Origin of the sequence: Microvirga vignae (assembly GCF_001017175.1) — a bacterium.
GTDB lineage: Bacteria > Pseudomonadota > Alphaproteobacteria > Rhizobiales > Beijerinckiaceae > Microvirga > Microvirga vignae.
On sequence record NZ_LCYG01000057.1, the window covers coordinates 1 to 55195 of the forward strand.

A 55195-nucleotide genomic window follows, 5' to 3' on the forward strand; every position below is an offset into this window, starting at 1 on the left:
CTGTCATGCCCCTTCAGATGGGCCCAACCGATTTTCCAGACACCCTCTAGCGCATCGTGTGGAAAAGTGGACGCGGTTTTCCTCTTTCAACGATGCTCTGTTTGAAAGAGGAAGCATCGGACCCAAAAGTGGACTCCACTTTTCACGTCCGATGCTTTAGGCCTCTCTCACGTTCGTGCCCCACCGGCGATGCAAAAATCCCTCCCAGGGTGAGAACATGAGCCGATCCACCAGGAGCCCGATGATCACGATCACCAGCATGATGCCGATCACCTGTTCCATGGCATTGAGCTCGCGCCCGTAATGGAGCAGGTGGCCGAGGCCGAAGCCGGTGAGGATCGTGACATAGATCTCCGCTGCCATCAGCGAACGCCAGGCAAAAGCCCAGCCCTGCTTCATGCCGGTGACCAGGAACGGCAGGGAGGCGGGCAGGATCACCCGCGTCCATTTGTGAAAGCCGACCGAACCCATGGTGCGGGCCGCGCGGGCATAGATCGGGGGGATGTTGCGCGCGCCGTGATCGGTGGCGATGATCACGGACCATACGGTGCCCATGATCACGACGAAAAGCATCGCACTTTCCGTCTGTCCGAACCACACGAGCGCCAGCGGCACCCAGCAGACGCTCGGCAGCGTCTGCAGCCCCAACGCGAGCGAGCCGACGGTGTCCTCGAGAAACCGTGTCGTGCTGGTGAGAAGCCCGAGCGGAAGGCCGATGAGAACGCCGGCCGCATAGCCGACCAGCAGCCGCTTGAGTGTCACCCAGGTGGATTCCAGAAGCGTGCCGTCAAGGAGAGCGCTCCAGACGTATTCCGCCACATAGATGGGCGAAGGCAGAAGCACGGCGGACCAGCGTCCGCTGCGCACTGCCAGCTCCCACAGACCGATGAGAACTGCGAAAAAGATAAAGGCGAGAGCCGCGCGTTTCATTCAGAAGCCGCTCCTTTCATGGTGCCTTTCAGTGCCGACGCGATCCTCGATGCGTAAGCGGCAAGCTCCGGGCTGTTGATGTCGCGCGGACGGGGCAGGGGAATGTCGAAAATCTGCGCAATCCGACCCGGAGAGGGTGACATCAGCACAATGCGATCGCCAAGACACACGGCCTCGCGCACATTGTGCGTGACGAACACGATGGTCTTGCGGCTTTCCATCCAGATGCGCTGAATGTCCTCATAAAGCTGGTCGCGCGTGAGCGCATCCAGAGCCGCGAAAGGCTCGTCCATCAGCAGCACCTGCGGATCGGGAGCGAGCGCGCGGGCCAGGGCCACGCGCTGTTTCATGCCGCCTGATAGCTGATGGGCCTGCGCATGCTTGAACTTCGTGAGGCCCACGAGTTCGAGATATTCATTGGCGATCTCGCGCCGTTCCTTGTTGGTGAGGTCCGGTCGCAGCTTGAGACCGAACATCACATTCCCGAACGCATCGAGCCATGGAAACAATGCCGATTCCTGGAACATCACCAGGCGCTGCCGCCCGGGTCCATCGACAACCTTGCCGTCGGCCAGCACCTGCCCCGCATCGGGCCTGGTGAGGCCTGCAATGATGTCCAGCAATGTGGATTTTCCGCATCCGCTGGGGCCGAGCAGGCAGATGAACTCACCCTCTGCTACGGTGAGGGAGACATTGTCCAGCGCCTGCACCTTGCTGCTGCGGGAGGGCGTAAACCATTTGGAGACGCCCTCGATGACGAGCTTCGCGCGTCGGGCTTCTGAGGAATGGAAAGGAGCCACTTGCATTATGGTGCCTCGATCAAGCGGCCGAGATCGGGCGTGCCGCGCAGGAAGCCGACCTGCTGAGCGCTCGTGACGAAGGATTGGAATGCCGCAAGCGTCACTTCCGGCGTGATGCTCATGCGAGCCCAGGCGCGGGCCAGGAGTTCGGCATTCATGTCGATCTTGAAGGACGCCTGCAGTTCCTCGCGGGCGAGGCGCTGCGCTTCATCCGGATTCTGCTTGATCCACTCGGTCAGCTCGCGATGCGCGGTTACGAAGCGCTTGGCCATATCGCGGTTCTTTGCCAGGAACTCGGCGCTCGAGACGAGCACGGTGGTGATCGCGTCCTTCTCTTCCACCAGAACCTTGCCGCCGACCTCCGCTTCGAGGCGCGACACCCATGGCTCAACGGTCCACACGGCGTCGAGCTGCTTGTTCTGGAACAAGGAGAGCTGGTCGGGATTGCTGGTGGGAACCACCTGTGCGTCGCCGCCTGTCTGGGTGATGCGTAAGCCCCCGGCGACAAGCCAGGCGCGGGCCGCCACATCCTGCGTGTTGCCGAATTGCGGCGTAGCGATGCGCTTGCCTTTGAAGTCGGCAGGCTTGGCGAGGCCGGAATCCGGCTGCACGACGAGAGCGGAGCCGCCGTTCACGGCACCCGCGATCACGCGCACTTCGTCGCCGCGCGAGCGCGCATAGGCATTGAGGGCGGGATTGGGACCCACATAGGTCAGGTCGAGGGATCGCGCAAAGAGCGCCTCCATGGCGCTCGGGCCTGCATTATAGACGTACCACTCGATCTTCACGTCCGGTCCGAGCCGGTCCTTGAACCAGCCCTTTCCCTGCCGCTCCATGGCGCGGGCTACGAGAGCCTGGACGTGTGTGATGTTGGGGAAATGCCCGACCCGCAGGGTCGTGCCTTGCGCCAGGGCGGGCGCCTGCCCAGCCAACCAGAACGCCGACAGCACAAGAAGAAGCCGCCAAATTCGTTGCATTGTGTAGGTCCTCCAGCAACCGAAAGAGGCTAAGCTGTATGACCCGCGGGTCAATCAGCTCATATGGATCTGGTTATACCCCCTTTGAGCACTGGATTGCTATCGAATTAATCACACGACGATTACCGTATAATCAGTTCTGCTTCCTCTATCCTTGGCCTTATTCTAGTCATCGAAAGAAAAGGCGTTGCAAGCCTGCTGCATCGCACGAGAAAGAACACTCAAGTTCTTGCACTGCGACGGGAATTGTGAGGAAATCGAAAACGGGGGCGCCCTGTCGAAAAGGGAGGCCGTCATGAGAACCTATTATGTGTTCCAGGCCAAGGACACGCCTGGACTGCGCGGATTCACCGATGAGCCGCGTGCATCTCAGCTACCAGCCGAATATGGGCCATGGACCCGGGTCCAGGAGATCGGACCGGATGAGGAATGGACTCTCGATGTCAGCCGGGCCGTCGTTGCCTCCGGCATCCTGGAGAACGGCTATTACCTCTTAGGTCCCCTGAAGCAAGCCGCACCAAGACCCATCATCGAAAGCGACCGCGTCGAGGGAACAGCCGTCTATGACCGCAACAACGCGCAGATCGGCACCATCAAGCGTCTTATCATCGAGAAGGTGAGTGGGCGCGTCCTCTATGTGGATGTGACGTTCGGCGGTCTCTTCGGCGTGGGCGTTCACCATCACACCATTCCCTGGGACAAGCTCACCTACGACACGGAGCTCGAGGGCTACCATACCGACATCACGGAAGAGCAGCTGCGCGCCGCTCCAGTCTTCACGGACGAGCGCAGAGGCAAACTCAATGAAATCCATGAACGGGAGATGCAGAAGTACTGGCTTAATCTGACGTAAAAGCTGAATAGCCAACGCTATAACCTGATTTTTGTTTGCCACTTATCTGCCATATCGCAGGAATACCAAGGGCTTGCCTTCGTTGCTCACGAGTGAAACAGCGTGCGAGTCTCAACATGCAGATAGGCCCTCTCTCTCGATCGTCCCGCAGGTCACATGGCGTCGCCGGATTTCAGCTGCTGCGCGTCGTCACCGTACTTGGGCTTGCGGCAGCAGGCGCTTTTGCCGTTTCCCTGTCGGTGGAAGACCAAAGCCCTTCACTGGAGGCCGTTGCCGCCGCCGACCGGCAGCCTGACGGCACAAGCGCACCGCATTCCGCCGACGATCCTCAGCGGACCGCATCCCTGCAGGTTGCGACTGCGGACCCAAGCGCGCCTGGTCTGACCTCCGCCAGCGCCATGCCTTCCGTGGCTCCAGACGAGCCTGCTCAGGAAGACGCTCATGCCAGCACGCCGGCGGCTGACACGAGCCGCAATCAGGCCACCACTGAGCCTGTCGGCCCCAGCGGCGACACGCGACGGCCTGAGACGGAGCAGGCCGGCGCCAATGAAGCCTCGCGTCCCGCTGCTCCGGAAATGACAGGCGCCGTGAACGTCGCGAGCATCGCAAACAATCCGGCTCAAGGAACCGGGCTCGTCGACCTCAACACCGCATCCGTCGCGCAGCTCAATTCCTTACGCAACGTAGGCCCGCTCGGACGCGCCATCATCAAGGGCCGTCCCTATGCTTCGGTGGAGGATCTGGTGAAGCGCAAGGTGCTCCGCCGCTCGGTCTACGAGAAGATCAAGGATCAGATCACCGTTCGGTGAGATCTTCGCTCCAGCGATGCGCGCTGCCGGGACAATGTCCGGCCGAAGAAATATCTTTCCCCTTGCATGGGAGTGAGCGTGGGTGCTAAATCCCTCTCATTCCACAGGGGTGCTCCGTATGGCCGGGGCTGAGATGATGGCGACATGCCGTCGGACCCTTCAGCTGATCTGGATAATACCAGCGGAGCGAGGCGGCAATGTTTTCAGGAGCACAGGTCTCCCTCTATCCGATGTCCGACGATTTCGTCGGCATCATTCTCGAGGCGATCAAAGCGCTCGATCCCTACAGGCCCACATTCAGAATCGAGACGGACGACATCTCGACCCTTCTCGTCGGTCCGCCCGATCAGCTCTTCCCTGCCATGCGCGATCTCTTCGTGTCGGCTTCCCGTCATGGACCGCACTGCGTTCTCGCCGCAACCGTTTCCCGCGGGTGCCCCGGCGAGCCTGACGATCCAATCTGCACGCCGATTGCCGACGTGAATTTCGACAAGCCGCTCCCGGAGCGGATTGCTGCGGCTCTTGGCGCCGTGGAGGCCGCGCCGCGCATGGGGCAAAGCGTTGCCGCGCAATTCTCGCTCTATCCGCTCGGCAGCGGGCATCACATGGACGAGATCTACGGCTGCATCGAATTCCTCAAGCATTCCGGTGTTTTCGACAAATCGAAAAATTTCTGCACCAAGCTGCGCGGGGATGCGGGCCCCGTCTTCGCGACATTGAGCGAAGCCTTTCTGCGTTTCGGTGCGCCGCAGGGGCATGTGGCCCTCGACCTCAAGGTCTCGGCCAACAGCCCGACGGCAGTCTGAAGTCCCCTCGTTCTTTCCTCCCGTCACAAGAGGCTAACATGCCCAATTCACGTATCTGGACATTGAGGGAAACCCTCATTGTCGCCGTTCTCGGCGCGGTCTTTGCCGTGCTCTATCTCGGGTGGGTTCAGGTCTGGCTGATCGCGCAGGCCCTCTTCGGCTCTCTAACGATGGATGTGGTGATGGGCTTCTGGTTCGTCGCCTCCATGGTCGCAGCCGCAATCATCCGCAAGCCGGGTGTCGCCTTCGCGGCGGAAGTGCTGTCCGCAGGCGTGCAGATCCTGCTCGGCAGCCCGGCCGGGCTGATGCTCCTGGTCACGGGGGCCGTGCAGGGCGCAGGGGCAGAGCTGGTGTTCGCAGCGACACGCTGGCGCAATTATTCGCTGCCGGTCATGATGGCCGCCGGCGTCGGCGCTGCGATCTTTTCCTTCGCCTATACCTGGGTCCGCTTCGACTATGGGGCGCTGCAGCCTGGAATCCTGATCGCCATGTTCACGTTGCGCTGCGTGAGCGGCGCGCTGCTCGGCGGCTGGATGGGGCATGTCATCGTGCAGGCGCTCTACAAGACCGGCGCGCTCGCAGGTCTGGCGATCGATCATGACAAGCGAGCCGCAGCAGCCTGATCCTGCACTTGTGGCGCAGTGGAGGGAGGTGAGTGTCCACTATCCCTTCACGACGACAAGCGCTGTCGGAAGTGTTGATCTGTCGATCAACAGAGGTGAACGCGTGCTGCTGCTCGGGCCCTCCGGTTCGGGCAAGTCCACGCTTCTGCTCACTCTGACGGGCCTCGTCCCGGAGAGCATTCCGGCGAAGGTGGATGGCGAGATTCTCCTCTTCGGCGAGCGTGTCGCGGCACGCAAGCCATGGGCCTGGGCTGCGCGGGTCGCGCAATATTTCCAGGATGCCGATCAGACGCTGACCGGCATGCGCGTGGAAGACGAGATCGCGTTTGCGCTCGAAAACCGCGCCATCCCGCCCGCCGTCATTGCGGAGAAAGTCGCTCGGGCCATGCGCCGCGTCGGACTGCCCGACGCATGGCGAAAGCGCCGCTCCTCCACGCTCTCCGGTGGGGAAAAGCAGCTTGTCGCGCTGGCCGCAACGCTCGTCCAGGAGGCTGAATTCTTCATCGCCGACGAGCCGACGGCGCATCTGGCTCCGGAGGCGGCCCATCGTCTTCATGCGCTGCTCACGCACGGCGACCCTGAGCGCAGCATTCTCATTGTCGATCACAGGCTGGAAGGCCTGATCGAGTTCATCGACCGGCTGATCGTGCTGGGGCGGGACGGCACCATCGTCGCTGAAGGGCATCCGCGCATTGTCTTTCGCGAGAGGCGCGATCTTCTGATGGCGCAGGGCATCTGGTGCCCGGTCGCCTCTGCTCTCGACGGACGGCTTGAAGAGGCCGATATCGCACCGCCGACAGCGCCCCTGTCGATTGCGGAAGCGCTGGCGCACCTGGAGCCCGGCGTTGCATCTCCGTCGCAGATCGCGCAAGCACGCCCCGCCGTGCAGGCCTTCGTTGAAGCCTATGCACCGCGTGTCGCGGCTCCATCCCGGCAATCGCCCATGCTGACGCAATTGATCGAGGCCGATTGCGCTCCCTCTCTCGGCCCTGTCGTGTTGCGGCATGTGAATCTGAGCATTTGGGAAGGCGAGATCCTCGGCATCCTCGGCGCGAACGGCGCCGGAAAATCCACGCTCGGTCTTTGCCTCTCCGGTCTCCTGCCGTTGAAGGCAGGAAAGCGCAAAGGCGCCCCCGCCGGATATGCATTCCAGCGACCGGAGAACCAGTTCACCGCGGGCACGGTGCAGGAGGAGCTTCTGACGGCGCTGCCCGACGATATGCCGGCCGCTCTTAAAAGTAATCGCGTGGCAGAGATGCTGGCCCGGTGGGAATTGGCGAGCCTTGAGAGCCGGCATCCCTTCGAGCTGTCACAGGGGCAGAAGCGGCGTCTGGCGCTGGCCGCGCTCACGGTCTCCGATCGCTGGCCCCTGCTCGTGCTCGACGAGCCGACGGCGGGGCTCGATGCCTGGGGTGTTGCCAGATTGATCGAGCAAATCGAGTCGTTGCATGACACGGGGCGCGCCATTGCGGTTATTACGCATGATCTGGATTTCGCGTCGCGCCTGTGTCCTCGCTCCATTGTGGTGGGGGAGGGTGGAATCCTGGCCGATGGCCCCACGCAGGATCTGATGGACGATGCAGCCCTTCTGCGTCGCGCCGGATTGGTGGAGTCCGCACATCGGCAGGCCGTCCGATGGCTGCGACGGAGCGCGCCATGCTGAAAGCGCGTCACCCACTTGCCATCCTTTTCGTCTGCATCGTCGCGCTTGTTGCATCGATCCTCGCCTTCAATGCGCTGTTTCAGATCGCACTCATCGCTCTGGTCTGCGTGGCCCTCGTTGCCTTCAACCGCACATCGCCGCTCGTGCTGGGCGCTCTCATGCTGCCGTTCGCCCTGTTCGGCTTCGGTTTTCTCACGACGAGCGTTTTCTTCCGGCAGGAAAGCGATTTTGCCGTGAAGATGGCAGGCGAGGCTCTGCTGCAATCGTCCGGCTTCTCGGCCGGTCTCGTGCTTTTCTTTCGCGCGATCGCCTGCGGGATGGTTTCCGCCTTCTTCGCACTCACGACCGATCCCGGCGCTTTCGTGCGCGCGCTGATGGTCAGCGCGAAGCTGCCGCCACGGATCGGCTATTCGCTGTTTGCCGCCATGCAGCTCGTACCCGACCTTGCCGCGGAGGCGCAGCAGATGCGCATCGCCCACGCGATGAAAGCAGGTCGCCCGCCCCGCCGGATTCCCGGCCCCGTGCAGGTTTTCCGCCTCGTCATCCCGCTTCTCGCCTACGCCGTCCGCCGCGCCGGACGCACCGCCATTGCGCTTGAAGCCCGCGGCCTCTCGCCTAAGGGGCCGCGCACGGTCTTGAACGCTCCACGCTTCAGGCGCGGCGATGGCGTGTTCGTCATCATAGGACTGGCGGCAATCGGATTGTGTGGTGTGACGCTGCTGTGAGTTGGAATGGGCCAAGTGCGTCGTCACCAGCTGCGTCGTCACCAGCTGCGTTGTCATGGCCATCCCCGGACTTGATCCGGGGATCCACGTCTCATTGCAGCGGTGTTTCCAGGACGTGGATGCCCGCAACAAGCGCGGGCATGACGAGGAGGGGCAGCTCTCATACCTCCGGCCGCCTGAACACGCCATCGATCATCTGTCCGCGTCCGATCAGCTCCGGTGGCGCGTTCTCCCAGTCGATCTCCTGCGGCTGGCGGTTGTGCCGGTAGACCATCCAGCGGCCTTGGGCGTCCTGGTACACGCCGTAGATCAGGCGGCCCTCGTCATGACGCGCGGGGCCGATGAGGTCGCGCAGGCCGCGCATCACGAGCCATGTGAGGCCGAGCAGGGTCAGCGGCACGGCGACGAGCCACAGGGCCTGGATGGCTTCGGCCCAAGTGTGGAACTTGGAGAGCCAGTCGGCCCACGGAGAATAGGGCTGGTCCATCGCAACAACTCCCTTACGTGAAGCGACCACCAGCGCCGCTGGTGGTCGGGGAGTTGAGAAGCCGCCCATGGACGACCGCGATGACCTTTAGGCTCTCGCCCTGGACATGCGTCACCGCCTCCCCGGCCGTAAGGCTGGGAAGGCATCGTCACGGCCGATACCGGCCGCCATGGGTTGAGGTTCTCACGCCCCAGAACCGGGTGCGCCCGGCTCCGGTGATGAGATAACACGTAACAGTGGCAAGGGGTCAATGGAGTTGCCGCAATCGAGCCGCATCCTCCACCGTCATGGCCGCGCTCCCTCGTCATCCCCGCGCAGGCGGGAATCCAGAACTGCGAGGTTTCAAAAGAAGACGCAAGGCTGGCCGCTCTGTCTTGGAAGTCGTGATTATGGATCCCGGGCTCCGCTGCGCGGCCCCGGGACGACGAAGGAGGGCCATGGCCAGCGGGGCAACTGGAGTCCCAGACCACTGCGATTTGGTCTGTTCTTCGAGAGCGAGGCTGCGGGGCTATCAGGATCGGTGAAGATGGAGGATAATGAGCCAGTTCGCCTACAGAAGGAGGGATCAATGCCCGAATTCAAGCGGCTGGCCGAGGGGGAGAGACCCGCAGACCAGGACAAATATCTGCTCATCGAGGAACTCTGGGAGCCCTTCATCGGGCTGCAGTACAGGTTCGTCGGGTCGGGCTGTCACCTGGAGAGCGAGTATACGGACACTACTTGGGAGGATACGCGGCAACGGGCCTTGGCTCTGGCCGAGAAGTGGGGTCTCCAGGTGGTCTACCTGAGCAGGGACTGCAGCCCGGACTGCGACTGTGATGGGGCTTAGAATGGCAAGGGACGAGCCAAGGTTTCGCTATCTTCCGTCGGTATGCTCGGGAGCTTGCGGATCAAATCCTGGTGGCTGCGCAAGTCCTTGAGATCGTCCCGCATGGCCTGAAGCAACTCTTGGGCAGCCATCGTCTCTTGGCCCGTCTGGGCGAGTTCCTCGATGAGGCGAGCCTGTGCTGCGACTCGCCGCTCGCCTTCGGCTATGTCGAGATCAAGCTGGGCCAATTTTGCCTGATCGAGTTCCAATCCGACCAATTCGTCTTGGTCGATCGACATGGAAAACCTCCACATTTGCGAAATAATTAGGCCCTCCAGGATCTTCTACAATCTCTTGGATCAATCAGTCGCACATTTCACGATGGAAAAGGCGTGAATGCCCGCAATACGTGCGGGAATGACGGGGGAGGCCGCGGCCGACCAAGCACGCTGCGCCTCAAATCCCCGCCCCATCCTCGAACCACCATTCCCGCACCTCCCAGCCATAGCCTTCCTCCTCCATGATGCGGTCGAGATGGGCCTGAAGCTCGTCGCGCAGCTCGTGCAGGGTGCGGCCCTCGGGCTTGCTGAGGTCGGGGGCATCGTCGTCGGGCCCGGAGGGCGGGCGGATGCGCTTGTCCATCTCTCCCAGCGTCCGAGTGAGGCGGGCGAGCGGCTGGAGGGCGCGTTCCGCGCGCTCGATGGGCTGCGTCTCCAGAACCTCGGCATGACGCTCCGCGAGAGTCCAGAGCCGGTCGACGATCTGCCCGCGCCGGTCGCCCGCCCGCGGGTGTGCGGAATTGCGCCGGCGCGAGGGCTCCGGGTTGCGTCTGGCGATGGCGGGCGGCGGGGCAGCCCCGGCCGGGCGCTTCCAGTGGCCCTCGGCCGCATAGCGCGAGACGGTGGAGACCGAGACGCCGAGCTCCTGTCCGATGCGCCTGTAGGAACGGGTGGTGCACTCCACCCAGTCGCGCATCAGGGCAATCCGGTCAGGCGGAAGCTTCTCCCGGATCCCTGAGGGAGCGGGGCCGTCGGGATCTGATGGGGCGGGGGAGGAGGGTAACGACGTCATGACCACGGGCTCTTCATCGATGAGAACAAACCATGAACAATGTAGCGTATGGTGGGAAACGGTCAAGGTTGGAGGGCTCAGGCAGCTTCCGTCATTCTGCGGGGCAGCCGATGGGATCGCGTGCAGAATGGAGCAATCCTTTTGTCGTCATCCCCGGCCCTGTGCTGGTGATCCCGATCCGAATAGCGCCGCGCCCTTCTTGTCGGGATGGCCGGGACATGCCCGGCCATGACGAGGAAGGTTCGGTGAACGATCCCGGATCGGTGCTCCGCTACGTCCGGGACTGTCTTCCCTTGGGGATGTCAGCCCTGGAACGACCCGGTTCAGGCGTTCCAGCCGTTCCAGGACCGTTCCAGGGGGCGTTCCAGGGGAGGGCTCTGGAACGTTTCATCACCGTTCCAGCGGCAATCGATGACTTTTCATCATTTGTGCTGATGGTCCGATCGGCGTAATCGGAGCGTCTTCAGACAATCGGGACGCACCCATGACCCAGGCCACCGCCATGATGTCCGCGCCGGACGCCAAGCGCTTCGACGGAACCACCTTCGGGCTCTATGCCGCCACCGTGTTCCTGTGGGGCGTGAGCTGGATCGGCATCCGCGCGCAGCTCGGGGTCGTGGCTCCGGAGATGTCGGTGCTGTGGCGCTTCCTGCTTTCGGCCGCGCTCATGTGGGGATGGGTGCTCGTCACCGGCCACCAAGTGCGCTTTGCGCTTGCCGATCACCTGCGCTTCGCGGCGGTGGGGTGCTGCCTGTTCTCCTTCAACTTCATCTCGTTCTATTACGGCGGATTGAGCGTGCCGTCGGGCCTGCTCTCCGTGGTGTTCTCGCTCGCTTCCGTGTTCAACCTGATCCTGAGCTTCGTCATCTTCCGGCAGAAGGTGGAGCCGCGCGTGGCATTGGGCGGCGTGATCGGCGTCGCCGGCATCGGGCTTCTGTTCTGGCCGGAGATCACGGGCGCGGGCTTCAATGCGGCGGCGCTGAAAGGTCTCGGGCTTTGCGTGATGGGCACGCTGTTCTTCTGCTCCGGCAACATGATCTCGACATTGGTGCAGCGTCGCGGCGCGCCGCTTCTCTCCGCAACCGCCTGGGGCATGACCTATGGCTGCGTGGTGCTGCTGGCGTTGAACGGCTTACGCGGCAATGCCTTCGTCATCGAGCCGACCGCGAAATACATCGGCTCGCTGCTCTATCTCGCCATCGGCGCGTCGGTGCTGGCCTTCATGTCTTATCTCACGCTGCTGCGACGCTTAGGCGCCGCGCGCGCGGGCTATGCGACGGTGCTGTTCCCCATCGTGGCGCTCACGGTCTCGACGCTGATCGAGGGCTATGTGTGGACGCCGCTCGCAGGTTTAGGCGTCGTGCTGGCGCTCTGCGGCAACGTGCTGGTGCTGCGCAAACCGGCTGCGAAGTAAGGCCTGCTCCGCAGCGGCCTTACTCGGCGGCTTTACTCGGCAGCGACCTCACTCGGCAGCGACCTGGAACACCGGGCGCGTGGAGCCCAGATTGTCGAGCGACTGCTTGATGTGGAAGCCCAGAGCATCGGCAAGCGGGTTCTCCTCGCCGCGTGCGCGGATGAGGCCGATCTTGCACGAGGGCAGGGCGGGAAAGCCGTCGGAGGGCCCGAGGATCCGCATGCCGGGACGCACGGCGCTTTCCGGCAGAACCGACACGGCGAGACCTGCGAGAACCGCCGCGCCCACGGCGGTCGAATGATAGCTCACATAAGCGACCCGGAAGGCGCGGTCCGCGCTCTCCAGGGCCTCCGTCGCCGAGTGGCGCCAGTCGCAGTTCGGGCGGCCGAGGGCCAGCGGGATCGGGCTCTCCTCGTGTACGCCATGGCGCGCGGACGTGACCCACAGGAGCTGCTCGATGCGCACGATCTCGGAGGGGCCGCGCCGGTCCACATGGGTGATGATGGCCAGATCCAGATCGCCGTGCTGCACGCGCTCGATCAGGTTGTGCGTCGGCTCGCACATCACCGTCACCTCGGCTTTCGGGTTCGAGCGCGAGAAGCGCGCCAGGATCTCCGGCAGGTAACGGTCGGCGTAATCATCGGGCAGTCCCAGGCGCACGCGTCCCGTCAGCTCGTTCTCGTTGAAGGCGGCTATGCATTCCGCATTCAGCCGCACGATCCGGCGTGCGTAATCGAGAAGCCGCTCGCCCTCGTCCGTGAGCTTGGAGAGGCGTCCGTCACGCTCGAAGATAGGCCTGCCGACCCGGTCCTCCAGCCGCTTCATCTGCATGGATACCGCACTCTGCGTCTTGTGCACGATCTCCGCCGCACGGGTGAACGACCCCGTATCCGCGATCGCCACGAAGGTCCGGAGCTGGTCGATGTCGAGCAAATGCATGGCGTGAGTCCTCCCCATCAATTTAGATGATGATACATATCTCAAATAATCGTTTCAAGTGATGAAACATCCCATGCTATACATTCCAGTAGGATCAAAAATTAGCCTTTTACATCAAAAGGTTACGCAATTTATTTCCTGTGGGGCGTTCCATAGCATTTCCTGGAACGCCCCTGGAACGGCTGGAACGCCCTGGAACGGAGCGTTCCAAGTCGTTCCTGAAAAATCTTGAAGGCCACTTACAAGCGAAAGGAGACCTCACATGACCCGGTCTGCAGCACCTGTCTCGACCTTCCCCGGCTCGCAGATCCTGGCTCAGTTCGCGCGTTCGCTCATCTCCCTCGCCAAAGCTTTCAAGGATCGCCGAGAGGTCAAGAACCTCGCCGAGTTCGATGAACGCATGCTCAAGGATATCGGCCTAACGCGCAGCGATGTGGTGAGCGCTCTGGCGGAGCCCATCCATCACCATCCGTCATGGGTGTTGGTTCGATGTGTCGGGCGTCCCGCAGAGGTTCTCAGGTCGACTGCCGCACGCAAGCCGCGGCCCGTGGTTCCGCTTGTGAGCCGCGTTTAAGACTTCTTGGAGCCTGTTCCCCAGGCATCTTCGAGGATCGATTGAAGGGACGTGAGATATTGCATCTGCATCTCGCGTCCCTTTTCCATCATCTCTCCCCATGAGGATGAAGACGAGGGTGCTGGTTCCTGCGGCTTTTCGGGAGCCGGCATCTGCATAAAACCTGCCATCATGTCCAGGAATGGATTGGCGGCCGGCTTCTTCTCGGGCTCCGGAGCCTTCATCCATGCGGCCCATAGCTCCGCCCAGGGATTGGTCGCTTCCTGCTTGGGCTTCTCTGCCGTACCAGGTGACGTGAAGGTTTGGACAGCCTGAGACTGTGCCGTCATCCATTGAGCCAATCCGCCCGCGAGAATACCCGCATAGATGGGCAGGATCTGCTGCATCGTCTCGACGCCGATGCCGGCGAAATCCGCAGCCTGATGCGCAACGCGACGGCTTGCCTCATCCGAGCCGAAGAGCTGGTCGAGCAGCTTTCGACCCTCCTGCTGGGCCTGCGCAGAGAAGGTCCGCCCTGCCATCTGCCAGAAATTCTGATAGCCGCTGCTCATCAGGGACTGAAGGAAGCGGTTGGGGTCATTGCTGGCCATGGCATGCTGCAGCCCCATGACGAAGGCCGGCATGAGGGCAGCCATGGCTCGTTGCTGCTGATCGCCCGAGAGCTGGAACTGCCGCCCCAAGGCCTCGATGCCCGCTTGGGTCTGCGCCTGTCGCATCAGATCGAACCAGTTGAACATGGCAGACTCCTCGAACGCTTTGCGCCTATGGTGTTGGAACAGCTTGCCTCTCCAAACGCCGGATTGTCCAGAAGGCAGTGATGATGGCTGCAATCCCGAACACGATCGATCCGGCCCCAATGCCGATCAGCGCGCCCTTGGGGCCTCCGATCTGCGCCCCGAAATAGGCGAACGGGATCATGCCCAGCGTCGCCCGTCCCCAGTTGAAGAAAGTGGAGAGCAGAGGGTAACCGAGATTGTTGAACGAGGCATTGGCCACGAAGACGAGGCTGATGAAGAACCAGATGAAGCCGCTGAGCTGGCAGAAGAACTGCACCAGCTCGGCCGTGAGCGGCGGCGCATTGAAGGCGATGACGATGGGCACCTGCAGCAGGAAAAGCAGGAGCCACACGCTCAATATATAAACGACCATGAAGGTGAGAGAGTCCTTCAACGTCTGCCTCATGCGGTCATAACGCCCGGCGCCCCAGTTCTGTCCAAGAACGGGGCCGATGGCGCCGGCCAGGGCAAAGACGCCGGCAAAGGAGACGGGCGTCACGCGGTCGATGATGGCAGAGGCTGCGATCGCCTGATCGCCAAACTGAGCCATGATGCCGGTGAAGAAGGCGTTCGCTGCGGGAGCAGCGAGGTTGGTGAGGATCGCGGGAATGGCAATGGCGAAGAACGGCCTCGCATCGCGGATGACCGATTGCAGGCTGGGTTGTGTGAGCAATCGGTGAGTGCGCGTGAGATAAAGATAGCCGACGACGAGATAGGCGACACGCGCAAGATTGATCGTCCAAGCGGCGCCGTCAGCTTTCAAGTCCATGACGAAGATCGTGATGGGATCAAGGACGACCGTGACGATAGCAACCGAGAGCGTTGCATACATGCTGCGCTTAGCATCGCCAGCAGCACGTAAGATCGTGGAGAATGCCATACCGAGCGCCATCAGAGCATTCGTCGGCAAGGCAATCCAAAGGAAGCCCTGCGCCACCTGGAACGCTTGGCCGCTCGCGCCCATCGCTCCCAGGATTTGAGGCAGGAACGGCAGCACGATCAAGCTGACGACTGCGCCGATCATGGTCATGAGAATACTGCCGGAGGTCGCAAGCCGCCTTGCATCCTCAGGCTGACGCGCCCCGAGTGCGCGCGAGACCAATGCGCCAATGGGGATCATCAGGCCGACATTGATGGAGACCGTGAAGAACATCACGACGGTCGCCAAGCCGACACCCGCCGTCATGCTCGGATCGTTCAGCCAGGAGATGTAGAGCAGCGAAACCAGGTCGACGATGAAGATGGCGATCAGGCCTGCGGCTCCCGTTCCTGTCATCACGAGAACATGGCGCATGGTCGAGCCTTGCACGAAGACCGGAGTGTCAGTGCGAGTCTCTGCTGTGCGTTCCGCAGAGGTCGCATCCATCAGAGGGCTCCCTCGCCGAGGATGTCGCGCGTTTCAGGGCTCAACGCCTTGGCCTTGCCGGTCGGGGAGGTGAGGGGCTCAGGCGCAATCCTGGCCCCCACCACGAGCTCCGCGCCGCCCATCGCGCCAATCTCTTTCTGGAGGAACAAGCGCGCGATGTCGCGCTTGCGCACATCCTGCGCCGCACTGGCAGCGACTTCGGCTTCGACCCCGAGTTCTTCGAGCGCCGAGCGACCGAAGACGATGGCGGATTCGAACGTTTCGCGAAGCTGGTAATCGACGCCAATCTGCAGCAGCTTCACCGCATGGATCCGGTCGAACGCACGCACGAAGCTCCGGGCACTCGGAAAGTTTTCGTGAAGGATCTCGGCGATCCTCTCGATCGTGTCAGGCTCGTCCGTGCAGACGCAGATCATCTCTGCCTTCTCAGCGCCGGCCGCGCGCAGCACGTCGAGGCGCGTTCCGTCGCCGTAGTAGATCTTGAGGCCGAAGCGAGCCGCATCGCGGACACGCTCCACGTTCTTGTCGATCACGGTGGCGTTGATGTTCCGCGACAACAGAACCTGATTCACGATTTGCCCGAAACGTCCGAAGCCAATCACCAGAACCCGGCTCGAACGCTCGCTCTCATGGCCCAGCAGTTCATTCATGTCGGCATGGTCCGCAATGTCCGGGCGGGATTGCAGAGCCTTTTCGACCAGGCTCGAAAAGATCGGGCCGAGCAGCATCGTGATCGCCGCCAGAGCCGTGACCAGTTGCGCCTCGTTCTGCGGCATCAATCCGGCGCTCGTGGCGACGGGCAAGAGCACGAAAGCGAACTCACCGGCGGTGCAGAGCAGCGTGCCCGACCGCAAGCCCTCGCGCCATCTCGCGCCGAATAGACGCGAGAGAATGGTGATGAGCGCAGTCTTTCCAAGGATCACGACCGGAGCCGCAAGAGCCAGCAATACCCATTGCTCCCGTACCAGGGCGAGATCGATGGACATGCCCACGCTCATGAAGAACAGGCCGAGGAGAATGCCGCGGAACGGCTCGATGTCGGCTTCGAGCTGGTGACGGAAATTCGATTCGGCCAGTAGCAGGCCGGCGAGGAACGCACCCATGGCCATGGAGAGGCCGACTTCCTGCATGAGCAGGGCCGCACCCAGCACCACCAGAAGCGCCGATGCGGTCATGACCTCGCGGGAGCCGGTGCGCGCCAGTATGCGGAAAAAGGGATTCAGTCCATAGCGGCCGACCAGAATCACCGCGGCGATGGCGGCGATGGTCTCTCCCGCGGCAAACAGTCGGTCGAGGACTGAGTCCTGCTCCACGGCCACGCCGGAGGCCAGGAGAGGCAGGATGGCGAGAATGGGAACGACCGAAAGATCCTGGAAGAGTAGGATCGCGAAGGAGCGCTGCCCATAAGGAGTTTGCAGGTCGTTGCGCTCTCCGAGCATCTGAAGGGCGATGGCTGTCGCTGAGAGCGCCACCGAGATGCCTGTCACAAAGGCGGCCTTGGGTCCAAAGCCGATGGCAAGCGCTGCCCCGCCGAGGCAAAGCGCGGTTACGCCCAATTGGGTGAACCCCAAGCCGAAGATGTCCCGCTTCATGGACCAGAGGTGGGACAGCTTGAGCTCCAGCCCGATAATGAAGAGCAGCAGCACCACGCCGAGTTCCGCCACAGTCGTAATGGTCTGCGGATCGCCGACGAGTCCGAGAACCGAGGGACCTATGATGATGCCGGCCGCCAGATAGCCGAGCACGGCGCTCAAGCCGATGAGCCGGAAGACGGGCACGGCAATCACGGCCGCCCCGCAGAAGGTCAGGACAGGTGGGAGAAAACTGACGTGAGAGGCTGTGCTGGCCATCGGGCAATCGGAATCCGGTGAGGGGGTGTATCCTTTCTAGGGAGTCTTTTTCCCGAGGGCGAGCCTTTCTTGTCAGAAGCTTGGCCGCGAATAAGCGTCGCTCCCGCTTGACAGGAGCGGCCTCGTCTCGCCACATCGCGGGATCATGACGAAGCCACCCCTCGACATCCTGCTTTGCGCCCCGCGCGGCTTCTGCGCCGGGGTCGTCCGCGCCATCGACGCCGTGGAAAAGGCGCTGGCGATCCATGGAGCGCCGGTCTATGTGCGCCACGAGATCGTGCACAACAAATACGTGGTGGAAAACCTGAAGCGCAAAGGGGCGGTCTTCGTGCGGGAGCTCGACGAGATCCCGGACACCACGGCTCCTGTCATCTTCTCGGCCCACGGAGTGCCGAAATCGGTTCCCGAGGCTGCCCAGGCCCGCAACTTCTTCGCCATCGACGCCACGTGCCCCCTGGTGACCAAGGTTCACCGGGAGGCGCAGGTGCACCACAAGAAGGGCCGCCACATCATCCTGATCGGCCATGGGGGCCATCCGGAGGTGATCGGCACCATGGGCCAGCTGCCGGAAGGGGCGGCGACCCTGGTCGAGACCGTGGACGACATTGCCCGGCTTCAGCCGGCCGACCCGGAGAACCTAGCCTTCGTGACGCAGACGACCCTGTCGGTCGACGATACCCAGGACATGGTGGATGCCCTGAAGGAGCGCTTCCCTTCCATCGTCGGTCCGCACAAGGAAGACATCTGCTACGCCACCACGAACCGCCAGGGCGCGGTCAAGCGCGTGGCGCCGCAGGTCGATGCCATGATCGTGGTGGGCTCGCCCAATTCCTCCAATTCCCAGCGCCTGCGCGAAGTGGCCGAGCGGGAAGGGTGCCCCGTGGTCCGCCTGATCCTGCGCGCCGAGGATATCGACTGGTCGGTGTTCGGGAATGTCCGGCGGCTCGGTATCACGGCCGGTGCCTCCGCCCCGGAAATCCTGGTGGAGGAAATCATCGATGCCTTCGCCGAGCGCTACGAGGTGTCGGTGGAAAGCGTATCGACGGCGGACGAGAGCGTGTTCTTTCCTTTGCCGCGCGAGTTGCGTGAGCAGGCGGCGGAGTAAACGGTGGCAGTCTATACGGAAGTCGGCGACGAGGAACTCGCAAGCTTTCTCGATACCTACGATATCGGCACGGTTCTTTCCTACAAGGGAATCGCCGAGGGTGTGGAGAACACGAACTATTTCCTCCATACCACCAAGGGCTCCTACATCCTGACGCTTTACGAGAAGCGGGTGAGGGAGGCGGATCTGCCCTTCTTCCTCGGGCTGATGCAGCATCTGGCCAACAAGGGCCTGACCTGCCCTCTTCCCGTCAACAACCGCCAGGGTCGGGCTCTCAGCCGGGTTGCCGGGCGGCCTGCCGTGATCATCACCTTCCTGGACGGCATTGCCGTGCGCCGTCCCACCGCCAAGCATTGTGAGTCTCTGGGCGGGGCGCTCGCGAAGCTCCATCTGGCTGGCCAGGATTTTGCGATGAACCGGCCCAATGCCTTGTCGCTCGATGCCTGGGCGCCGCTCTTCGCTCAGGCCGAGGCGCAGGCCGATACGGTTTCAGGCGGTCTGGCGGAGCGCACGAGGCGCGAACTCGCCTATCTGCAGGAGGCCTGGCCCAAGGGCCTGCCCACCGGCATCATCCACGCCGATCTCTTCACGGACAACGTGTTCTTCATCGGTTCCGAGGTGTCGGGGCTGATCGACTTCTACTTCGCCTGCACGGATGCCTTCGCCTATGACGTGGCTATCTGCCTGAATGCCTGGTGCTTCGAGCCGGACGGGTCGTTCAATCTCACCAAGGGTCAGGCCATGCTGGCCGGCTATCAGGCCGTTCGCGCGCTGACGTCGCAGGAGATCGAGGCCCTGCCGGTTCTTTGCCGGGGATCAGCCATGCGCTTCATGCTCACCCGCCTCGTGGACTGGCTCAACGTACCGCCGGGCGCGCTCGTGAAGCCGAAGGATCCGCTGGAATACGACCGCAAGCTCCATTTCCACACCCATGTGAAGCACGCCCGCGAATATGGGCTCGGGGCATGAGCGGCCCTGAGCGTGTCATGATCTACACGGACGGCGCCTGCTCGGGGAATCCCGGACCAGGCGGCTGGGCCGCAATCCTGTTCTTCAAAGGCAGCGAGAAAGAGATTTCCGGCGGGGAGGCTCACACCACCAACAACCGCATGGAGATCAGGGCTGCCATCGAGGGACTGAATGCCCTCAAGCGCTCCTGCGCGGTCGATCTCTTCACGGATTCTCAATATGTGCGCCAGGGCATCACGCAGTGGATGCACAACTGGAAGCGTCGCGGCTGGCGGACTGCCGACAACAAGCCCGTGAAGAACGAGGACCTGTGGCGGGAGCTCGATGACGCAGCATCCCGGCACGATGTGGCCTGGCACTGGGTGAAGGGCCACGCGGACGATCCCACCAACATTCGCGTCGACGAACTGGCGGTGGCCGCCATGCAGCCCTTCAAGAAGGGTGCAAGGTCATAGCCCAATGAAAAAGCCCTTGGCGCCTTCAAGCGAACAAGGGCTTCATTGCGACAGATCGAAAGGATCAAAGATCCTTCAGGATGTTCTCCGCGCCCGAGACCTGGGCCTTGGACGGTGTGTCTTCCACATTGATCGCCTTCACCACGCCGTCCTCAACCACCATCGAGTAGCGCTGGGAGCGCAGGCCGAGGCCGAAGCCTGAGCCGTCCATGGTCAGCTTGATCGCCTTGGCGAAATCGCCATTGCCGTCCGACAGGAACTCGATGCCGTCGGCTCCAGCCGCCTTGCTCCAGGCGTCCATGACGAAGACGTCGTTGACGGCGGTCACCAGGATGGAATCCACACCCTTCGATTTGATCTCCTCGGCGCGCTGCACATAGCCGGGCAGGTGGTTGCGGTGGCAGGTGGGGGTGAAAGCGCCCGGAACCGCCACGAGCACAACTTTACGCCCCTTGAAGAGGTCATCCGTGGTCTTCGCCACCGGCCCGTCCGGGGTCATGACGCGGAAGGTGACCTGGGGAAGGCGTTCTCCAACCTGAATGGCCATGCACAATGCTCCAAAGCTGTTGTTTGAGGATTGCTCTTCACTAGCGCGGCTGTCCGCTGACGTCGAGGCTCACCTGCGTCTCGATGGCCTTGTCCCCTGCAACCAGCGTCAGGGTCAAAGGAATCGGGCCGGATGCATCCTTCGGCCTTTCGTCGACCGACACGGTAAAGCGGTTATCTGCGTCTGGTGTCGATGTTGAGACATACCAGCCGTCCGGTACCTCCGCGAAGAGGACAGGTTTCGTGCCTGATGGCACGCGAACGGCGACATTCAGGGTGGGCCCATCACCGCCAGCCGATTGGACAGACAGCACCGCGAGATCACCCTTGGCTCCTAGGGGTTGCCGAGGAGGCACCTTGGCCATGGCCTCTTCGATGACCTTGCGGTCAGAGCCGCCGTCCGAGAGCGGTACGTTCAGCTCTGCATGAGCCGGGATGCAGATATCCTTGCAGATGCCGTAATCGATGGTCAGCGCCAGCCTGACCGGCTTGTCCGCCGCTGCGGGCTTGACCACAACCGGCAGGACGACCTTGTGGCTGTAGACATAGGAGACGCCAGCCGCATCTTCATAGCGCTTGGGGGCGGGCCATCGGACTTCGACGCTGGCCACGTTCTCCGAGGCCGACCAGTCGAAGCTCGGCGGCAAGCCGGATTCACCAGGATTGCGCCAGTAGGTCTTGAAGCCCTGGTCAAGGCCGATCTCGATGCCAGCGAGCCATGTCTCCCCCTGCTTGCCCCCGGACAACAGGCGGACCTGCGAGTGGAAGCCCTGCGATGATGACGTGGAGGGGAAGGGCTGTCCAAACGCGGGGAAAAAGGACAGAATCACAAAAAAGGCTGATGCGGCGATGCGGAATGTGGTTGTCATGGAACTGACGCCTCCCTGAGGCGCTTCCTTTATGCGTTTTTTCTTCGGGGCTGCCATCCACGATCCCGTGATCGGGTTGTCGGCCCAGCAAGGCAGATTTCGAGACATGAGCTTTCAGCAAACCTCATATGGCGCCGACTCCCCGTATCTCGACGGGCAGGTGCTCGTGGCGATGCCCGGCATGGTGGACGAGCGCTTCGCCCGCGCGGTGATTTATATCTGCGCGCATTCGTCAGAGGGCGCGATGGGTATCATTCTCAATCGTCCTGCTGCAAACGTCACCATGCCGGATCTCCTGGTCCAGCTCGAGATCGTGCCGGAACTGGAGCGGATCCGTCTGCCGGAGCAGGTGGGGCGCATGCAGGTTCTGATGGGCGGGCCCGTGGAGACGAGCCGTGGCTTCGTGCTGCATTCGCCCGATTTCCACATCGCCCAGTCCACGCTGCCCATCGACGACAGCGTGTGCCTGACCGCCACCATCGATATCCTGCGTGCGATCGCTCAGGGACGCGGCCCAAAGAATGCGATTCTCGCCCTCGGCTATGCGGGCTGGGGCGCTGGCCAGCTCGAACTCGAGATGCAGGCCAACGGTTGGCTGAACTGTCCCGCCGATGCCGAGCTCATCTTCACCACGCCTGCCGACATTCGCTATGAAATGGCCCTGCGCCGGATCGGCATCGAGCCTGCCATGCTCTCGATGGAAGCTGGGCACGCCTAATGCTTCAAGCGGCTTCGGTGGTTGCTGCGCCCACCAGTTGGCGGGCCTGCGCGACCGACATCGGCTCGCCGAAAACAGGGCCCTGCGCATATTCGCAGCCGAGCTGATAGAGCTCGATGGCTTCCGACTCGCTCTCCGCACCTTCCGCGACGATCTCCATGCCAAGCTCATGCGCCATCTTGATGATGGAGCGCAGGATGACCGGGTTACCGGATGCCATCTGGCGTACGAAGGACTCATCGACCTTGATCGTGTCGAACGGGAAACGCAGCAGATAGGAGAGGGCGGAATAGCCCGTTCCGAAATCGTCAAGCGAGAGGCCGGCACCGAGATCCCGCAGGCGCGCGAGCATTTGCGCCGAGTATTCCGGGTTCTCCATGACGAGACTTTCCGTCATCTCGATCTTGAGAGAGCCGGGGAGCACCCGCGTGCGGGCGATCACGGTCTTCACTTCCTGCAGCAGATCGTGGCGCAGGAGGTGATGGCTCGACATGTTGACGCTGGCGAATATCGGCGGCTCGACTTCGAGAGCGCTCTGCCAGATGGCGAGTTCCCGCGCCGTGTGTTCCAGCAGGAAAACGCTGAGCTTGACGATGAGGCCCGTCTCCTCCGCAATCGACATGAAATCGTCGGGAGAGATGCGGCCCAGACGCGGGTGATCCCAGCGCAGCATGGACTCGAAGCCTGCAATGGTTCGATCCTCGAGCCGCACGATGGGCTTGAACAGCACCTTCATCTCGTTGCGGTCGAGCGCGTGGCGAAGGTCGCTTTCCATGGTGAAATGGTCGCTGCGATCCGAGCGCATGGTGGGGCGGAACACCTCGATGCGGTCGCCGCCGTGACGCCGGGCATGAGCCATGGCGATCTCTGCGTTGCGCAGAACTTCTTCGCGACGCGCAGCGATCTGCGGATCGTACAGGGCGATACCGATAGAGGCGGTGAGGAAGATCTCGCGATCGGCATAAGTCACCGGCGTGGTGACGATGCGCCGGACCATGTCGGCAAAAGCGATGATGCGGTCGGGCTCCCGCTCCGAGAGCAGGATGATCGCAAACTCGTCGCCCGCAATACGCGCCAGCGTATCCTGTGGCTTGAGCAGGCGGCTCAGGCGACGTGAGAGCGTGAGCAGGATCGAGTCACCGGCCGTGTAGCCCGACTGATCGTTCGTATCCTTGAACTTGTCGATGTCGATGACGAGCACGGTCGGACGTAGGGAATCGTCCTGGCTCGCAAACGTCAGAGCAGCCTCAAGCCGATCATAAAAGAGCTGGCGGTTCGGCAGGCTCGTCAGATTGTCGTGCACGGCATCGAGGAGCAGCCGTTCCTCGGCAGTCTTGCTGCTGGTCACGTCCGACAGCGTTCCGACGATGCGGATCACCTCGCCATCGGAGCCGATCACCGGACGCGCCTTGAGGCGGAACCAGTGATGCGCATTCGAGGAGGAGCGCAGGCGGAAATCCTGCACGAGGCGTCCACGACGCTGCTCGATCACCGTGTCGAGCGCGAGACGGTAGCGGTCCTTGTCGAAGGGGTGGATCAGGTCGAGCCACGCTGAAGCAGGACCTTCGAGAGCGCCGCGCTTCAGGCCCAGCTGGTGCTCGATCTCGGGGCTGACGAAGATGTTGTCGGACACGACGTCCCAATCGAACACGATGTCGCCGGCTCCCGCCAGCGCCAGCGCACGGCGCTCCATGTCGTTGACGAAGCCGCGTGCGAATCCGCCGCCGGCAAAGGCATGCTGCATCACGGTAAAGCCGATGAGCATGACGATCAGCACCAGGCCGCCGATCAGGGCAGGCGGCACGAGATCGGAAGTGAGCTGACCCAGAACCGTGAAGCTCGCGGCTACCGTCCAAGCGATCAGCAGAAGCCAGGTGGGCACAAGCATGATGGCGCGGTCATAACCGTGCGTCGCGAGATGGATCACGAGCACGAAGCCGATGCCGGCGACCGCCGCAATCGACATGCGCGCGACGCCGGACGCCACGGAGGCATCGACGATGGCGAGCAGCAGCAGCGCGCCGAGGAAGGCGAGCCAGAAGGCTGTCACGTGGCTGTAGCGCACATGCCAGCGGTTCAGGTTGAGATAAGCGAAGAGGAACACGAGAAGGGTCGCCGCCAGCACGGCTTCGGCGCCTGCGCGATAGATCTGCTCCGTGACCTCGGAGATCGGGAACACGCGCTGGAAGAAGCCGAAATCGATGCTGGCATAGGCCAGAACCGCCCAAGCCAGCGCTGCCGCGGCCGGGAAAATCAGTGCTCCCTTCACCACGAACACGATGGTGAGGAACAGGGCAAGCAGACCGGCGATGCCGATGATGATGCCCTTGTAGAGCGTCAGACCATTGACACGCTCCTTGTAAGCGTCCGCATCCCACAGATGGAGTTGAGGCAGGTTATCGGTACGAAGCTCGGCCACGAAGGTGACGGTGGTGCCGGGATCGAGCGTAATGAGGAAGACGTCCGCATCGGGGCTATCGGCCCGCTCGGGCCGGATGCCCTGGCTGGCGGTCACGGCGGCGATGCGCGAGGCGCCGAGATCAGGCCAGATCACGCCGGAGCCGGTCAACCGGAAATGCGGCGCCACGAGCAGGCGGTCGATCTGCTCGTCGGTATCGTTGGTGAGCGCGAAGACGATCCAGTCGGGGCGCGTTCCCGACTCGCGTGCCTTGACGGCGATTCGACGCACGATGCCGTCGCGCCCCGGAGCCGTTGAGATTCGGATCTCGTCGCCATCCGACTTATACCGCTCGATAGCAGGGGTCAGGTCGACGGCCTTCATCTTCGGGTCGACGCGCACTGATTCCACCGCCCAGCCGGCCGTCGGCCAGGCGAGCCCCATGAATGCCGCCAAAAGGAAGGCTATGGCGAAAGATACGATCCGCACTGCTTCGGTTCTTTCGTCCGGTCCAAAAGTCGAAGGCGAATTGGTACCGGTCAGGGAGTTTGAGGGCAAGCCGAAGCCTTTACTGGCCCCCACTTGTCCGCATGACTCAGTTGTTATCGTTAACCACGCGCATGGAGCCAGTTTGCGGCGGGATTGAGGAGAAGTGGATATGACGTAGCGGCAGGCGGCGGAGGAAATTAGCCGCGCATGCCCGCCGTGATGACCTCAAGAGAGGGCAGGCCCTTGATGGGGCCGATGGCCGCCACAGTCGGATTGCCCTGCAGGAGGCGACGACCCGCTTCACGGACATGCTCCTGATCGAGGGCGTCCACTTTCTTGACGATCTCGTCGCTCCCTACGATCCGCCCCCAGGAGAGGAGTTGGCGCGCCATGCGCTCGATGCGCCCGCCCGGGGTCTCGAGAGCCGTCAGCAGGGCCACCTTCATCTGTGCCTTGGCGCGGACCATCTCGATCTCGCTGATGTCGGCCGTTGCCTGACGCATGCAGTCGAGCGTGACCTTGGCGAGCTCGTTCACATCGGCCGCCGCCGTTCCAGCGCCGATGCCGAAGAGGCCGCAATCGGAAAAGGGCCAGTGGAAGGAGTCGATGGAATAGGCGAGGCCCCGGGTCTCGCGCACCTCGTGCCAGAGGCGGGAGGTCAGGCCTCCGCCGAGGATATGGGCGAAGAGATGCGTGGCGTAATAGCCGGGATCCTTGAACGAAAGGCCCGGCAGACCCAGCACGATGTTGGCCTGTTCCAATTTGCGCGCAAGACGACGCTCGCCTCCGGTGTAATGTCCGGTTTCCGGCGCACGAATCTCAGCCGCAGGCATCGCGCCGAAGAGGCGCTCAGCGGCGTCGACGATACGGGCATGCTCCACATTGCCAGCCGCTGACAGGGTCATCTTCGCGGGAATGTACTCGCGCGCGAGGAAGGCGCGGATCGTGTCCGCGTCGAAGCTCCTGATCGTGTGGGGGGTGCCGAGGATCGGGCGGCCCACGGGCTGGCCCGCAAAGGCCGTTTCCATGAAAGCATCGTAGATCAGGTCGTCCGGTGTATCCTCGACAGCGGCGTATTCCTGCAGGATCACGCCTTTCTCGCGCGCCAGCTCTGCTTCATCGAACACGGAGTTGATGAGAATGTCGCCGAGCACGTCGAGAGCAACGTCCACGTTCTCGCCGAGCACGCGCGCGGTGTAGCTCGTATATTCGACGCTGGTCGCGGCGTTGATGTCGCCGCCCACGTTTTCGATATCTTCCGCAATCTGTCGCGCGGACCGGCGCGCCGTGCCTTTGAAGGCCATATGCTCAATGAGATGCGAGAGGCCATGCTCATGCGCCTGCTCATGCCGAGAGCCGGTGCCGACCCACACGCCCAGCGTGGCGGTGGCGATTTCCGGCATGCGCTCGGTCGCGACCGTCAGGCCGTTGGACAGTTTCGTGATGTCGACGCGCTTCTCGCGGACGAAATGCTCGTTCATGCAGCCGCGCCTTTGATCGCCCGGGCGCGCTCGCGAATGAAGCGCTCCACCGCAGACTGGTCGTTAGGGAGAACCGAGAAGCTCTCCTTGCGCTCCATCAGATCAGCCATGTGCGGCGGAAGTGCGGGGCGAACGCCCGTGGCGCGCTCGACGGCATCCGGGAACTTGGCCGGGTGCGCGGTGGACAGCGCAACGACCGGCACCTCTGGCTTTTTCTTCAACAGCGCGCGGCCTGCGCGCGTGCCGACGGCGCTGTGCGGATCGAGCACATAGCCTGTGCTCCGATAGGTATTGGCCATCTCGTCCATGACCTTCGCCTCGTTCACGGCCTCTGCCGAGAACTCCTCGCGGATCCGGGCGAGGGGACCTGCTTCGATCATGAAGGCGCGCGACTGGTGGAGGCTTGCCATCAGGCGACGGATCGCTTCGCCGTCTCGGTCGTAAGATTCGAACAGAAGGCGCTCGAAGTTCGAGGAGATCTGGATGTCCATCGACGGTGAGGTCGTGGGCTCAACGCCCTTGATCTCGTATGCGCCGGAACTCAGCGTGCGCGCCAGGATGTCGTTGGCATTGGTGCCGATCATCAGGCGATCGATGGGCAGGCCCATGCGCTTGGCGACCCAGCCTGCAAGAATGTCGCCGAAATTGCCGGTGGGCACGGAGAAGGAAATCGGGCGGTGCGGCCCTCCGAGCGCTACGGCTGCCGTGAAGTAATACACGGCCTGTGCTGCGACGCGCGCCCAATTGATGGAGTTCACGCCCGAAAGCTGCAGATCGTCACGGAAGCGGGCATTGTTGAACATGCCCTTCACCATGTTCTGGCAATCGTCGAAGGTGCCTTCGACGGCGAGCGCATGCACGTTGGGCGAGGCCACCGTCGTCATCTGGCGGCGCTGCACGTCCGACACGCGGCCATGCGGGTAGAGAATGAAGATGTCGACCTGATCGAGACCCTTGAAAGCCTCGACCGCTGCGCTGCCCGTATCGCCCGAGGTTGCGCCCACGATGGTGGCGCGAGCGCCGCGGGCCTTCAGCACATGGTCCATGAGGCGGCCGAGCAGCTGCATCGCCACATCCTTGAAGGCGAGGGTCGGACCATGGAAGAGTTCGAGCACGAAGAGGTTGTCGCCAAGCTGCGTCAGCGGGCACACGGCGGCGTGGCGGAACGAGGCATAGGCCTCGTCGATCATCCGACTGAGATCGGCCTCGGGGATATCGCCATCCACCAGCGGGCCGAGCACGGCCTTGGCGACCTCGGCGTAGGGTTTCCCGGCAAAGCCTTGGATCGTGTCCGCGGTCAGTCTCGGCCATGTTTGAGGCATGTAGAGGCCGCCGTCCCTGGCAAGGCCGGTCAGAAGCGCATCGGAAAAGCCAAGCGCGGGAGCTTCCCCGCGGGTCGAGACATGGAGCACGATCAATCTCCTGGAAATGCGGCGGGACAATAGGAGGAGCGGCCGATTGCGGCAAGCCGCTTCTGGCGCGGCATCATCCCTTGATGCGCTTCCAGACGAAGACCCCGAACACGCCGACGAGGGTGAGTGCGATGCCGTACCAAGTGAGCGCGTATTGCAGGTGGTTGTTGGGGAGTGTCAGCTGGGTCTGCCCGCCGCGCGGCCAACCGCCTGGATTGGGCGTCGTGTCCGCATCGATCAGGAAGGGGGCCACACGCTCCAGCTTACGGGCATCGGCGATGGCATGTGGATCGCGGGCGAACCAGAGATTCTTCTGTGGCTCATCCTTCGGCGTGAAGGCGTTGCGCGCCTCAGGCGCCCGGACGAGGCCGGTGAGTGTCACATCGTCTTGCGGCTGACCCTGCGGACGGGTGGCGGGATCCTTCAGATCTGCGGGCACGAAGCCGCGATTGACGATGACGATGGCACCCGTCGTGAGCCGGAGCGGCGTGAGGATGGAATAGCCTTGGACGGGCGCGCCCTGCCGCGCTCCAGGAGCGAGGCCGTAAACCGGCGCTTCGAGGTCGTGCAGGAAGGTACCGGTGACCCGAACTTTCCGGAACTCATCCTGGTCCGCGCGCCAGGTGGCCCACTCCGTTTCAGGGACGATCGGGCTCGGCTCGCCATAGGCGCGGGTTTCGATCTGCTCGATCAAGCTCTCCTTCCAGGCCCTGCGCTGGAGCTGCCAGGTGCCAAGGCCGATAAGGATCGCAAGGGCAATGAGGGTCGCGAGCAGAGGCAGAAGGAGCGAGCGGCCCTTGTGCAGGCTGGCGGCGGTCACTTCTGGATGCGCCCTTCTTCAGCTTTGTGGTGGTATTGAAGCGCCACCAGCACGCCCTTGGACGGCCGGACGAGCGCAAGACTCAAGATAATGCTCAGGGCCGACCATAGGACGAGGTGGAGCCAGATCGGCGGGGCGTAAGCGAACTCGGCCCAGAGAGCGAGAGCGACCACCACGATGCCGACGATGGACATGACGAAGAAGGCGGGGCCGTCTCCTGAATCGGCAAAGGCGAAATCGAGACCGCAGACCTCGCATTTGGGGCGCACCGACAGGAAACCCTTGAACAGGTGCCCCTTGCCGCAGCGAGGGCACAGGCCCTTGAGACCGGTGACGACAGGCGAGGGAGCGGATTGATCTTGGGCCACGATGGTTCTCCGTGATCGGACCTCTCGTCAGATGGGTAGGGGAGGCCGAAAAGCGAAGGGCGGCTCGAAAGCCGCCCTCGTCAAAACTCAGTGTGAGTGGTCTAGTGCCCGGCAGCGCTTCCGCCGAAGCCCCACACGTAGATGGAAGCGAAGAGGAAGAGCCACACCACGTCCACGAAGTGCCAGTACCAGGCGGCGAACTCGAAGCCGAGGTGCTGCTTGGGCGTGAAGTCGCCGCGGTAGGCGCGCAGCAGGCAGACGGCGAGGAAGATCGTGCCGATGATCACGTGCGCGCCATGGAAGCCCGTCGCCATGAAGAAGGTGGCGCCGTAGATGTTGCCGCTGAAGCCGAAGGCCGCGTGGCTGTATTCGTAGGCCTGCACGCAGGTGAAGATCAGGCCGAGGATGACCGTGAGCCACAGGCCGGCCTTGAGGCCCTGGCGATCGTTCTCGAGCAGAGCATGGTGCGCCCAAGTCACCGTGGTGCCGGAGGTCAGCAGGATCAGGGTGTTGAGCAGGGGCAGGTGCCAGGGATCGAAGGTCTCGATGCCCTTCGGGGGCCACACGCCGCCGAGAGCCTCGACGCGCGAGTAGAGCTGCGGATCACCGGCATAGAGAGCAGCGTCGAAATAGGCCCAGAACCAGGCAGCGAAGAACATCACCTCGGAGGCGATGAACATGATCATGCCATAGCGGTGATGGAGCTGAACCACGCGGGTGTGGGAGCCGGTATTGGCCTCGCGCACCACGTCGCTCCACCAGGAGATCATGGTGTAGAGCACGCCGATGATGCCTGCGCCGAAGATGTAGGGACCCAGGTGCAGGCTGCCGAATGCGATGTCCTTCCACCAGGTCACGAACCCGGAGGCCATCAGGAAGGCGCTGATCGAGCCGATCAGCGGCCAAGGGCTCGGATCAATGATGTGGTAGTCGTGGTTCTTGGCGTGAGCCTCGGCCATTTTAGTCGTCTCCGTGCCTCGATTGTGACTTCGCTTTAAGACGTTTCTGTCCAGCTTGTCACGTTCCTTATTGAACGGTTTGTTGGGTTGATGATGTCGCCTCCGCCACCGGCTTGCCCGCTTTGGACGGGAAGTAGGTGTAGGAGAGGGTAATGGAAGAGAGGTCCTTCACGTCGGAATCCTGTGCCAGACGTGGATCGACATAGAACACGACCGCCGATTCCAGGCTTTCGCCCGGCTGCAGGGTCTGCTCGGTGAAGCAGAAGCATTCGAGCTTCGAAAAGTAGGTGCCTGCGAGATCCGGCTGCACGTTGTAGGTCGCAATGCCGGTGGCAGGCTGGTCGCCCGTGTTGGTGACCTTGTAGTAGACGGTCGTGGTCTCGCCGAGTTTCACCGTGATCTCCGGCTTTTCAGGCGAGAAGCGCCATTTCAGGCCAGGAGCCACATTGGCGTCGAAGCGCACGGAAATCGTGCGGTCCAGAACGTCCGAATCGTTGCTGACGCGGGTAATCGGCGTGCCGTCGAAGCCTGTCACCTTGCAGAAGAGGTCGTAGAGCGGCACCGACGCATAGGCGAGCCCGACCATGCCTACGGCGATGCCGGCACAGGCGAGAGCCGTGCGATGCAACTTGCGCTGAGTGTGCGGTGCTTCAGCCATGCTTAACTCACAAGGGCCGGTTCAGGACCTGAGGGCCCAGCTTCGCAATCGTGATTGCGAAAAGCAGGATGCAGAGAATGCCGAGCGTGAGGCCCAAAGCAATCGAACGCCGCCTGCGGCGCTGCTGTTCCTCAGGTGTGAGGTGGTAGGAGGAGTTTTGGTCCGCCATGTGCTTCACCCCAGAACCGGATGGAAGAAGCCGAAGCCATGCTCCGCAAGAAGCGTGGCGAACAGCAGGAAGAGATAGAGGATCGAGAAGGCGAACAGCTGCTGGGCCACGCGCATGGCGGGCTCACCCTGACGCAGGCGATAGACCTGGATCGCAAGGGCCAGCATGCCGAGGCCGCCGACAAGCGAGATGAGCGCATAAGCGAGGCCGCCGAAGCCGAAGAACACAGGCGCCATGCCGAGTGGGGCGAGAAGCACCGTGTAGGCGAGAATCTGGAACCGGGTGGAGTCTGGGCCGGCGACATTCGGCATCATCGGAATGCCAGCGCGTTCATAATCGCCCGACTTCACGAGAGCGAGCGCCCAAAAATGAGGCGGCGTCCACATGAAGATGATGGCAAACAGGATGACGCTGTCCCACGCCACGTGCCCGGTCACCGCCGCCTGCGCCACGACCGGGGGGAGGGCGCCTGCCGCGCCGCCGATCACGATGTTCTGCGGCGTCGAGCGCTTCAGCCACATCGAATAAATGACGACGTAGAAGAAGATGGTGAAGGCGAGCAGGCCAGCTGCCAGCCAATTGCTGGCGAGCCCTAAGATGAGCACCGAGCCGGCGGACAGGGTCAGACCGAAAGCCAGGGCCTCGTTGGGCTGGATCTTGCCGGCGGGAATCGGGCGCTTGCGCGTGCGGGTCATGACGGCATCGATATCCGCATCCCACCACATGTTGAGGCAGCCCGATGCGCCGCCGCCAACGGCGATCATCAGCAGGGACACGAAGGCCAGAATGGGATTCACATCCGGATGGCTGACGACCATGCCGACGAGCGCCGTGAACACGACGAGAAACATCACCCGCGGCTTCAGCAGGGCGAAGAAGTCGGACACGTCGCCCTGCGAGAGGCCAGCTTTGGCTCGGCTTTCGGCTTGGGTCTCGGTCAAACTGTTCGACAGGGTGTTCATACTGATGATCTTCCGAAACGCTGAAAGATAAGGCTTGAAGCGCCTTGCGGTGTCAGCTCCTCGCCGGAAGGCTTCGCTCGCCGAAGCCCTCGGGGGAGGAGCGGGCGGCGTTTGCCGCCCGGCTCGCTTGATTAGTGGCCCGTCTCGACGATGCGGGGCAGGGTCTCGAACTGGTGGAACGGAGGCGGAGAGGACAGGGTCCATTCCAGCGTCGTCGCACCTTCGCCCCAGGGATTGCCGGCAGCCTTCTCCTTGCGGACGAGGGCGTAGATCACTCCGATCGTGAAGAAGATCACGCCCGCGAAGAAGATGTAGGCACCAACCGAGGAGACGAAGTTCCAGCCGGCGAAGGCGTCCGGATAATCCGCATAACGGCGCGGCATGCCGGACAGGCCGAGGAAGTGCATCGGGAAGAACAGCACGTTGGCTCCGATGAAGGAGATCCAGAAATGCACCTTGCCGATCCACTCAGGCAGCACGTAGCCGGTGATCTTCGGGAACCAGTAGTAGACGGCTGCGAAGATCACGAACACGGCGCCGAGCGACAGCACGTAGTGGAAGTGAGCCACCACGTAGTAGGTGTCGTGCATGTAGCGGTCGACGGGAGCGTTCGCGAGCACGACGCCGGTGACGCCGCCGACCGTGAACAGGAACACGAAGCCGATCGCCCACTGCATGGCCGCCGTGAAGCGGATGGAGCCGCCCCACATGGTGGCGATCCACGAGAAGATCTTCACGCCGGTCGGAACCGCGATCACCATCGTGGCGAACACGAAGTAGGCCTGGGTCTGCAGCGAGAGACCGACCGTGTACATGTGGTGAGCCCACACGACGAAGCCGACGACGCCGATCGCCACCATGGCGTAGGCCATGCCGAGATAGCCGAAGATCGGCTTCTTGGAGAAGGTGGAGATGATGTGCGACACGATGCCGAAGGCCGGCAGGATCATGATGTACACTTCGGGGTGGCCGAAGAACCAGAACAGGTGCTGGTAGAGCACCGGATCGCCGCCGCCGGCCGGATCGAAGAAGGTCGTGCCGAAGTTGCGGTCCGTCAGCAGCATCGTGATTGCGCCGGCGAGAACCGGCAGCGCCAGGAGCAGCAGGAACGCGGTCACCAGCATGGACCAGGCGAAGAGCGGCATCTTGTGCAGCGTCATGCCCGGAGCGCGCATGTTGAGGATCGTGGTGATGAAGTTGATCGCGCCCAGGATCGACGAGGCGCCGGCGAGGTGCAGCGCCAGGATGCCGAAGTCGAGCGCAGGGCCCGGATGACCAGCCGTCGAGAGTGGAGGATACACCGTCCAGCCGCCGCCGAAGCCGAGCGAGCCCGGAGCACCCTCGACGAAGAGCGAGCAGAGCATCAGGCCGAAGGCCGCGACAGTGAGCCAGAACGAGATGTTGTTCATGCGCGGGAAGGCCATGTCCGGCGCGCCGATCATCAGCGGCACAAACCAGTTGCCGAAGCCGCCGATGAGGGTGGGCATCACCAGGAAGAACACCATGATGAGGCCGTGACCCGTCACGAAGACGTTGAACGCCTGCGGGTTGGAGAAGAACTGCAGGCCGGGCTCCTGGAGTTCCAGGCGCATACCGATCGACAGAAGACCGCCGATGATGCCGGCCGTGAAGCCGAAGAGAAGGTAGAGAGTGCCGATATCCTTGTGGTTCGTGGAATAGAACCAGCGGCGCCAAAAGCCGGGATGATCGTGGTGATCCGCGTGAGCGGCATCAGCTGCATGTGCCATGATGAGACCTCTATGGTCCTTGCTTTTAAATTACTGAGCGTTCGCGAACTTGATCGGAGCCGTGTCTTCCGTGGAAGCATAACGCTGCTTCGCCTCGGCCAGCCAAGCGGCATATTGCTGCTCGCTCACGACGCGGATTTCGATCGGCATGTAGGGGTGTCCGTTGCCGCAGAGCTCCGAGCACTGGCCGTAGTAAACGCCTTCCTTGTCGGCCTTGAACCAGGTTTCGTTCAGGCGGCCGGGAACGGCATCGACCTTCACGCCGAAGGACGGCATGGCAAAGGCATGGATCACGTCCGCCGAGGTCACCTGAACGCGCACGACCTTGCCGACCGGCACGACCATGGCGTTGTCCGCGCCGAGCAGGCGCGGCTGGTCAGGCTTGCGGGCGCTGTCCTCGGTGATCATGTTCGAGTCGAATTTGAAGCCGCCCTGATCGGCCGGATACTCGTAGCCCCAGTACCAGGAATAGCCGGTGGCCTTGACCACCACGTCGGCCTGCGGCGGAACCAGCTGCTGGCGCAGGAGGCGGAAGGAGGGAATGGCAATGGCCACGAGGATCAGCACCGGAACGATCGTCCAGGCCACCTCGAGGAGCGTGTTGTGCGTAGTCCTGGAAGGAACCGGGTTCTTCCGCTCGTTGAAGCGGGCGATGATCGCAAGGAGCAGCGCCAGCACGAAGAGGCAGATCACGGTGATAAGCCAAACCAGGTAGGTGTGGAAGTTGGACATGCTCTGTCCCAACTCGGTCACCATCTCCTGCATGCCGGTTTCCCAAGGGGAGGGGCGGCCTGCGGCGGCCCATGCCTCACTTATGCCCAACACAAGTGCGACCGCTGCCGTGGAGAGGGCGGTCACCGATCGACGTCCAGTCTCGATCCGCATCGGCGTTCCAAAGCTCCTAAAGATTATGATGGCCGGGCGGCCATGGAAGCATAAAGGTGATGGTACAGGCGTGCGAATAGCGGCGCCCGGCTTGCGCCATCACCTTTGATCTACGTCAAAGACCACAGGACGCGCCGAAGCGCAACGGTGCTAAGGTCGCAATTTGTGCGTCATAACCGCCAAAAGCGATTGTGATCCCCACTTATCCCCTCTCGCTTGACATTATGGCCTCTACCATGGTCCCAACGGGCAAAAGATTGGGATCGAAGCGGCCGCGCCGCTGCCCTTGAAAAGGTTCATGAAGGAGAAACCGATGGGCGTGTCACGATGGGTCCGCTATGGGGCGGCAGCATTCTTGGGTCTCTCGACCTTCGCTGCCGCAGGTGGCGCCAATGCGCAGGGCATGGTGAAGAATACCTACGGCGACTGGCAGATGCGCTGCGAGACTCCTGCGGGAGCCACTGCCGAGCAATGCGCTCTCGTGCAAAATGTCGTTGCTGAAGATCGTCCGAACGTCACGCTCGTCATTATCGTGTTGAAAACCGCCGACGGCAAAAGCCGGCTTCTTCGCGTCGTTGCGCCCCTTGGTATCCTCCTGCCGTCGGGCTTAGGGCTCAAGATCGACCAGACCGATATCGGCCGGGCCGGATTCGTGCGCTGCCTGGCCACGGGTTGCGTCGCCGAGGTTGTCATGGAAGATAATCTCATCAATCAGATGAAGACCGGGCATTCCGCCACCTTCATCGTGTTCCAGACGCCTGAGGAGGGCATCGGCATTCCCGTGTCGCTGAATGGATTCGCGACCGGATTCGATGCGCTGCCGTAAGGTCAGCAAGAAACAAGCTGGGGGATTTTCATGGGTATGGGTTCGGGTGCGAAGACCAGTCTGGCGCTTGCTGTGCTGGGTGTCTCTGTTCTGGCTGGATGCGCTGGTTCAGGTGAGAGCGGCGGCATGGGCCTCGGCGAAATGCTGTTGACCGGCGGTGCCACCCAGGCCCCGGTTCAGGTCCGGCCGATGGATGACGTCTATTGCCCGCCAGTCACCATCGCCGAAGGCGGCTCCGCCATTCAGGCCTATTCCGCCGGCCGCGCCGGTGACTCATCGGCCCTGCGCAGCCAGGTTTCCATCAGCAATCTCGCCCGCGAATGCGTGGGTCAACCTGATGGCTCCACCCTCGTGAAGGTAGGTGTCGAGGCCCGCGCCCTTCTGGGCGTCGGCGGTGCCGCTGGCCGCTACAACGTTCCGGTACAGATCGTGGTGAAGGATGGCTCGACTGTGATCGCCAACCGCAGCCGCGGTGCCGTGGCGGCCATTCCGGCCGGTGGCACGCAGACGAGCGTGACCGTGGTTGAGGACAACATCGTGGTTCCTGCGGCACGCGCCAACACCTTCGAGATCGAAGTCGCTCTCGGCGGCAGGGGCCAGCGCGGTTAATCCGCGCTGCTCCTCATTGCTTAATAGAGGGCGGAGGAGCCGGCCCTCTGATTCAGAGGGGTGGCGAGCACTTTATCGATCCGGCGCTCGTCCAGGTCGATCACTTCGAAGCGCCATCCCAGCATTTCCACATGCTCGCCCGTTGCAGGCAGGTGCTGCAATTCGCTGATCACCAGACCGCCGACCGTATGATAACTGCGGGCTTCGGGCAGGGTAACGCCCAGAATATCCGCCATTTCATCGACCGGCATGGAGCCCGCGAGCAGCCAGGAACCATCCTCGCGACGCACGGCATCGGGCTCAGGTGCCTCGCCATCCGAGCGGAAGGCGCCGACGATGGCTTCCAATGCATCCGCAGGGGTCACGAGCCCTTCGAAATGCCCGTACTCGTCATGAACAAGGGCCATGGGCACTTCCGAGTCGCGCAGCATCGCGAGCGCATCCAGGGCATAGAGCGTATCGGGAATGACGGGGGCCTGCTGGATCTGAGCGCGAATGTCGAGTGGCTGGCCCGACAAGAGGGCCGCCAGAAGAGCACGCGACTGGACGACGCCGATGATGTTGTCCGGCGAGCCTTCGCTCACAGGGAGGCGGGAGTGAGGGGTTTCGATCAGCAGAGAGCGGATGGTTTCCTCATCGTCATCGAGGTCGATCCAGTCCACATCCGTGCGCGGGGTCATGAGGCCGCGCACCGTCCGGTCGCCCAGGCGCAGGACGCCGGAGATCATGCGCCGCTCTTCCTCCTCGATCACGCCCGCGCTCTCGGCCTCGCCGACGAGCATCTTGATCTCTTCTTCCGTCACCGTCGTCTCATCGCCGGAGGATGAGCCGAACAGGCTGAAGATCAGGCGGGTCGAGGCGTTCAACAGCCAGACGGCAGGGGCGGCGCTCTTGGAGAGCACCAACATCATGGGCGCCATGGTGCAGGCGATGCCTTCGGGACGGCGCAAGGCGAGCTGCTTGGGCACGAGCTCGCCGATGACGATGGAGAGATATGTGATGAAGCCGATGACCAGGCCGAAACCTAGCGGCTCTGCCGCGCCCTCCGGCATGCCTTGCGCCATGAGAAACTGGGTCAGCCTGTCGCCCAAGGCCGCGCCCGAAAACGCACCGGCCAGGATGCCGACGAGGGTGATTCCGATCTGGACGGTGGAGAGAAAACGCCCCGAATCCTCCATGAGCGCCAGGGCGGTATTGGCTCCGGAGCGGCCCTGTTCGGCCATGGCCTTCAGACGGGGCCTGCGGGCGGACACGATGGCGAGTTCTGAAAGCGCAAAGACGCCGTTCAGGGCGACGAGAGCAAGAGCGATGACCAGTTCGAGCAACGGTGCCAGGAGCTGCCGACCGGATCGGGCCGCGCTTTCCCCCTTCTGTGAATGGTGGCCTAACATGAGGGCTCGAAGGCCTGGCGTCAATTGAAGCAGGGGAATCCTAATTGCGGCACCCTGCTTTGTTGACAGGATCGCTTTTCCTCTTCAGAGCTAAAGCAAGCTGATGATCCCCGCGGAAGAGACCGGGCTTTGCCCGGCGCCGAAGGCGCAACCGCCCCGGAAACGCTCAGGCCAAAGGACCGCGTGGGAGCTGGCACTCTGGAAAGCGGCGACGCTTGAAAAAAGCATCGCCCACCGACGGGCGTAACCTGCCGCGCGAGCGGTTTGGGAAATCTCTCAGGTCTCGGGACAGAGGGGGCGTGAAACAACGGGCCGCAAGGCTCGAAGAAACGCGCACCTTTGAGGGAATCCGATGGCCGAGCCAGCGCATAGCGACCAGCCGCTTCTGAAAACACCGCTTCATGCCGAGCACGTGGCGCTTGGCGCCCGCATGGTGCCCTTCGCCGGCTACGACATGCCGGTGCAATACCCCGCCGGTATTCTGACGGAGCACAACTGGACCCGCGAGCACGCGGGCCTGTTCGACGTCTCCCATATGGGCCAGGCTTTCCTCATTGCCGATGACAAAAGCCACGAGACGGTCGCCAAAGCTCTTGAGGCGCTGATCCCGGCCGACGTGCTGAATCTCAAGCCCAACCAGCAGCGCTATTCGCAGTTGCTGGCCGACGATGGCGGCATCCTCGACGACCTCATGGTCACCCGCGTCGGTGCGCCGGGTCACGAGGGCTGGCTCTACCTCGTCGTGAACGCTTCCATGAAGGAGGCCGATTACGCGCATATCCAGGCGCGTCTGCCGAAAGGCGTGAGCCTCAATCGCGAGGACGAACTCGCGCTCATGGCGCTGCAGGGCCCGTCCGCCGCGGCCGTGCTCGCCAAGCTCGCGCCCGAAACCGATGATCTGCCCTTCATGATGTCCGCCGACGTGCAGATCGGCGGCATATCCTGCCATGTGTCCCGCTCTGGCTACACGGGCGAGGACGGCTTCGAGATTTCTTGCAAGGCAGAAGATGCGGCGAAGCTCTGGAACAAGCTGCTCGCCGATCCCGAGGTGAAGCCCATCGGCCTCGGTGCACGCGACTCGTTGCGTCTTGAAGCAGGCCTCTGCCTCTACGGCCACGATATCGACACTACAACGTCCCCCATCGAGGCGGGCCTCATCTGGTCGATCCAGAAGCGCCGCCGAGAGGAGGGAGGCTTTCCGGGCGCCGCACGCGTTCAGCGCGAGATCAAGGAAGGTCCTTCCCGCGTGCGCGTCGGCATCAAGCCTGAAGGACGCGCTCCGGCTCGTGAGGGCACTGTCATCACCACGCCCGATGGACATGAGGTCGGCATCGTCACCTCCGGCGGCTTCGGCCCCACCGTCAATGGCCCGGTCGCCATGGGCTATGTGTCGAAGGATGTGTCCGCTGTGGGCACGGATCTTCATCTCGTCGTTCGCGGCAAGCCGCTGCCTGCCAAGGTCGCGGCCATGCCGTTCGCACCGCATCGTTACAAGCGCTAATCCCAGGGGAGAAAAACATGACCACGCGTTACACCAAGGATCACGAATACATCCGTGTCGAGGGCGATGCCGGTATCGTCGGCATTTCCGACTACGCGCAGAGCCAACTGGGCGATGTCGTCTTCGTGGAGCTGCCGAGCGTCGGCAAGACTCTCTCGAAGGGCGATGAAGCCGCCGTCGTCGAGAGCGTGAAGGCAGCGAGTGAAGTCTACGCTCCGGTCTCCGGCGAGGTGGTCGAGGTCAACAGCGATCTCGAATCCGCTCCCGGCACGGTCAACGAAGATCCGGCCGGTCGCGGCTGGTTCCTGAAGATCCGTCTCACGAATCCGAGCGAGCTCGATGGTCTCATGACCGAAGAGCAGTATCAGGAATTCGTGAAGTCGATCTCTTAAAAGAGCTGAACCGATGTCGCACGAATACACGGCCAATGTGCGGTGGACGCGCGGGGAGGGCGAAGCCTTCTCCGACAACCGTTACAGCCGCGGACATTCCTGGTCGTTTGACGGCGGCATCACCGTTCCGGCATCGGCATCGCCATCGGTGGTGCCGCTGCCCCTGTCTCGCGAAGATGCAATCGATCCCGAGGAAGCGTTCGTTGCGGCGGTGTCGAGCTGCCACATGCTCACCTTCCTGTCGATTGCGGCCAAGAAGCGCTTTGTCATCGACCGATACGAGGACAAGGCGGTAGGCGTCATGATGCCGAACGAGAAGGGCAAGCTCTTCGTCTCCAAGGTGACGCTCGATCCGGTGATCGAATTTTCGGGTGACAAGATCCCCAGCCCTGAGCAGATCGCCGACATGCATCACCTCGCTCACAAAGAATGCTTCATCGCCAATTCCGTGCTCACGGAGATCGTGGTGGCGGGCATTCCCTCGCACTAACCCAAGGTTTTTAGCCGATGCGTTATTTGCCTCTCTCCAACACCGACCGCAGCGAGATGCTCGCGCGCATCGGTGTCAAATCGGTGGACGAACTGTTCGCCGATGTGCCGAAGAACCTGCTTCTCAAGGAGCCGGTGGATTTGCCGCGCCGCAAGGGCGAGTTGGAAGTGGAGCGCATCCTCTCCCGCATGTCCGCCAAGAACGTGACGGCATCTTCCGTACCGTTCTTCGTCGGTGCCGGCGCCTACAAGCACCACGTTCCGGCCACCGTCGATCACCTCATCCAGCGCTCCGAGTTCCTGACGAGCTACACGCCTTATCAGCCGGAAATCGCTCAAGGCACGCTGCAGTATCTCTTCGAGTTCCAGACGCAGGTCGCAGCTCTCACCGGCATGGAAGTGGCGAACGCCTCCATGTATGACGGCTCTACCGGCACGGGCGAGGCGGTGCTCATGGCGCATCGCGTCACCAAGCGCCGCAAGGCGGTGCTCTCAGGCGGCCTGCATCCGCATTACGCGGAAGTGGTGCGCACCCTCTCCGACATGGCGAGCGACAGCGTCGTCACCATGCAGCCGGATGTTTCAGGCAGTGAGGACATTGTCTCGCAGATCGACGACAGCGTCTCCTGCGTCGTCGTGCAGTCACCGGACGTGTTCGGCAACGTGCGCGATCTGAAGCCCATCGCCGAAAAGGCCCACAAGCACGGCGCACTGCTGATCGCCGTGTTCACGGAAGTCGTATCGCTCGGCCTCGTGGCTTCGCCCGGCAGCCAGGGCGCCGACATCGTGGTGGGCGAAGGCCAGTCCATCGGCAACGCGCTGAACTTCGGCGGTCCTTACGTTGGCCTCTTTGCCACGCAGTCGAAGTTCATCCGTCAGATGCCGGGTCGCCTCTGCGGCGAGACGGTGGATGCGGACGGCAATCGTGGTTTCGTGCTGACGCTCTCAACCCGCGAGCAGCACATCCGCCGCGACAAGGCGACATCGAACATCTGCACCAATTCGGGTCTCTGCGCGCTGGCCTTCACGATTCACATGACCTTGCTCGGTGAGGCGGGCCTCACGCGTCTTGCCCGCGTGAACCATGCGAATGCGATCAAGCTCGCCGACCAATTGGCTGGCGTGAAGGGCGTCGAGGTTCTCAACAAGACGTTCTTCAACGAGTTCACCGTGAAGCTCGCAAAGCCTGCGGCCCAAGTGGTCGAACTCTTGGCCAAGAAGGGCGTTCTCGCGGGCGTGCCCGTGTCGCGCCTGCTGCCAGGTGCAGGCCTCGACAATCTGCTGCTCGTCGCTTCCACCGAACTGAATACCGATGATGACCGCGCGGCTCTTGTCGCCGCTTTGAAGGAGGTTCTGTGATGTTGAACCGCCAGGGACGTCCCACCGCCGCCGGTGAAGCCGGTATCAACGCGCATCCGACCTTCACCGGCAACAAGGCGCTGGCACAGGTCGAGCCGCTGCTCTTCGAGATCGGCCGCTACGACACCACCGGCGTCGACATCGACGAGCCGGAGGCCTTCACGCCGCGCCTCGGCGGCCTGGAACGCAAGGAGGCCATCGGCCTGCCGGGTCTCTCCGAGCCCGAAACCATGCGCCACTATGTGCGCCTGTCTCAGATGAACTACGGGATCGACACGGGCCTCTTCCCGCTGGGCTCGTGCACGATGAAGCACAATGCGCGTCTCAACGAGCGCATGGCGCGCCTGCCGGGCTTCTCCGACGTGCATCCGCTGCAGCCGGTTTCCACCGTGCAGGGCGCGCTGGAGCTCATGAACGAGCTCGGCCGCTATCTCGTCACACTCACCAACATGACTGCCGTGGCGCTGTCGCCGAAGGCCGGCGCGCATGGCGAGCTCTGCGGCATGATGGCGATCAAGGCCGCCATCGAGGCTCGCGGCGAGGGCGAGACTCGCAAGGTGGTTCTGGTGCCCGATTCCGCGCACGGCACGAACCCGGCAACCGCCGCCCTTATCGGCTTCGTCGTGAAGCCGGTTCCGGCCCGCGAGGATGGCTGGGTGCATGTGGAGGACGTCAAGGAACGTCTCGGTCCGGATGTGGCCGCGATCATGCTCACGAATCCCAACACCTGCGGTCTCTTCGAGCCTCAAGTCGCGGAGATCGCGAAAGCGATCCACGATGCGGGCGCGTACTTCTACTGCGACGGCGCGAACTTCAACGCCATCGTCGGCAAGGCGAAGCCGGGCGATCTCGGCGTCGATGCCATGCACATCAACCTGCACAAGACCTTCTCGACGCCTCACGGCGGCGGCGGTCCGGGCTCCGGCCCGGTGGTGCTCTCCGAGCGCCTTGCGCCCTATGCGCCCGTGCCGTTCGTGCATATGGGCAAGAACGGCTTCGAGCTGGTGGAGCAGGCTTCCGATGCGACAGAGAAGCCGTTCGGCCGCATGACCGCCTTCCATGGCCAGATGGGCATGTATGTGCGTGCTTTGTCCTACATGCTCTCGCATGGTTCGGACGGCATGAAGCAGGCGTCCGAAGACGCGGTGCTCAACGCCAACTACATCCGCGCCGGTCTGTCGGATCTCCTCTCGCTGCCCTTCGGCAACAAGCCCTGCATGCACGAGGTGCTGTTCGATGATGCATGGCTGAAGGACACGGGTGTGACAACGCTCGACGTGGCGAAGGCCATGATCGACGAGGGCTATCACCCGATGACCATGTACTTCCCGCTGGTGGTGCATGGCGCGATGCTGATCGAGCCGACGGAGTCCGAATCGAAGTCGTCCCTCGACCTCTTCATCGCGACCCTGCGCGATCTCGCGATGGCCGCGAAGAACGGCGACAAGGAACGCTTCACCGGCGCTCCCTACCACGCCCCGCGCCGCCGTCTCGACGAGACCCGTGCCGCCCGCAACCCGATCCTCAAATGGACGCCGCCGTCACCGGTGGCCGAGGCTGCGGAGTAAGACTTCAAAAGCTCAAATGCCCGGCTCCGTGCCGGGCATTTTTGTTTCCGAAGGTACTCGTCATGCGGGATCTGCGGAGCAGAACCCGGGATCGCGTGACAAACACCCTCTTCATCATGGTCTGCTCGTCATCGTCATCCCCGGAACAAGTCCGGGGATGACGATGCCATATCCTGTTGGCAATCCCGGATCTCCGCGGTGCTCAATCCGGGATGACGCCGTGCTTACGCTAACGCCTGCACCGTTGCTGATAATTCCGTCATCCGGTCGATAACGACCGGAGCACCCGCCTGGCGCAGTGTTTCGGCATGTTCCGGCCCGCAATGGCCGCCGCCGACAAAACCGATTACGCGCATATGGGCAGCGAGCGCTGCCTGAACACCGGCGGGCGAGTCTTCGACCACGAGACAACCTTCCGGGCTGACGCCCATCTGACTTGCTGCATGAAGAAACAGGTCTGGGGCCGGCTTTCCTCGGGCAACCTGTGTCGCGCTGAAGACGTTCTCGAACAGATCGGCAAGGCCCGTCACGCGCAGTGACAGGGCAATCCGCTCCGGAACGGAGGAGGAAGCGACGCAGCGCGGATGGGGCAGGGCGAGAATCGCATCCCGGACACCTGCGATGGGCTTCAGATCCGTTTCGAAGCGCGCGAAGAGAGTGCGATTGATCCGCTCCGCGAAATCACCAGGCAGCGTGCACGCGTGATCGGCCTCGATCCTCGCAATCATGTCCTTCATGCTCTTGCCGACGAATTGCCGCGCGATGTCCTCCGCCGTGTAGGGCAGGCCGAGGTTTGTCAGAACGTCCGCATCGACCTGGCACGCGAGAGGCTCTGAATCGACCAGAACGCCGTCGCAATCGAAAATTAGCAGCATGATGCCTCCAGCAAAAAGGCCGCCCTCAAAGGCGGCCTTTGAAAGCGTTGGCGATGTGCGAGAGGCTTACTGGAGCTTCGAGCGCACGTCGTTGAGGCCCCGAGACACCAGGGAGGCCGCCGTATTGCCGGTGATCTCCTGGCGCAGGACGCGCTCGGAGGCCTTGATGGCTGCGTCAACGGCAGCGGCGCGGACCTCGGCGGAAGCCTGGGCCTCGGCCTGGGCGATCTTCGCCTCGGCGGAAGCGGTGCGGCGCTTCACGAAGTCGGCCATCTTCTCCTGAGCCTCGCGAGCCATGCGCTCGGCCTCTTCCTTGGCGGAGGAGACGATCTCGGCGGCTTCGCGTTCGGCAGCTGCGCGCTTGGCCTCGAATTCCCTCAGGAGTTTCTCGGCGTCCTCGCGCAGGCGCTTGGCCTCGGCGAGTTCGTCGGCGATGCGCTTGCCGCGGGAATCGAGCTGGTTCAGCACTTTCCCGGGAACGCCGAGATAGAACATGATGCCCCAGAAGATGATGAATGCCAGGGCAACCCAGAATTCAGCGTCGGCGAACAAATGGCTCATGGGGTGCCTCCTGGTCAGGCGTTGATCTGGTCGAGGGCGGACTCGATCGCCTGCGGCGCCGGGGCCTTGCCGGTCAGGCGCTCGATGATGGCGCTGGCCGTATCACGCGCGATGCCGCGCACATGGCCCATGGCTTCCGCCTTGCGGGCCGAGATGGTGGCCTCGGATTCGGCAAGGCGCTTGTTAAGATCGGCCTCGAGAGCCTTGCGCTTGGCGTCGCTCTCGGCGGCGAGCTTGGCGCGGGTCTCCTGCGCGAGAGCCTGGGCGCGGCCCTTGGCCTCGGCCAGAGCCTTCTCGTAGGCAGATCCTGCCTCTTCGGCGCGGGTCTTCATCGCGACGGCCTCGTCGAGATCGCGGGCGATGATCACGCGCCGGTTCTCGATGATGCCGGTCAGGCGCGGCAGAACCAGCTTCGACATCAGGGTGTAGAGCACCCCGAAAGTGATCACGAGCCAGAGAAGCTGACCGCCATAGGTCTCCGTCGCGAAGGGCGGGAAGCCGACATCCTCGTGAGCGCCACCGTGCGCTTGTGTTTCGGCGTGGGTCGTCTGAGCCTGAGCCTGGGCCATGGAGCAGATCCTGAAAGGACGAGTAATCCTGGAGCATACGCCTCCGGCAAGCCGGGCCGAACGCATCCTCTTTTAGTGCCACATCGTGTTCGCGAGGAGCCGGGGCTCGCCTGCCGACACAATGCTTAGAGCATCGGACGTGAAAAGCGGATTCCTCTTTTCCGCACGATGCTCTGGAAATAACGAATGACGGCGGGGCGCCGCCGTCACTCCTGTCGAGGCGAGGCGCCTGCCGCGCCCCGACCTCCCGATCACCGCCTTGGAATTAGGTGAAGAGCAGAACGAGAGCGACGACGAGGCAGAAGATGCCGAGACCTTCTGCGAGCGCCGCACCGATGAAGGCGCGGGCGAACTGGCCGTCAGCAGCCGACGGATTGCGCAGAGCGCCCGACAGGAAGTTGCCGAAGATGTTGCCAACGCCCATGGCGGCGAGGCCCATGCCAATGCAGGCAAGGCCCGCGCCGAGGAACTTGAAAGCAACCGGATCCATTGTGAACTCCTTGAGTAGTGCTGTGACCGGGAGGGGAGGGAGTAACGCAGCGCAGACCTAGTGGCCCGGGTGCAGCGCGTCGTTAAGGTAGATGCAGGTCAACACCGTGAAGACGTAGGCCTGCAGAGCGGCGACGAGGAACTCGAGCGCCATGAGAGCAACCGCCATGATGAGCGGCAGCGGAGCGAGGATCGCCAGAGCTCCACCGGCGCCCAGGAGCGCGACGACGAAGCCGCCGAAAACCTTCAATGCGATGTGGCCCGCAAGCATGTTCGCGAACAGTCGCAGGGACAGCGAAACCGGACGGGACAGGAACGAGATGACCTCGATGACCACGATGAAGGGCAGAAGCCAAGCCGGCACACCCGACGGCACGAAGAGGCCGAAGAAATGGGTACCGTGCTTCATAAGGCCGTAGATCACCACGGTGCCGATCACGAGGATGGCCAGCGCAAAGGTGACGATGATATGGCTCGTTACCGTGAAGAAGCCCGGGATCATGCCGAGCATGTTCGCCGTGAACACGAACATGAAAAGAGAGAAGACGAGAGGGAAGAACTTCATTCCCTCCTTGCCCGTGGCGTCCGTGAGGGTGCCCGCCACGAAGTCGTGCAGGATTTCCGCGATCGACTGGCCGCGGCCCGGAACGAGCGCCCGCTTGCGGGTCGCCAGCATGAAGCCGCCCACGATCACGGCTGCAGCGCCGATCATGAACAACGACGAATTGGTGAAGTTGATAGCCGGAATGATGGGCTTGATCTGGAATTGTTCGATCGGGCTCGCCATGATCCGCTCTTAAATCTCGCTGTTGTCCACTGCCGTTCGGCGATCAAAATCGGGCTTTAGATTACCGCTTCTCGTCATACTTGGCCCGATTGACCAGTCCGGCTGCCCGCAAGAGGTTGAGCATGCCGGCACAGAAGCCGAGTATGAGAAAAACGATCAGACCCCAAGGGGAAATCCCGGCGAAGTAATCGACGAGCCAACCGATGACCCCGCCTGCGGCGACTCCTGCGACAAACTCGGCCGAGAGCCTGAAGGCTTGGCCCATGGCGCGGGAATCGGACGTCTGGCGGCTGCGAGGTTCAGCCTCAGCCCGCTGTACGGATGCTTGAGAGATCCGTGCATCGAGAGATTTCAGCCTCGCCGAAAGGTTGGCATCGTCGGCACCATCCGGTTTCCGCTCATTTTCATCGTTCCGCCCGGTAGGGTCCGCCATTGCGATCTCCTAAAAGCGTTGCGGGAAAATGCCTGGAAGCCTGGCCCCGAAAGCCGGGCGCAACATATGAGCGGGGGTCCCCCCTGTCAAGGACCGTCTGAAAAGATCTAAGTGTTTGAAATTTCTACGATAAGGCCGTTTTTGGGCGCGCTTCGCCTAAAAGCGCACACGTTTTTACGGCCGAAGCATGGCGGGGCTAAAAGCCTTAGGCCACCTCAAGAATGCGCTCGGCACTCTGCAGATCGACCGACACCAGCTGCGAGACGCCGCGTTCGGCCATGGTGACGCCGAAGAGTCGGTCCATGCGGGCCATGGTGATCGGGTTATGGGTGATGACCACGAAACGGGTTTCCGTCTGGCGGGCCATCTCCTCCAGGAGATCGCAATAGCGCTCCACGTTCGCGTCATCGAGCGGGGCGTCGACCTCGTCCAGCACGCAGATCGGCGAGGGATTCGTGAGGAACACCGCGAAGATGAGGGCCGTGGCGGTGAGCGCCTGCTCGCCGCCCGAGAGCAGGGTCATGCTCTGGGGCTTCTTGCCAGGCGGACGGGCGAGGATTTCGAGGCCCGCTTCCAGCGGATCGTCCGAATCGACCAGGGTCAGCTCCGCCGTGCCGCCGCCGAAGAGGGTGGCGAAGAGGCGCTTGAAATGGGCGTTCACCACGTCGAAGGCAGCGAGCAGACGCTCACGGCCCTCGCGGTTGAGGCTGCCGATGGCCTGGCGCAGGCGTTTGATGGCTTCCACGAGGTCGTCGCGCTCGGTGGCGATGCTCGTGTACTTGGTCTCGAGCTCGGTCAGCTCCTCGTCGGCGCGCAGGTTCACGGCACCGAGGCGCTCGCGGTCGGCCTTCAGAGAATGGAGCTTCGATTCGATCTCGGAATGGGAAGGCAGCTCGGTCGCCTCTCGCAAGCCTGCCATCTCGATGAGGCCCGCCGGGGTCGTCTCGAGATTCTCCGCAATATTGCGGGTGATCTCGGCGAGACGCTGGACGGCGGCTTCATGGCGGGCCTGGGAGCCGGCGCGGGCCTCGCGCGCGGCGGCCAGAGCTTCGAGAGCGGCGCGGGCGGCACGATCCGTCTCGGCAAGGCCCGTCTCGGCATCGGCGAGCCGATCGGCGGCCTCCTTGCGCCTGGCCTCGGCCTCCTCGACCTCGGCAATGAGGGCGCGGCGGCGCTGAAGATAGGTATCGGGAGCCTCCAGCAGGCGCTGGTGCTCGTCCTGGGCGCGCTCCAGGCGCTCGCCCAGATCCTCGTGGGCCTTGGCGGCGCGGGCGGCGCGCTCGGTCCAGAGGCGGATATCGGCGGCGATCGAATCCTGACGGCGGCGGCGAAGCTCGGCTTCGTGCATCAGGGATTGCACGGCGGCACGCGCCTCGGAGGCGGCGGCCCGGCGCTCCGCCACACGGGTGCGCTCTTCGAGCAGGCGGCTTTCGAGATCGGGCGCGGGAGCGAGTTCCTGCAGGGCGCCTTCCGCATCCTGCACGCGCTCAAGAGCCTCAGCCTCGCTCTCGGAGAGGCGGGTCAGGCCTTCCTGCAGGGCCGAGCGGCGCTGGCCGAGCTCGGCTTCCTTGCGCTCGGCGAGGGAGAGGCGGGTACGAGCCGCGTCCAGAGCCTGACGGGCCTGGCGCGCAGCCTCGATGGCCTGCATTTCGCGGGAAGCGGCCCGACGAACCGCTTCCAGAGCGGCTTCGGCCTCATGGCGCCGCTGCTCGGCCTGCTCGCGGGCTTCAGCGGCCTCACGTTCCAGGTCGCCCAGGCGGTTCTTCTCGGCGAGGCGGCGGGCCGCCGGGGAGGGGGCTTCCGCCGCCGTGGTGAAGCCGTCCCAGCGCCACAGGTCGCCTTCCTGCGAGACGAGGCGCTGACCGGGCTTCAGGAGGCCTCGCAGGCGCAGGCCATCGGCCTTGCTCACCACGCCGATCTGCTTGAGACGACGCTGTAGCTCCACGGGAGCCTTGGAGAGATCGGCGAGGGAGCGAACGCCGTCCGGCAGGGAAGGATCGCTCTCGCCTGCGCCGGTCATTTCCCAATGGTGCGGGGCGGACGGATTGGTGGAGGCTTCGAGGTCGTCGCCGAGAGCTGCGCCGAGCGCCGCCTCATAACCCTTCTCGACCGTGATCTGGTCGAGGGCCGGAGGCCAGAGGTCGCCGGTCGCGGAGGTGACGAGCTTCGCAAGCGTCAGCACCTCGGTCTCGAGCCGCTGGGCCTTGCGCTCGGCCTCGTTGAGGGGCTGGCGCAGGCGGTTCTCGGCCTCGCGGGCAGCAGCCAAAGCCTCGCGAGCTTCGATCACCGCCTCTTCGGATGCTTGCGCGGTTTCCTCGGCCAGCGCCGTTCCCTCGCGCAGGTCGTCGATGGGCAGACCGTCCTCGGGAGAGGCCGAAAGAGCCCCGATCTCGCGCTCCAGGCGCTCCTTTTCGGAGCGGAAGCGCGCAGCGCGCTCCATCTCCTCGCGCACCGAACGCTCAAGCGCCGCGCGGCGGGCATTGAGATCCGAGGTCTGGGCCTGAAGGGCGCTCAAGGCTGCCTCGGCCTCGGCCAACGCGGCTTCAGCAGCCTGGAGGCGCTCCTCGTTCTCTGCGCGGACATCGTCGGCACCGTCCGTGGTCTGGGCGATCTCGGCCGCTTCGACCTGCAGGCGCTCGATGGTGGCTTCCGCGTCCGCGCGCTGGGCAGCCTCGCGGGCGATGTCCCGGTTCAGATCGCCGATATGGCGCTCCAGCTCGACCACGCGTTCCTTGGAACGGCGCTCTTCCGATTCGAGCTCGTTGCGGGCATGGGTCAGGCGCTGCAGGGCCGCAGCGGCCTCGGCCTCGGCTTGACGAAGGGCGGGGATGCCGTGGGCCGCAACGGCCTGGGCGGTGGCGGCCCGGGTCTGCTCCTCGGTGAGGTCCGCGACCGCCTTGAGGTCTTCGGCCACCTGACGCTCGGCAGTGGCTGCCTGCTCCCGCGCATCGGCATAGCTGATGGCGTACATCAGCGCCTCGAGACGGCGGATTTCGGCAGAAAGGTTCTTATAACGGGAGGCTTGGCGACCCTGGCGCTTCAGGCTTTCGATCTGGCTCTCAAGTTCCCGGATCACGTCTTCGACACGCACCAGGTTGTCCTCGGCGGCCTTGAGGCGCAGCTCCGCCTCGTGGCGGCGGGCATGAAGGCCGGCGATGCCGGCGGCGTCTTCCAGGATGCGGCGGCGGGCCTGGGGCTTGGCCGAAATGATCTCGCTGATCTGGCCCTGGCGGACGAGGGCGGGCGAGCGCGCGCCGGTGGCGGCATCCGCGAACAGGATCTGCACGTCGCGGGCGCGCACTTCCTTGCCGTTCACCCGATAGGTGGAGCCCTCCTCGCGCTCGATTTTGCGCGAGATTTCAAGGAGATCGGTGTCGTTGAAGGCGGCCGGCGCTGTGCGCTCCATGTTGTCGATGGTGAGCATCACCTCGGCCCAATTGCGGGCCGGGCGATTGCCGGAGCCGGAGAAGATAACGTCGTCCATCCCCGTGGCGCGCATGTTCTTATGGGAGTTCTCGCCCATCACCCAGCGCAAGGCTTCCACGAGGTTGGATTTGCCGCAGCCGTTCGGCCCGACCACGCCGGTAAGGCCCGGCTCGATCAGGAAGTCGGTCGGCTCGACGAAGGTCTTGAACCCCGCAATGCGAAGGCGCGTCAGCTTCATGGACACACCTTCGCACCCCGCCCGTTAAGGGCAGGGGTAACGGGCTTACTCGCCCAGCAGAGGTTTGATGACCTTTTCAATCTCATCGATCGACAGGCTTCCCGGATGACGCTGACCATTGATGAAGAAAGTCGGCGTGGAGTCTACGTTGAATTGCTCCATACCCCGGTTCTTCACCGCGTTGACTGCGTCATAAAGTTTCTGGTCCTTGAGGCAAGCGTCAAATTTTTCCTGTGAAAAACCGGCTTGGCGCATGAGCTGGCGCAGGGCGTCGAGCGGCTTATCCACAAAAGCCCAGTTCCGCTGCTGCTCGAAGAGCATGTCGGTGATGGGGTAATACTTGTCGCTCCCGTCGCAGCGGGCGAGCATGAACCCGGCGGTCGCCAGGGGATCGAGGGGGAATTCGCGCAGGACGAAACGGATTTTTCCCGTGTCGATGTAGCGCTTCTTCAGCTCCGGCCAGGTATTCTTGTGGAAATTGGCGCAGTGCGAGCAGGTGAGGGAAGCGTACTCGATGATCGTCACCTTGGCGTTTTCCGGGCCCAAGGCCACGTCCCCAAGGGGGCCCTGCACCGCCAGATCCTGAACGGCCACGTTCTGAGCCATGGCCGGAAGGCTCGTGGCCAGGAAGGCCGTAACGGCTGCGGTTCCGAGAAGCTGAAGCGTCTGACGCCGGGTGATCATGGTCGAGAGAACTCCTGAAGAGGTTTCGTTCTGCGGTAGAATGCCTTGGGCAGAGAGGCAAGCGCCTGCCATCTCACGCTTTCGTGCGTGAACCGGAGCTGACGATGGCTTGGCCCAGCCGGTCGAGGGCCGCTTTCAAGCCATCTTCCTCGATATCCTGAATGGCGGAGCTGACCTTCGCCTTGGCCTCCGTCGTGAGAGCCGGAGCGGGAGGCTTCTTCTTCTCGATCCGCCGCACGGGGCCTTGTTTCAGCACGATTTTCCCGATGCAGCGCCAGCCGTAATAAGTGTTCACCCGGTCGATGACGGTCGGGGCCATGTGCTGGAGTTCGAGCGCGAAGGCGCTTTCCACCCGTATCACGAGGGTCGCTGGCTCCGGCCTCGCCTCCGGGTCGGCATGGGGCGGCTTTCGTTTCCATTCGATCTTGAGCGGCTGGGTGAAGGCGGCGAGCCGCTCGCCCACGATATCGGGCCAGGTCATGATAATATCGGAGGTCGCAAAGCCTTGCGCCGCCAAACTCGGGGAGAGACAGGCGTCGAGAAACTCGGAAAGGGGGCGGGCGAGAGGCCTCGGCTGTCTCATGTTGAATGTCCAAAAGCCGCGTTGGAATATTCGGTGTAGATCGCTATTCCAAATCTCATGTTAACGCCCGCCCTGAGCGCGACCAAGCCCGATCCGCAGGACCTGCTTGCCTGGTACGACCGTCACCGGCGCGAGTTGCCGTGGCGCGCCAAGCCCGGCGAGACGGCAAACCCTTACCGCGTCTGGCTCTCAGAGGTCATGCTGCAGCAGACGACGGTGGTGGCGGTCAAACCATTCTACCTGAATTTCCTGGAGCGGTTCCCCAATGTGGAGGCGCTCGCCGAAGCTCCTTCAGATTCGGTCATGCAAGCCTGGGCGGGGCTCGGCTACTATTCCCGCGCCCGCAATCTCCATGCCTGTGCCAAGGCGGTTGTGGAAAAGCATGGCGGGCGGTTTCCCTCGACGGAGGCCGACCTTCTGACGCTTCCCGGCATCGGCGCTTATACGGCGGCAGCCGTGGCGGCGATTGCCTTCAACCGGAAGGCTGCGGCGGTGGACGGCAATGTGGAGCGGGTCATGTCCCGCCTCTTCATGGTCGAGGAGCCTCTGCCAAAGGCGAAGCCGCTCATCCGCTTGCTGACCAATGAGCTTGTGCCGGAAGACCGGCCCGGCGATTTCGCTCAAGGCCTCATGGATCTCGGCGCTACCATCTGCACGCCCAGGCGCCCGGCCTGTGCGCTCTGCCCCTGGATGAAACCCTGCCATGCCCGCGCCGCCGGTCTGCAGGAGACATTTCCGAAAAAGCAGAAGAAGGAGACGGGACAGTTGCGCAAGGGCGCGGCCTTCGTGGTGCTGCGCGCGGACGATACGATCCTGCTGCGCACCCGCCCGCCGACAGGATTGCTCGGCGGCATGGCCGAGCCGCCGACGAGCGAGTGGGAGCCGAATTACGAAGCGTCCCGCGCGGTGCTCGACGCACCCATCGAGGCACGCTGGCAGCGCCTCCCCGGTACGGTGCGCCATGTCTTCACCCATTTCCCGCTGGAGCTGACGGTGCTCTTCGCAAAGGTGCCGAAGGGCACGCCCGCACCCGACGACATGCGCTGGACACCGCGCCTCCAGCTGCACGAGGAAGCGCTTCCCGGTGCCATGAAGAAGGTGCTCGTGCATGCGCTGGGTGATCTGCCGGGAGCGAAGGCCAAGGGTTCAAACAACAGTTCAAACAACAAGGGTCCAAACAGGAAGCAGGCCTAAGGCTTCGGAGTTTCGACGATCACCGCCACGATCCGCCGGACTAGCGGCATCACGGCGAGAGCCGCAGGAAACGCAACCACGTAAGAGAGCCCCCAGGCCTGAATGACCTTCAACAGAACATCCGGCTGAAATCCCACCGCTCTCAAGGTGGCAATCGTCGAGACGATGCCCGACATGAGCAGCGAAAGCACCATCGGAAAGACGATGGAATGGGCTTTCGCAGGCAGCCTCCGAAAGCGGAGACCCGAGGAGGACGAGGTCATCGACATCGGCTTGCTCATGACATCCAGCTCCTCTCAATCGGCTTGATGCCGGCGACCATTTCTCTTGCGAAGAAGGCTTGCGTGTGCTGCAACTGCATGTGCCGATCGAGAGCTTCTGCGCTGGCAAAGTCTTCGATCAGCAGGAATGCGCTTTCATCGTCGAGGGCCTGGAATAAGATGAATTCCCGGCAGCCTGCTTCCGCCTTCGTGGCGCGCTGCAGCTCGATGAGCGCGGCACGGGTGGCCGCTGCGAGCCCGGGCTTGGACTGGATGCGAACGATTCGTCTGATGTTGGTCATGGGATGCTCCCTGAAGTGAGAGCCGCAGCTTGCATCGAGACCGAACTCTGCGAAATTCCCCAAGCTCTCCCATCAGCTGTGAAGGAATAGGGGATGTTCGACTGGGATGACCTGCGCCATTTCGTGGCTCTGGCCGATACAGGGTCCCTGTCTGCCGCAGCACGGCGGCTTAGGGTCGAGCATGCGACGGTGGCACGCAGGGTCGCGGCGCTTGAGGCTGCGGCGGGAGTCAAACTGGTCGATCGCAGGTCGGGGCGCTACGTCCTGACGGCGGAAGGGCGGCGGGTGGCAGATCATGCCCGCCGTATCGAGAGCGAGGCCCTCGCCCTGGAGCGAGCACTCCTTTCCAGACAATCCGATTTTGCGGCCGAGGTCTCGATCAGCGCACCGCCACAGATCGCCGTATCTTTGATCACGCCTCGCCTCGCGGAATTGAAGCAGGCCCACCCGCAGCTTCGTTTGCGGCTGCTGGGCGAGAGCCGCACCGTTTCACTCCCGCGCCGGGAGGCCGACATCGCCATTCGTCTCACACGCCCGAGCGATACCACGCTGATCGCCAGAAAGGCCGGGGTGATGGCCTACAGTCTCTACGCTTCAAAGGAGTATATCGCCTCCAAGGCCGAGAAGGACTTCGAATTCATTGCCTTTGACGAAAGCCTCGACGAGTCGCCCCATCAGCTCTGGCTGAAGAAGCATGCAGGAGAACGCCCCATCGTCTTTCGCTCGAATGACCTCGCGATCCTGGCTGCGGCGGCGCAAGCACATATGGGCGTCGCCGTGCTTCCCTCCTTTGTGGCGGAGAGCGGCAACCTGCAAAGGATCGAGACGGAAGATCGGTTTCTCAAGCGCGATGTCTGGATCACCTATCATCAGGACATGCGCGACAACCCCGCCATTGCAACAACAGCCGCCTTTCTGGCCGGGTGCTTTCGGCAGGACAGATCAGCCGCCGACAAGCGCACGCTGATTGTGCTTGAACAAGGCTGCTAAAGCATTCGCCACGCGCGCCACGTTCGGCCTGTTGCGGCTGCGGCGATGCCTGACGAGGAACACGTCCTCGATCAGGTCGCCCTCGGGCTTGACCACCTGCTTGAGATCGGGATCGGAATCGCCGAGCCAGCATGGAAGGAAGGCTGCTCCGAGACCCGCTTTCGCCGCCTGATAGCGGATGGGCATGTCGCCGATGCGGGCGGCGATCGTGCGGCCCTGCGCGAACTCGGCAACGTAGGCGGCCTGCCGCGACAGCGTCGGGTCCTCGGGCGGCGCGATGACGGCGTCCGGGTTTTCGGTGGTGGCGTAGATGGCGAATGCGATCTGCCCGATCTTTCGCACGACGAGATCGTCCGTGCCCTCGGGCAGGGTTCGCATGCGTAGCGCGACGTCGGCCTCGCCCGAGGCGAGATCGAGCTTGCGGCGGGTCGGGATATAGGCGATCTCCACGGGCTCGGCGGCCTTGTGCAATTCCGCCGAATGCAGCGACAGGAACATGGCGACCGAGGATGTCGCCGTGACCCGGACGGGCGCATCGGGATCGGGCCTGTAGGCCGCAGCCGTGCGCGACACCACGCTTGCCGCCTCGCCCATGGGGGAGGCGGCCTCAAGGATCGCCTGGCCTGCCTCCGTCAATTCGAGATTGTTGGGGCCGCGCTGAAAGAGGCCGAGCCCAAGGGTTTCCTCCAGCGCCTTGACGCGCCGGGCAATCGTCGGCTGGCTTTGGCCCAAGGCTTTCGCCGCCCCGTTCATCGATCCATGAGCCACCACGGCCAGGAAGATCCGCAGGTCGTCCCAGGACGCTTCCGTGAAGGCAAGGTGAAAGGGGTCGTGAGGAGCATGAGCCATGACAGGATGCTAAAACGTCCGACTGGGATCGGCATAGGGGAATGTTCCGGGCTTGGGGACAAGCCCAGCATCGCGTGAAGACCCCTTGCCCGCAGCCCTTCAGCCGCGTGAGAGCATTCTACACTTCTGACGAGGTCATGGGGTTTCACAAGACGAAAGGCCTGGGCTTCAAGAGCTGGTACGATCACGAATTCGATGCCGCTCCGATGATCTCATGGCGTCCTATGCTGCGTGGGATCCGTATCGCGGCAGCTTCCGTGATCCGACCATCCGTGTTTTCGAAATGAGCGGACGAACGGGGCCAATGGAAGAGAGCCAGCTCTTCGATGCGGAGTTGC

59 protein-coding genes and 2 riboswitches (1 of these 61 cut by a window edge) are annotated in these 55195 nt (G+C 63.1%); of the genes, 22 read left to right on the forward strand and 37 right to left on the reverse strand.

Annotated features, from left to right (window positions below):
- Positions 1–156: 156 nt before the first annotated feature.
- The 3 genes from AA309_RS21180 to AA309_RS21190 are packed head-to-tail and all read right to left on the reverse strand — an operon-like array spanning position 157 to position 2707.
- The gene (locus tag AA309_RS21180; RefSeq protein ID WP_047191018.1) at positions 157–930 is read right to left on the reverse strand and encodes an ABC transporter permease; all 774 of its coding nucleotides are present in this window, start codon (positions 928–930) and stop codon (positions 157–159) included.
- Entirely contained in the window at positions 927–1736 is an 810-nt protein-coding gene (locus AA309_RS21185; protein WP_047191019.1) for an ABC transporter ATP-binding protein, read from the reverse strand. The genes AA309_RS21180 and AA309_RS21185 overlap by 4 nt, the downstream gene beginning before the upstream one ends.
- Positions 1736–2707: an ABC transporter substrate-binding protein gene (locus tag AA309_RS21190; protein ID WP_047191020.1), complete on the reverse strand. Its 972-nt coding sequence runs from the start codon at positions 2705–2707 to the stop codon at positions 1736–1738. Before AA309_RS21190 ends, AA309_RS21185 begins: the two co-directional genes overlap by 1 nt.
- Positions 2708–3002: 295 nt before the next feature.
- Between AA309_RS21190 and AA309_RS32330 the strand changes: the two genes are divergently transcribed.
- The 6 genes from AA309_RS32330 (at position 3003) to AA309_RS21220 (ending at position 8186) form a co-directional block, all read left to right on the forward strand.
- Positions 3003–3560 (forward strand): PRC-barrel domain-containing protein, encoded by a 558-nt coding sequence (locus tag AA309_RS32330; protein WP_052954909.1) that lies wholly within the window; start codon positions 3003–3005, stop codon positions 3558–3560.
- A gap of 116 nt (positions 3561–3676) precedes the next feature.
- Positions 3677–4369, forward strand: a complete 693-nt coding sequence (locus tag AA309_RS36680; protein ID WP_052954910.1) for a helix-hairpin-helix domain-containing protein — start codon at positions 3677–3679, stop codon at positions 4367–4369.
- 95 nt (positions 4370–4464) lie between these two features.
- Positions 4465–4576: riboswitch (TPP riboswitch) on the forward strand.
- Positions 4567–5175: a YkoF family thiamine/hydroxymethylpyrimidine-binding protein gene (locus AA309_RS21205; protein ID WP_047191021.1), complete on the forward strand. Its 609-nt coding sequence runs from the start codon at positions 4567–4569 to the stop codon at positions 5173–5175. (Overlaps the previous riboswitch by 10 nt.)
- A 38-nt stretch (positions 5176–5213) precedes the next feature.
- A complete protein-coding gene (locus tag AA309_RS21210; protein WP_047191022.1) occupies positions 5214–5798 on the forward strand; it encodes an ECF transporter S component in 585 nt (194 codons plus the stop codon).
- On the forward strand, positions 5773–7461 hold the full coding sequence (locus tag AA309_RS32340; protein ID WP_052954911.1) for an ABC transporter ATP-binding protein: 1689 nt from the start codon (positions 5773–5775) through the stop codon (positions 7459–7461). Before AA309_RS21210 ends, AA309_RS32340 begins: the two co-directional genes overlap by 26 nt.
- The gene (locus tag AA309_RS21220; RefSeq protein ID WP_047191071.1) at positions 7455–8186 is read left to right on the forward strand and encodes an energy-coupling factor transporter transmembrane component T family protein; all 732 of its coding nucleotides are present in this window, start codon (positions 7455–7457) and stop codon (positions 8184–8186) included. The genes AA309_RS32340 and AA309_RS21220 overlap by 7 nt, the downstream gene beginning before the upstream one ends.
- A 160-nt stretch (positions 8187–8346) precedes the next feature.
- Here the strand turns inward: AA309_RS21220 and AA309_RS21225 are convergent, their stop codons facing one another.
- Positions 8347–8673, reverse strand: a complete 327-nt coding sequence (locus tag AA309_RS21225) for a hypothetical protein (protein ID WP_047191023.1) — start codon at positions 8671–8673, stop codon at positions 8347–8349.
- A gap of 568 nt (positions 8674–9241) precedes the next feature.
- On the opposite strand from AA309_RS21225, the gene AA309_RS21230 reads away from it, so the two are divergent.
- A complete protein-coding gene (locus AA309_RS21230; RefSeq protein ID WP_047191024.1) occupies positions 9242–9502 on the forward strand; it encodes a hypothetical protein in 261 nt (86 codons plus the stop codon).
- Here AA309_RS21230 and AA309_RS21235 read toward each other — a convergent pair.
- Both AA309_RS21235 and AA309_RS21240 read right to left on the reverse strand, forming a co-directional pair.
- On the reverse strand, positions 9499–9780 hold the full coding sequence (locus tag AA309_RS21235; RefSeq protein WP_047191025.1) for a hypothetical protein: 282 nt from the start codon (positions 9778–9780) through the stop codon (positions 9499–9501). The genes AA309_RS21230 and AA309_RS21235 overlap by 4 nt on opposite strands.
- 157 nt (positions 9781–9937) lie before the next feature.
- Complete coding sequence (locus AA309_RS21240; RefSeq protein ID WP_150117675.1) at positions 9938–10552, reverse strand: hypothetical protein; 615 nt, start codon at positions 10550–10552, stop codon at positions 9938–9940.
- Between the two features lie 484 nt (positions 10553–11036).
- On the opposite strand from AA309_RS21240, the gene AA309_RS21245 reads away from it, so the two are divergent.
- Positions 11037–11966 (forward strand): DMT family transporter, encoded by a 930-nt coding sequence (locus AA309_RS21245; protein WP_047191027.1) that lies wholly within the window; start codon positions 11037–11039, stop codon positions 11964–11966.
- 48 nt (positions 11967–12014) lie between these two features.
- On the opposite strand, the gene AA309_RS21250 is transcribed toward AA309_RS21245, so the two are convergent.
- A complete protein-coding gene (locus tag AA309_RS21250) occupies positions 12015–12905 on the reverse strand; it encodes a LysR substrate-binding domain-containing protein (RefSeq protein WP_047191028.1) in 891 nt (296 codons plus the stop codon).
- Positions 12906–13167: 262 nt separating this feature from the next.
- On the opposite strand from AA309_RS21250, the gene AA309_RS21255 reads away from it, so the two are divergent.
- Positions 13168–13479 (forward strand): DUF1127 domain-containing protein, encoded by a 312-nt coding sequence (locus AA309_RS21255; protein WP_047191029.1) that lies wholly within the window; start codon positions 13168–13170, stop codon positions 13477–13479.
- On the opposite strand, the gene AA309_RS32345 is transcribed toward AA309_RS21255, so the two are convergent.
- From AA309_RS32345 to AA309_RS21270, 3 genes are read right to left on the reverse strand one after another with little or no spacing between them, the layout of a single operon-like run.
- On the reverse strand, positions 13476–14216 hold the full coding sequence (locus AA309_RS32345) for a DUF937 domain-containing protein (protein ID WP_052954912.1): 741 nt from the start codon (positions 14214–14216) through the stop codon (positions 13476–13478). The genes AA309_RS21255 and AA309_RS32345 overlap by 4 nt on opposite strands.
- Positions 14217–14241: 25 nt before the next feature.
- Positions 14242–15621, reverse strand: a complete 1380-nt coding sequence (locus AA309_RS21265) for an MATE family efflux transporter (RefSeq protein ID WP_047191030.1) — start codon at positions 15619–15621, stop codon at positions 14242–14244.
- The gene (locus tag AA309_RS21270) at positions 15621–17471 is read right to left on the reverse strand and encodes a monovalent cation:proton antiporter-2 (CPA2) family protein (RefSeq protein ID WP_047191031.1); all 1851 of its coding nucleotides are present in this window, start codon (positions 17469–17471) and stop codon (positions 15621–15623) included. The genes AA309_RS21265 and AA309_RS21270 overlap by 1 nt, the downstream gene beginning before the upstream one ends.
- 145 nt (positions 17472–17616) lie before the next feature.
- Between AA309_RS21270 and ispH the strand changes: the two genes are divergently transcribed.
- Genes ispH through rnhA form a run of 3 tightly spaced genes read left to right on the forward strand, consistent with a single transcriptional unit; the run spans position 17617 to position 20000 of the window.
- A complete protein-coding gene (gene ispH, locus AA309_RS21275; RefSeq protein ID WP_150117676.1) occupies positions 17617–18576 on the forward strand; it encodes a 4-hydroxy-3-methylbut-2-enyl diphosphate reductase in 960 nt (319 codons plus the stop codon).
- A gap of 3 nt (positions 18577–18579) precedes the next feature.
- Positions 18580–19545: a homoserine kinase gene (locus AA309_RS21280; RefSeq protein WP_047191033.1), complete on the forward strand. Its 966-nt coding sequence runs from the start codon at positions 18580–18582 to the stop codon at positions 19543–19545.
- Entirely contained in the window at positions 19542–20000 is a 459-nt protein-coding gene (gene rnhA / locus AA309_RS21285; RefSeq protein WP_047191034.1) for a ribonuclease HI, read from the forward strand. Before AA309_RS21280 ends, rnhA begins: the two co-directional genes overlap by 4 nt.
- Positions 20001–20064: 64 nt before the next feature.
- On the opposite strand, the gene AA309_RS21290 is transcribed toward rnhA, so the two are convergent.
- A complete protein-coding gene (locus AA309_RS21290) occupies positions 20065–20547 on the reverse strand; it encodes a peroxiredoxin (protein WP_047191035.1) in 483 nt (160 codons plus the stop codon).
- 40 nt (positions 20548–20587) lie between these two features.
- On the reverse strand, positions 20588–21415 hold the full coding sequence (locus AA309_RS21295; RefSeq protein ID WP_052954913.1) for a protein-disulfide reductase DsbD domain-containing protein: 828 nt from the start codon (positions 21413–21415) through the stop codon (positions 20588–20590).
- Positions 21416–21521: 106 nt separating this feature from the next.
- Here AA309_RS21295 and AA309_RS21300 point away from each other — a divergent pair, with 106 nt between their 5' ends.
- A complete protein-coding gene (locus AA309_RS21300) occupies positions 21522–22133 on the forward strand; it encodes a YqgE/AlgH family protein (RefSeq protein ID WP_047191074.1) in 612 nt (203 codons plus the stop codon).
- Positions 22134–22137: 4 nt separating this feature from the next.
- Here the strand turns inward: AA309_RS21300 and AA309_RS21305 are convergent, their stop codons facing one another.
- The 11 genes from AA309_RS21305 to coxB form a co-directional block, all read right to left on the reverse strand.
- Positions 22138–25020 carry an EAL domain-containing protein gene (locus AA309_RS21305; RefSeq protein ID WP_047191036.1) on the reverse strand — a complete coding sequence of 961 codons (2883 nt, stop codon included), beginning with the start codon at positions 25018–25020 and terminating at the stop codon, positions 22138–22140.
- Between the two features lie 197 nt (positions 25021–25217).
- Positions 25218–26501 carry a M16 family metallopeptidase gene (locus AA309_RS21310; protein WP_047191037.1) on the reverse strand — a complete coding sequence of 428 codons (1284 nt, stop codon included), beginning with the start codon at positions 26499–26501 and terminating at the stop codon, positions 25218–25220.
- Positions 26498–27913 (reverse strand): threonine synthase, encoded by a 1416-nt coding sequence (thrC, locus tag AA309_RS21315; protein WP_047191038.1) that lies wholly within the window; start codon positions 27911–27913, stop codon positions 26498–26500. The genes AA309_RS21310 and thrC overlap by 4 nt, the downstream gene beginning before the upstream one ends.
- Before the next feature lie 73 nt (positions 27914–27986).
- Entirely contained in the window at positions 27987–28733 is a 747-nt protein-coding gene (locus AA309_RS21320) for an SURF1 family protein (protein ID WP_047191039.1), read from the reverse strand.
- Positions 28730–29101 (reverse strand): DUF983 domain-containing protein, encoded by a 372-nt coding sequence (locus AA309_RS21325; RefSeq protein ID WP_047191040.1) that lies wholly within the window; start codon positions 29099–29101, stop codon positions 28730–28732. Before AA309_RS21325 ends, AA309_RS21320 begins: the two co-directional genes overlap by 4 nt.
- Positions 29102–29202: 101 nt before the next feature.
- Positions 29203–30060 (reverse strand): cytochrome c oxidase subunit 3, encoded by an 858-nt coding sequence (locus AA309_RS21330; RefSeq protein WP_047191041.1) that lies wholly within the window; start codon positions 30058–30060, stop codon positions 29203–29205.
- A gap of 67 nt (positions 30061–30127) precedes the next feature.
- On the reverse strand, positions 30128–30718 hold the full coding sequence (locus AA309_RS21335; protein ID WP_047191042.1) for a cytochrome c oxidase assembly protein: 591 nt from the start codon (positions 30716–30718) through the stop codon (positions 30128–30130).
- Positions 30719–30725: 7 nt separating this feature from the next.
- Positions 30726–30887, reverse strand: a complete 162-nt coding sequence (locus tag AA309_RS35935; RefSeq protein WP_165820001.1) for a hypothetical protein — start codon at positions 30885–30887, stop codon at positions 30726–30728.
- Between the two features lie 5 nt (positions 30888–30892).
- A complete protein-coding gene (locus tag AA309_RS21340; protein WP_047191043.1) occupies positions 30893–31849 on the reverse strand; it encodes a heme o synthase in 957 nt (318 codons plus the stop codon).
- 131 nt (positions 31850–31980) lie between these two features.
- Positions 31981–33597: a cytochrome c oxidase subunit I gene (ctaD, locus tag AA309_RS21345; protein ID WP_047191044.1), complete on the reverse strand. Its 1617-nt coding sequence runs from the start codon at positions 33595–33597 to the stop codon at positions 31981–31983.
- 30 nt (positions 33598–33627) lie between these two features.
- The gene (coxB, locus tag AA309_RS21350; RefSeq protein WP_047191045.1) at positions 33628–34482 is read right to left on the reverse strand and encodes a cytochrome c oxidase subunit II; all 855 of its coding nucleotides are present in this window, start codon (positions 34480–34482) and stop codon (positions 33628–33630) included.
- 313 nt (positions 34483–34795) lie between these two features.
- On the opposite strand from coxB, the gene AA309_RS21355 reads away from it, so the two are divergent.
- Together AA309_RS21355 and AA309_RS21360 are read left to right on the forward strand one after the other, a co-directional pair.
- Positions 34796–35308, forward strand: coding sequence for an invasion associated locus B family protein (locus AA309_RS21355; RefSeq protein ID WP_047191075.1), 513 nt, complete (start codon positions 34796–34798; stop codon positions 35306–35308).
- A gap of 30 nt (positions 35309–35338) precedes the next feature.
- Positions 35339–35917 carry a hypothetical protein gene (locus tag AA309_RS21360; protein ID WP_150117677.1) on the forward strand — a complete coding sequence of 193 codons (579 nt, stop codon included), beginning with the start codon at positions 35339–35341 and terminating at the stop codon, positions 35915–35917.
- A 20-nt stretch (positions 35918–35937) separates the two neighbouring features.
- Here AA309_RS21360 and AA309_RS21365 read toward each other — a convergent pair whose 3' ends face one another.
- Positions 35938–37242 (reverse strand): hemolysin family protein, encoded by a 1305-nt coding sequence (locus AA309_RS21365; RefSeq protein ID WP_047191076.1) that lies wholly within the window; start codon positions 37240–37242, stop codon positions 35938–35940.
- A 169-nt stretch (positions 37243–37411) separates the two neighbouring features.
- Positions 37412–37500: riboswitch (glycine riboswitch) on the forward strand.
- 160 nt (positions 37501–37660) lie between these two features.
- Between AA309_RS21365 and gcvT the strand changes: the two genes are divergently transcribed.
- Genes gcvT through gcvPB form a run of 5 tightly spaced genes read left to right on the forward strand, consistent with a single transcriptional unit; the run spans position 37661 to position 42617 of the window.
- Entirely contained in the window at positions 37661–38809 is a 1149-nt protein-coding gene (gene gcvT / locus AA309_RS21370) for a glycine cleavage system aminomethyltransferase GcvT (RefSeq protein WP_047191047.1), read from the forward strand.
- 17 nt (positions 38810–38826) lie between these two features.
- A complete protein-coding gene (gene gcvH / locus AA309_RS21375; RefSeq protein ID WP_047191048.1) occupies positions 38827–39201 on the forward strand; it encodes a glycine cleavage system protein GcvH in 375 nt (124 codons plus the stop codon).
- Between the two features lie 13 nt (positions 39202–39214).
- A complete protein-coding gene (locus AA309_RS21380) occupies positions 39215–39691 on the forward strand; it encodes an OsmC family protein (RefSeq protein WP_047191049.1) in 477 nt (158 codons plus the stop codon).
- Between the two features lie 17 nt (positions 39692–39708).
- On the forward strand, positions 39709–41049 hold the full coding sequence (gcvPA, locus tag AA309_RS21385; protein ID WP_047191050.1) for an aminomethyl-transferring glycine dehydrogenase subunit GcvPA: 1341 nt from the start codon (positions 39709–39711) through the stop codon (positions 41047–41049).
- Positions 41049–42617 carry an aminomethyl-transferring glycine dehydrogenase subunit GcvPB gene (gene gcvPB, locus AA309_RS21390; protein ID WP_047191051.1) on the forward strand — a complete coding sequence of 523 codons (1569 nt, stop codon included), beginning with the start codon at positions 41049–41051 and terminating at the stop codon, positions 42615–42617. Before gcvPA ends, gcvPB begins: the two co-directional genes overlap by 1 nt.
- A 224-nt stretch (positions 42618–42841) precedes the next feature.
- Here gcvPB and AA309_RS21395 read toward each other — a convergent pair whose 3' ends face one another.
- From AA309_RS21395 to AA309_RS21435, 9 genes are all read right to left on the reverse strand, one after another.
- Positions 42842–43492, reverse strand: a complete 651-nt coding sequence (locus AA309_RS21395) for an HAD family hydrolase (protein WP_047191052.1) — start codon at positions 43490–43492, stop codon at positions 42842–42844.
- A 66-nt stretch (positions 43493–43558) separates the two neighbouring features.
- Positions 43559–44053 (reverse strand): F0F1 ATP synthase subunit B family protein, encoded by a 495-nt coding sequence (locus tag AA309_RS21400; RefSeq protein ID WP_047191053.1) that lies wholly within the window; start codon positions 44051–44053, stop codon positions 43559–43561.
- A 14-nt stretch (positions 44054–44067) separates the two neighbouring features.
- Complete coding sequence (locus AA309_RS21405; protein WP_047191054.1) at positions 44068–44622, reverse strand: F0F1 ATP synthase subunit B family protein; 555 nt, start codon at positions 44620–44622, stop codon at positions 44068–44070.
- 265 nt (positions 44623–44887) lie between these two features.
- Entirely contained in the window at positions 44888–45112 is a 225-nt protein-coding gene (locus tag AA309_RS21410; RefSeq protein WP_009764739.1) for a F0F1 ATP synthase subunit C, read from the reverse strand.
- Between the two features lie 57 nt (positions 45113–45169).
- Positions 45170–45898, reverse strand: a complete 729-nt coding sequence (locus AA309_RS21415) for a F0F1 ATP synthase subunit A (protein ID WP_047191055.1) — start codon at positions 45896–45898, stop codon at positions 45170–45172.
- Between the two features lie 61 nt (positions 45899–45959).
- Positions 45960–46331: an AtpZ/AtpI family protein gene (locus tag AA309_RS21420; RefSeq protein WP_047191056.1), complete on the reverse strand. Its 372-nt coding sequence runs from the start codon at positions 46329–46331 to the stop codon at positions 45960–45962.
- Positions 46332–46536: 205 nt separating this feature from the next.
- Entirely contained in the window at positions 46537–49995 is a 3459-nt protein-coding gene (gene smc, locus AA309_RS21425; RefSeq protein ID WP_047191057.1) for a chromosome segregation protein SMC, read from the reverse strand.
- Between the two features lie 45 nt (positions 49996–50040).
- A complete protein-coding gene (locus AA309_RS21430) occupies positions 50041–50679 on the reverse strand; it encodes a DsbA family protein (RefSeq protein WP_047191077.1) in 639 nt (212 codons plus the stop codon).
- A 73-nt stretch (positions 50680–50752) separates the two neighbouring features.
- Positions 50753–51262 (reverse strand): DUF721 domain-containing protein, encoded by a 510-nt coding sequence (locus AA309_RS21435; RefSeq protein ID WP_047191058.1) that lies wholly within the window; start codon positions 51260–51262, stop codon positions 50753–50755.
- Between the two features lie 57 nt (positions 51263–51319).
- On the opposite strand from AA309_RS21435, the gene mutY reads away from it, so the two are divergent.
- The gene (mutY, locus tag AA309_RS21440; protein ID WP_047191059.1) at positions 51320–52456 is read left to right on the forward strand and encodes an A/G-specific adenine glycosylase; all 1137 of its coding nucleotides are present in this window, start codon (positions 51320–51322) and stop codon (positions 52454–52456) included.
- Here mutY and AA309_RS21445 read toward each other — a convergent pair.
- Together AA309_RS21445 and AA309_RS21450 are read right to left on the reverse strand one after the other, a co-directional pair.
- The gene (locus AA309_RS21445; RefSeq protein ID WP_244470436.1) at positions 52453–52737 is read right to left on the reverse strand and encodes a DUF2798 domain-containing protein; all 285 of its coding nucleotides are present in this window, start codon (positions 52735–52737) and stop codon (positions 52453–52455) included. The genes mutY and AA309_RS21445 overlap by 4 nt on opposite strands.
- Complete coding sequence (locus AA309_RS21450) at positions 52734–53018, reverse strand: putative quinol monooxygenase (RefSeq protein WP_047191079.1); 285 nt, start codon at positions 53016–53018, stop codon at positions 52734–52736. Before AA309_RS21450 ends, AA309_RS21445 begins: the two co-directional genes overlap by 4 nt.
- 93 nt (positions 53019–53111) lie before the next feature.
- On the opposite strand from AA309_RS21450, the gene AA309_RS21455 reads away from it, so the two are divergent.
- Positions 53112–54008: a LysR family transcriptional regulator gene (locus tag AA309_RS21455; RefSeq protein ID WP_047191060.1), complete on the forward strand. Its 897-nt coding sequence runs from the start codon at positions 53112–53114 to the stop codon at positions 54006–54008.
- Here the strand turns inward: AA309_RS21455 and AA309_RS21460 are convergent.
- Complete coding sequence (locus AA309_RS21460; protein ID WP_052954914.1) at positions 53961–54857, reverse strand: LysR family transcriptional regulator; 897 nt, start codon at positions 54855–54857, stop codon at positions 53961–53963. The two genes, AA309_RS21455 and AA309_RS21460, sit on opposite strands and share 48 nt — an antisense overlap.
- 222 nt (positions 54858–55079) lie before the next feature.
- Positions 55080–55195, reverse strand: partial view of an ABC transporter permease gene (locus AA309_RS21465; protein ID WP_084731481.1) — the 3' end only. Its footprint extends 1735 nt past the window's final position; only the last 116 of its 1851 coding nucleotides appear in the window; the start codon falls outside the window, past its right edge — the gene reads right to left on this strand; the stop codon is at positions 55080–55082.

Bases quoted from the DNA above. Each gene is read 5' to 3' on its own strand.
- AA309_RS21180 (WP_047191018.1), bottom strand. From the start codon at position 930: ATGAAACGCGCGGCTCTCGCCTTTATCTTTTTCGCAGTTCTCATCGGT.
- AA309_RS21185 (WP_047191019.1), bottom strand. From the start codon at position 1,736: ATGCAAGTGGCTCCTTTCCATTCCTCAGAAGCCCGACGCGCGAAGCTC.
- AA309_RS21190 (WP_047191020.1), bottom strand. From the start codon at position 2,707: ATGCAACGAATTTGGCGGCTTCTTCTTGTGCTGTCGGCGTTCTGGTTG.
- AA309_RS32330 (WP_052954909.1), top strand. From the start codon at position 3,003: ATGAGAACCTATTATGTGTTCCAGGCCAAGGACACGCCTGGACTGCGC.
- AA309_RS36680 (WP_052954910.1), top strand. From the start codon at position 3,677: ATGCAGATAGGCCCTCTCTCTCGATCGTCCCGCAGGTCACATGGCGTC.
- AA309_RS21205 (WP_047191021.1), top strand. From the start codon at position 4,567: ATGTTTTCAGGAGCACAGGTCTCCCTCTATCCGATGTCCGACGATTTC.
- AA309_RS21210 (WP_047191022.1), top strand. From the start codon at position 5,214: ATGCCCAATTCACGTATCTGGACATTGAGGGAAACCCTCATTGTCGCC.
- AA309_RS32340 (WP_052954911.1), top strand. From the start codon at position 5,773: ATGACAAGCGAGCCGCAGCAGCCTGATCCTGCACTTGTGGCGCAGTGG.
- AA309_RS21220 (WP_047191071.1), top strand. From the start codon at position 7,455: ATGCTGAAAGCGCGTCACCCACTTGCCATCCTTTTCGTCTGCATCGTC.
- AA309_RS21225 (WP_047191023.1), bottom strand. From the start codon at position 8,673: ATGGACCAGCCCTATTCTCCGTGGGCCGACTGGCTCTCCAAGTTCCAC.
- AA309_RS21230 (WP_047191024.1), top strand. From the start codon at position 9,242: ATGCCCGAATTCAAGCGGCTGGCCGAGGGGGAGAGACCCGCAGACCAG.
- AA309_RS21235 (WP_047191025.1), bottom strand. From the start codon at position 9,780: ATGTCGATCGACCAAGACGAATTGGTCGGATTGGAACTCGATCAGGCA.
- AA309_RS21240 (WP_150117675.1), bottom strand. From the start codon at position 10,552: ATGACGTCGTTACCCTCCTCCCCCGCCCCATCAGATCCCGACGGCCCC.
- AA309_RS21245 (WP_047191027.1), top strand. From the start codon at position 11,037: ATGACCCAGGCCACCGCCATGATGTCCGCGCCGGACGCCAAGCGCTTC.
- AA309_RS21250 (WP_047191028.1), bottom strand. From the start codon at position 12,905: ATGCATTTGCTCGACATCGACCAGCTCCGGACCTTCGTGGCGATCGCG.
- AA309_RS21255 (WP_047191029.1), top strand. From the start codon at position 13,168: ATGACCCGGTCTGCAGCACCTGTCTCGACCTTCCCCGGCTCGCAGATC.
- AA309_RS32345 (WP_052954912.1), bottom strand. From the start codon at position 14,216: ATGTTCAACTGGTTCGATCTGATGCGACAGGCGCAGACCCAAGCGGGC.
- AA309_RS21265 (WP_047191030.1), bottom strand. From the start codon at position 15,621: ATGGATGCGACCTCTGCGGAACGCACAGCAGAGACTCGCACTGACACT.
- AA309_RS21270 (WP_047191031.1), bottom strand. From the start codon at position 17,471: ATGGCCAGCACAGCCTCTCACGTCAGTTTTCTCCCACCTGTCCTGACC.
- ispH (WP_150117676.1), top strand. From the start codon at position 17,617: ATGACGAAGCCACCCCTCGACATCCTGCTTTGCGCCCCGCGCGGCTTC.
- rnhA (WP_047191034.1), top strand. From the start codon at position 19,542: ATGAGCGGCCCTGAGCGTGTCATGATCTACACGGACGGCGCCTGCTCG.
- AA309_RS21290 (WP_047191035.1), bottom strand. From the start codon at position 20,547: ATGGCCATTCAGGTTGGAGAACGCCTTCCCCAGGTCACCTTCCGCGTC.
- AA309_RS21295 (WP_052954913.1), bottom strand. From the start codon at position 21,415: ATGACAACCACATTCCGCATCGCCGCATCAGCCTTTTTTGTGATTCTG.
- AA309_RS21300 (WP_047191074.1), top strand. From the start codon at position 21,522: ATGAGCTTTCAGCAAACCTCATATGGCGCCGACTCCCCGTATCTCGAC.
- AA309_RS21310 (WP_047191037.1), bottom strand. From the start codon at position 26,501: ATGAACGAGCATTTCGTCCGCGAGAAGCGCGTCGACATCACGAAACTG.
- AA309_RS21330 (WP_047191041.1), bottom strand. From the start codon at position 30,060: ATGGCCGAGGCTCACGCCAAGAACCACGACTACCACATCATTGATCCG.
- AA309_RS21335 (WP_047191042.1), bottom strand. From the start codon at position 30,718: ATGGCTGAAGCACCGCACACTCAGCGCAAGTTGCATCGCACGGCTCTC.
- AA309_RS35935 (WP_165820001.1), bottom strand. From the start codon at position 30,887: ATGGCGGACCAAAACTCCTCCTACCACCTCACACCTGAGGAACAGCAG.
- AA309_RS21340 (WP_047191043.1), bottom strand. From the start codon at position 31,849: ATGAACACCCTGTCGAACAGTTTGACCGAGACCCAAGCCGAAAGCCGA.
- ctaD (WP_047191044.1), bottom strand. From the start codon at position 33,597: ATGGCACATGCAGCTGATGCCGCTCACGCGGATCACCACGATCATCCC.
- coxB (WP_047191045.1), bottom strand. From the start codon at position 34,482: ATGCGGATCGAGACTGGACGTCGATCGGTGACCGCCCTCTCCACGGCA.
- AA309_RS21355 (WP_047191075.1), top strand. From the start codon at position 34,796: ATGGGCGTGTCACGATGGGTCCGCTATGGGGCGGCAGCATTCTTGGGT.
- AA309_RS21360 (WP_150117677.1), top strand. From the start codon at position 35,339: ATGGGTATGGGTTCGGGTGCGAAGACCAGTCTGGCGCTTGCTGTGCTG.
- gcvT (WP_047191047.1), top strand. From the start codon at position 37,661: ATGGCCGAGCCAGCGCATAGCGACCAGCCGCTTCTGAAAACACCGCTT.
- gcvH (WP_047191048.1), top strand. From the start codon at position 38,827: ATGACCACGCGTTACACCAAGGATCACGAATACATCCGTGTCGAGGGC.
- AA309_RS21380 (WP_047191049.1), top strand. From the start codon at position 39,215: ATGTCGCACGAATACACGGCCAATGTGCGGTGGACGCGCGGGGAGGGC.
- gcvPA (WP_047191050.1), top strand. From the start codon at position 39,709: ATGCGTTATTTGCCTCTCTCCAACACCGACCGCAGCGAGATGCTCGCG.
- gcvPB (WP_047191051.1), top strand. From the start codon at position 41,049: ATGTTGAACCGCCAGGGACGTCCCACCGCCGCCGGTGAAGCCGGTATC.
- AA309_RS21395 (WP_047191052.1), bottom strand. From the start codon at position 43,492: ATGCTGCTAATTTTCGATTGCGACGGCGTTCTGGTCGATTCAGAGCCT.
- AA309_RS21400 (WP_047191053.1), bottom strand. From the start codon at position 44,053: ATGAGCCATTTGTTCGCCGACGCTGAATTCTGGGTTGCCCTGGCATTC.
- AA309_RS21405 (WP_047191054.1), bottom strand. From the start codon at position 44,622: ATGGCCCAGGCTCAGGCTCAGACGACCCACGCCGAAACACAAGCGCAC.
- AA309_RS21410 (WP_009764739.1), bottom strand. From the start codon at position 45,112: ATGGATCCGGTTGCTTTCAAGTTCCTCGGCGCGGGCCTTGCCTGCATT.
- AA309_RS21415 (WP_047191055.1), bottom strand. From the start codon at position 45,898: ATGGCGAGCCCGATCGAACAATTCCAGATCAAGCCCATCATTCCGGCT.
- AA309_RS21420 (WP_047191056.1), bottom strand. From the start codon at position 46,331: ATGGCGGACCCTACCGGGCGGAACGATGAAAATGAGCGGAAACCGGAT.
- smc (WP_047191057.1), bottom strand. From the start codon at position 49,995: ATGAAGCTGACGCGCCTTCGCATTGCGGGGTTCAAGACCTTCGTCGAG.
- AA309_RS21430 (WP_047191077.1), bottom strand. From the start codon at position 50,679: ATGATCACCCGGCGTCAGACGCTTCAGCTTCTCGGAACCGCAGCCGTT.
- AA309_RS21435 (WP_047191058.1), bottom strand. From the start codon at position 51,262: ATGAGACAGCCGAGGCCTCTCGCCCGCCCCCTTTCCGAGTTTCTCGAC.
- mutY (WP_047191059.1), top strand. From the start codon at position 51,320: ATGTTAACGCCCGCCCTGAGCGCGACCAAGCCCGATCCGCAGGACCTG.
- AA309_RS21445 (WP_244470436.1), bottom strand. From the start codon at position 52,737: ATGAGCAAGCCGATGTCGATGACCTCGTCCTCCTCGGGTCTCCGCTTT.
- AA309_RS21450 (WP_047191079.1), bottom strand. From the start codon at position 53,018: ATGACCAACATCAGACGAATCGTTCGCATCCAGTCCAAGCCCGGGCTC.
- AA309_RS21455 (WP_047191060.1), top strand. From the start codon at position 53,112: ATGTTCGACTGGGATGACCTGCGCCATTTCGTGGCTCTGGCCGATACA.
- AA309_RS21460 (WP_052954914.1), bottom strand. From the start codon at position 54,857: ATGGCTCATGCTCCTCACGACCCCTTTCACCTTGCCTTCACGGAAGCG.